The organism is Pseudomonas syringae KCTC 12500 (assembly GCF_000507185.2).
GTDB classification, from domain to species: domain Bacteria; phylum Pseudomonadota; class Gammaproteobacteria; order Pseudomonadales; family Pseudomonadaceae; genus Aquipseudomonas; species Aquipseudomonas syringae.
In genome coordinates this window covers 722,060-779,730 of record NZ_AYTM02000002.1, presented here as the reverse complement: position 1 = coordinate 779,730, position 57,671 = coordinate 722,060, and the positions used below count along the sequence as shown (strand labels likewise).

Below are 57,671 nucleotides of genomic sequence, written 5' to 3'. Positions count from 1 at the left end.
TAGCCATGCGCGGCCACGTAGTCCAGTGCTTCTTCGTGCAGTTCATCTGCATCGAGGAAGACTTGCAGGCGGGTTAATTGCTCAGCGAAGGACATGGAAGCGCTACCTTGAAAATATAAACGATGCTGGATTCTAGGCCCTGAGCGTCCGTGGCGCCAGCGCGCAGGCCAATTGCAGTTAATTTCGACCGCTCATGTCCCAGTCATCCATTGCCCCCGAGCGCTCGGGTATACTCCCCCGTTTTGCAGTGCAGCAGGATATTCCGGGGTTTTTTATGCTTGAGCAGGCACAACGCGTACTTAAAGACATCTTCGGTTACGACAGCTTTCGTGGTCGCCAGGGTGCCATTATTGAGCGCGTAGCCAGCGGTGGTGACGCGCTGGTGCTGATGCCCACCGGTGGCGGCAAGTCCCTGTGTTTTCAGGTACCAGGGCTGTTGCGCGACGGGCTGTGCGTGGTTGTGTCGCCACTCATCGCGCTGATGGACGACCAGGTTGCCACGCTGGATGAACTGGGCGTATCGGCCGCTGCACTCAACTCGACGCTCAGCGCCGAGCAGCAGCGCGAACTGGCCAATCGCATTCGTCTGGGCGAAGTCAAAATGCTTTACCTCGCCCCGGAGCGCCTGGTTCAGCCACGCATGCTGTCATTCCTGCAAAACCTCAAGATCGCCCTGTTTGCCATAGACGAAGCGCACTGCGTGTCGCAATGGGGTCATGACTTCCGCCCGGAATACCTGCAACTGGGTCAACTGGCCGAGCTGTTTCCGGATGTACCGCGCATCGCGCTGACCGCCACCGCCGACAAGCGCACCCGCGAAGAAATCGTCACGCGTCTGCACCTGCAGAACGCCGAGCGCTTTCTGTCCAGTTTCGACCGGCCCAACATCTTCTATCGCATCGTGCCCAAGGAACAGCCGCGCAAACAGCTGCTGGCCTTTCTTTCCGAACGCCGCAGCGACGCCGGTATCGTCTATTGCCTCTCGCGCAAGAAGGTCGATGAGGTCGCCGTCTTTCTCAGTGACAACGGCTACCCCGCGCTGCCTTATCACGCTGGTCTGCCGTCCGAAACCCGGGCGGCCAACCAGAAGCGCTTTCTCAACGAGGAAGGGCTGATCATGGTCGCGACCATTGCGTTCGGCATGGGCATCGACAAGCCCAACGTGCGTTTTGTCGCGCACATGGACCTGCCCAAATCGCTTGAGGCTTATTACCAGGAAACCGGCCGGGCAGGGCGTGATGGCCTGCCCGCCGATGCCTGGATGGCCTACGGTCTGCAAGACGTGCTGATGCTCAAGCAGATGCTGCAGAACTCCGAAGGCGACGAGCGTCACAAGCGGCTGGAGCAGCACAAGCTCGATGCGATGCTGGCCCTGTGCGAAGAAACCCGTTGCCGTCGGCAGACCCTGCTGGCCTATTTCGACGAAGACATGCCCAACCCGTGCGGCCATTGCGACAACTGCGTCGATGGCGTGCAGACCTGGGATGCCACCGAACCTGCGCGTCAGGCGCTGTCGGCCATCTACCGTACCGGCCAGCGTTATGGCGTCGGTCATCTGGTCGACGTGTTGCTCGGCAAGTCCAATGACAAGGTAGAGAGCTTCGGTCATCAGCACCTGTCGGTGTTCGGCGTCGGCAAAGCGCGAACCGAGTCCGAGTGGCGCTCGCTGTTCCGCCAACTGGTTGCACGTGGTCTGGCGGACATCGATCTTGAAGGCTATGGCGGCCTGCGCCTCAGCGAAACATGCCGCCCTTTGCTGCGTGGCGAAGTTTCTCTGGAACTGCGCCAGGACCTCAAGCCACAAACCACATCGAGAAGCAGTTCCGGCAGCCCGGCCAGTCAACTGGTGCGTGGCGAAGAGCGCGAGCAGTGGGAAGCCCTGCGTGCCCTGCGGCGCAAGCTGGCCGAAGAGCACGGTGTCCCGCCTTACGTTATTTTCCCGGACTCGACCCTGCTGGAAATGCTGCGCAGCAAACCCGGATCGATGGCCGAGATGGCCAAGGTCAGCGGTGTGGGTGCGCGCAAGCTGGAGCGTTATGGCGAAGCCTTTCTCGAAGTGCTCAGCGGCAAGGCCGAGGCACCACGGGTGGTCGCCGATGTGCGTCACGAACTGATCAGTCTGGCGCGCGCAGGCATGACCCCGACGCAGATCGCCGGTCAGTTGCAGTGCTCGGAAAAAAATGTCTACACCCTGCTGGCCGAAGCCATCGGCAAGCAGCAGTTATCCATTGAGCAGGCGCTGGACTTGCCGGAGGACCTGCTGGGTGAAGTGCAGGATGCCTTTCTCGATGGAGAAGGGGAACTGCCGCCGGTGTCGGCGATTGCCGAGCAGTTTGCCGGGCGGGTGCCGGAGGGTGTTTTGTATTGCGTACGTGCAGCGCTGCAATCGGAGTTTGAGGTATAACGGCGTGCGACGGAGCGTCACCGTCCCGTGCTTGCTTGAACATAAGGACCATGCTTAGCTCGCTAATAATTAGTTTTAATCACGAGTGTCCTTATGCCAATGACTGATGAACATCGTTTCGGGATGCAACTCGGACACCTCACGCGAGGCTGGCGTGCGGAGCTGGATCGCAGGCTGGCCGATCTTGGCCTGTCTCAGGCTCGCTGGCTGGTCCTGCTGCACCTCGCGCGCTTCACCGAGCCGCCCACCCAGCGCGAGCTGGCGCAGAGTGTGGGCGTAGAAGGCCCCACCCTGGCGCGCTTGCTCGACAGTCTTGAAAAACAGGGCCTGGTGCAACGTCAGGCGGTGCTTGAGGACCGACGTGCAAAAAAGATCCTGCTCAGCGACACGGCATTGCCGCTGATCGAAAAAATTGAAAACATCGCCAATGTATTGCGTATCGAGTTGTTCGAGGGCGTGAGCGAAGAGGATCTGCGCGTCAGCATGCGTGTGCATTCGCAGATTCTGGCCAATCTGGAAAGATCCTGAGACGAAGCTGCGCATTCTCAACCATAATCGTTAAACGGATACTGACGTCCATTTGATTACGTGAGAAGCCTGCCGTGGTTTCCATAAGGGTTCGCATGCTGAAGAGTTCACTGGCTGCTGTCGAAAGTGCAGGTCGCAGGGCGCGCGGGGCGTTTGGCAGGGGCGTGTTAGCGGTCTCGTTACTGACCTGCTCCACGTTGGCGTCTGCGTTGGGCCTGGGTGAAATCACCTTGCACTCGGCGCTCAACCAGCCATTGAATGCCGAGATCCAGCTGCTGGAAACCGGCGGTCTGAGCAATGAAGACGTGGTCGCCCGGCTCGCATCGCCCGAAGCGTTCGCCAAGGCGGGCATGGAACGCGTGTTCTTTCTCAATGACCTGCGCTTCACGCCGATATTGCGCGGTGATCGCGGCGTGATTCGGGTGGTGTCCAGCAAACCGGTCACCGAACCCTACCTGAGTTTTCTCGTCCAGTTGGCGCGGCCGAATGGCGATTTGCTGCACGAATACACGCTGCTCCTCGATCCTGCCACCTCAGCGCAAGGCCTGGCCGCCACGCGCAGCCGCAACCAGCAGAGCTCGGCCACCTCCGCTTCGGAAAGCCGCATGCCGGTCGCGCCACCGGCGGCCGTGCAGGGCAAACGCTACACGGTGGCCAGTGGCGACACGCTGAATGGTATCGCCAGCCGCTTGCAGGGACCGGGCAACAAGGTGTCGGCAAGCCAGCTGGCGGACGGTATTCGTTCGCTCAACCCGCAAATCTTCGCCGCAGGCGCCGGGTCTGCGCTCAAAGTTGGCCAGGACCTGTTGCTGCCGGACGCCGCAGTGCTGCCGACCGCGGCAGCGCCTGCCGCAAGCGCTGCCGCGCCGTCGCCAAAGCCTGTCGAATTGCAGCGTACCGCCGAGCAGTTGTCGGCCGCTGCCATCGAAAACCAGCAATTGACTCAGTCACTGGAGGCGCTCAAGGCGCAGACGCAGGAATTGCAGGAAGAGATGAGTGGCAAGGACAAACAGATCATCGCCTTGCGCAGTGATCTGGCCGCTGCGCAATCCGCTGCCACGCCAACTGCCACGCCAACTGCCACGCCAGCTGCACCGGCAACAGTCACGCCAGCACCTGCGACACCTGCAGTTGCGCCTGCCGCCCCTGCTCAACCTGTTGCTGCGTCGGGCAGCGATTCATTCCTCAGCCTGCCGATACTGCTCGCTGCCGTATTGATCGTGCTGCTGGTGGCGTTTGCTTATTCGAAACGACGTCAGCAGCGCAAGGAGTCCATAGCGTCCGCTGTCAGCCCGGATGACCAACTGATCAAGCCCGCTCAGGCATCCATGCTTCCGGTGTTCGAAGTGCCTGCTGTTGCGCCGCAGCCCGTGGTGCAGAGCCCATCGACGCCGGCACCGGCCAAGCCATCGCCAGCACAACGCTCGCCTGGCGCTGCTCCGGATGCGCTGGATGGCGTGAGCATTTACATCGCCTACGGACGCTTCACCGAGGCGATGGGTATTTTGCGCAGCGCCCTGGAAACCCAGCCCGAGCGCGATGACATTCGCATTCGCCTGCTGGAGTTGCTGGCGGAGCAGGGCGACGGCAGTGGTTTCGTTCGCGAAGAACAGGCTGCGCTGGAGCATGGCGTCGATCCGCAGACCATTCAGGACATCCGCGATCGCTTCCCGCAGCTCAAGGCTGCCGAGATCGCTCCCGTGGCGGCGGTCGTCCCGGCTGTCGCGGTGGCAGCCAGCACATTGTCTTTCGATAAATCTGAGCCAGAGTCTGAGCTCTACCTGCAGCCCGAGGCTGAGCCAGAACCCGCCGCGCAGCTGGATGAAAGCGCCGCTGCGGCGCTGAACCCGCAGCACGCCGACGAGTTTCAGTTGAACCTGGACGACCTGTCGATGGACGCCGACTGGGATCTGGTCGATCCATTCGACAGCCCGCCGCCGCGTGCCAAGCCTGCCGCTGCGCCAGCGCCCGCTGAAGTCGATCCCGGTTTTTCTTCGGACCTGACTCAACTGCCGGAGGTCTTCGAGCTCTCGGATGAACAGTTCCTCAGTGACTTCTCCGAGCCCGAGGTGGTCGAGCCAGTCGAAGTACTTGCGCCATCTGCCGCCGACGGCCTGAGTGACGATTTCCTCGACAGTTTCATGAACGATGACGCCGATTTCGACCTGCTGGATCTGGAAGAACCGCCGCTCAGCCAGATCAATCAGGCGCAAGTGCTGATTGAGGACGGCGATCTCGAATCGGCCCGTGAAATCCTCCAGCAGATCATTGACGAGTCCGATGAGGAGCATCGGCGCATGGCCCGCGAGCTGTTGGCCAACATCAGCTAAGCGCAGCGTGTAAGGGGCGACCGGTCCTGCGTTCAGCGAAAGATCGGTCGGATCCCCCGGCATTTCGGGTAGGCCACACAACCCCAGAACTCCCCGGCGTTCTTGCCGGTGCGGGCCACCTTGATCACCATGGTTTTCCGACAGTGCGGGCACGCAGGCGCCGCCGGCTTTGCCGTGGGTGTTGGCGGCGCAGGTTTGTGGGGCTTTTTGCCGGGGTTGGCGCGGCGGGTTCTGACTGGCGCTTGCGGTTCAGGCAATTGCGCTGCAGGCGTAGCGGGCTCCGGGTGCTGTTGCCGGTTGGGTGTGCCTCCCGCAACCCGGCTCAATAACCCGCGCAGTTTCTTGATAAGTGCTTGCAGCGCAGAGGTCGTGTTGTGTACCATGGGGTTGCCTTGGGTCGGGATGCGATCAGGTGCCGCATGGTGCAGGCATCCTCCTTGCGGCGCAAACACCTTACGCCGCTCTCATTCCTGCCGTTTCTTGAGTGACGTAATCCCCAACCGTTGTTAAAGCCCTGAGTCTTGGGGGCGATAACAGTGCATCATGACTATCGGTTGTCACTTTGAAAGGCTGTGCTACACCTTCAGCATCTGCCCGGAGTATCAGCATTATCACGGAGTGATTCCTAATGCGCGTCAACATGCCTATCACGCAGACTGAGCGGACTTTTCCGGCCTCTGAACGCCTGATCTCCACCACCGACCTTAACAGCCACATTACTTACTGCAACGACGCCTTCGTCACCCTGAGCGGTTTTACTCGCGAAGAGCTGGTCGGGCAGACGCACAATCTGGTGCGCCACCCGGACATGCCAGCCTCGGTGTTCGCGCATATGTGGGAAACTATCAAATAGGGCAAGCCGTGGATGGGGGTGGTCAAGAACCGCTCCAAGCAGGGTGATTACTATTGGGTCAGCGCTTATGTGACGGCGGTTTACGAAAACGGCCGGATCGTCGGGTACGAGTCGGTGCGCTCGCTGCCGACCCGCGATCAGGTGCGTCGCGCTGAAGCGCTGTATGCGCGGTTGCGGGCTGGCAAGTCGGCAGTGTCCTCCAGCAGCTCGGCGGCCTATCACCTGATTCGCCAGTTACCGATGATCCTCTGCGCGCTTGCGCTGGCTGTGGGTGTTTACCTGCTCGACGATTTGCCGTCGATCATCATGATCCCGATTGTGATGGTTGTGTTGGGCGTTTTTCTTGAAATGCGTCAGCGCCGCAGCATCCGCAAAACCCTTGAAGAACACCCCAAGGCCTTCACCAGTGCGTTGATTGCGCTGACCTACAGCGATAATCGCGGCCCGCAGGCCCAGCTCGACCTGGCCATGCTCAGCGAAGAAGCGCGCTTGCAGACGGCCTTGACGCGTCTGGCGGATACCGGCGAGAGCGTGCGCCAGCATGCCGGCCGGTCAGCGCAATTGTCCCTTCGCCAGGCCGAGTCGCTGGATCAGCAGCGCAGTGAGGCCGATCAGTCAGCCACGGCCATCAACCAGATGGCGGCGACCATTCAGGAAGTCACCCACAACGTGCAGAACACTGCCCATGCTGCCGAGGAGGCCGACAAGCTCGCGCAACAGGGGCGTGGGCTGGCAGATGAAAGCCTGCTGGCGATTCGGCACATGGCCACATCGGTTACCGACATTGGCAACGCCGTGGGGGAACTGGCTGATGCGACTCAATCGATCGGCAGTGTGGTCGATGTGATCACGTCCATCGCCCAGCAAACCAATCTGCTGGCGCTCAACGCGGCTATCGAAGCGGCGCGTGCCGGTGAACAGGGGCGTGGTTTTGCGGTGGTGGCCGACGAGGTACGTTCGCTGGCGTCTCGCACGCAGTCGTCGACCGAGCAGATCCAGCAAATCATCACCTCGCTGCGTGATGGCGCCGACCGTGCGGTACAGACCGCCAGCAAAGGCGAGCAGATTTCTCAGGAGAGTGTCGCCAGCGTTGAAGCCGTGCAGAAGGCGCTGGATGGCATCAGCCAGTCCGTGACCCGCATCACTGGCATGAGCCAGCAGATGGCATCGGCGTCTGAAGAGCAGAGCCACGTCGCGGAAACCATCAGCCAGCAAATCACCCGCATTGCGCAACTCTGCGACGAAAGCGCCAGTCAGGCGCAGCAAGGTTCGCAGATTAGCAGCGAGCTGGAAGAAATGGCGCACTACCTGCACAGTCTGGCAGAACGGTTCAGCCGCTAGGCAGGCCATTCCCTGGATAGGACGCTCTGCGTCATCTTTTTCCGTGAATCTCCGAATGAATATTTATTATTGCCGGACAAGTTTTGGCGCCCTCAGACAAATAACGCTGTTGGCAACTGTTACTGGAAACAGTGGGTAGGGCACAAGAAAAACACGTCGGATGCAATTAAATGGCCACTACGCAATAATTCAACGGCATAATAAAATCCAAAATAAACTCAATAGATTCAAGCGCCTATCAGCTATGTATATGTCCTGCGATGCGTTTTCCTTATGTCTTAACCTTTGTATCAGAATTGAAATAAAACTGTTGCCAAGTTTTACACTGCGGACTATGTTCTGGAATCGCTCAATCAAGAGCCAACCAGTATCAGGTGTGCAGGGATGCAAAAGTCGAAGTGCGTGAGTGTTGTCCGTTATTCGTTCAAGCCTGTAGCAACCGGCGCGCTGTGCGCGCTGTCTTTTACGTTTGGCTGCTCGGCTTATGCTGACTATGTCGAGCAGGGCAAGCCGGGTGACGCTGCCAGTTGGCGCTCGGCAGAATTCCAGAGCGACTGGGGTCTGGGCCGTATCCAGGCTGATCAGGCCTACGCCGCTGGCATCACCGGGGCTGGCGTCAAAATCGGTGCGCTGGACTCGGGCTTCGACCCGTCCCATCCGGAAGCCACGCCGTCCCGCTACCACGCCGTCACCGCTACCGGTACCTACGTCAACGGCTCGCCGTTCAGCATCACCGGTGCCATCAACCCGAACAACGACACCCACGGCACACACGTTACCGGCACTATGGGCGCGGCGCGCGATGGTGTGGAGATGCATGGTGTGGAGATGCATGGTGTGGCGTACAACGCGCAGATCTACGTCGGCAACACCAATCAGAACGACAGCTTCCTGTTCGGCCCTAACCCCGACCCGCAGTACTTCAAAGCGGTGTATGGCGCCTTGGCGGATGCCGGCGTGCGCGCCATCAACAACAGCTGGGGCAGCCAGCCGGCCGACGTGACCTACGCCACCGAAGCGGGCGTGCGCGCTGCCTACGCTCAGCACTACAACCGCGGCACCTGGCTGGACGAAGCGGCGAATGTCTCGCGCAAGGGCGTGATCAACGTCTTCAGTGCAGGCAACACCGGTTACGCCAACGCCAGCGTGCGGGCTTCGCTGCCTTTTTTCCAGCCGGATCTTGAAGGCCACTGGCTGGCCGTGTCTGGCCTCGACAGCAGCAACGGTCAACGCTACAACCAGTGCGGCCTGTCCAAGTACTGGTGCATCACCATGCCCGGTCGGCTGGTCAACAGCACCGTGCCGGGTGGCGGTTACGGCATCAAATCCGGCACTTCCATGTCCGCGCCGCATGCCACTGGTGCGCTGGCGCTGGTGATGGAGCGCTTCCCGTACATGACCAACGAGCAGGCGTTGCAAGTGCTGCTGACCACCGCCACTCAGCTCGACGGTTCGATTACTCAGGCACCGACCAATAGCGTCGGCTGGGGTGTGGCCAACCTGGAGCGGGCAATGCGCGGTCCGGGCCAATTGCTCGGCACCTTCGACGCTAACCTGGGCGCAGGTTTGACGGATGTGTGGAGCAATAATATCTCCGATCAGGCGCTGATCCAGCGTCAGGCCGAGGACAGCGCCGAGCAGGCCACCTGGCAGCAGACGCTGATCAGTAAAGGCTGGCAGAACGGCGTTGCCAGCACCGCCAGCCAGCAGGATCAGGCCGATTATGCCACCGGCACTGCTCGCGCCGCCGCAGCGGCACAGCGGCAGTACCAAGGCAGCTTGATTAAATCCGGCGCGGGTCGACTGATTCTGGAGGGCGCCAATACCTATCGCGGTGACACACTGGTCAATGGCGGTTTGCTGTCGGTCAATGGATCCCTCGTGTCAGCCGTGCAGGTCAATGCTGGCGGCACGCTGGGCGGCAATGGCCAGATCGGCGGGCTGACAGCGCGCAACGGCGGTATCGTCGCGCCGGGCAATTCCATCGGTACATTGCAGGTCAATGGCAATGTGACTCTCGAGCCGGGTTCGACCTACGCCGTGGAGCTTTCCCCAACCGCCAGTGACCGCATCGTCGCTACAGGCAGCGCTACCGTGTCAGGCGCCAACATGACGCTGGCGCTGGAGAATGCAACGCCAGTGGCCTTGAGTTCTGCACCGATCCAAAGCGTGGTGGGTCGCCAGTACAATGTGCTGCAAGCCGCCAATGGCATCAATGGCCAGTTTGGCAGCGTGTCCTCCAACTATGCCTTCCTCGGTGGCCGACTCAACTACGCAGCCAATGCGGTCGCACTGAACGTCGAGCAAACTGCCGCTTTCAATAGCGTCGCGCAAACCCCCAACCAGGCTGCTGTGGCGACTGCCGCCGAACAGCTCGGTGCCGGTAACGCGGTGTATGAAAACCTGCTGCTTACCCAGAGTGCTGCCTCGGCACGCGACAGCTTCCAGCAATTGTCCGGTGAAATTTACCCGGCCATCGGCAGCGTGTTGATCAACGACAGCCGTCAGGTTCGGGATGCGGTGGGTGAGCGTCTGGGTGCCAGCGTGTTCGGCACCGATGGCAACACTGCCGCACAAGACAACGTCTGGCTCAAAGCCCTGGGCGCATGGGGCAAGACCGACTCGCGCGACGACACCGCGGGTTACACCTCCTCGATTGGCGGGCTGCTGGCCGGTGTCGATGGCAACCTTGCCGATGACACCCGTCTGGGCGTCGTCGCAGGCTATAGCGACAGCTCATTGAACATGGGCTCCGGCACGCACTCCAGGGCGTCGGTGGACAGCTACCATCTGGGCGCGTACCTCGGCCATGAAATCGGTGCGCTGCGCCTGACCCTGGGCGCCGCACACAGCTGGCATCGCATCGACGCGCAACGCGACGTGCAGGTCGGCGGCGCAGCGGGCAAGGAGAAAACCAAACACGATGCGCAGAGCACGCAGGTGTTCACCGAGGCGGCGTATCGCATTCACCTGCAACCCGCGACGCTTGAGCCGTTCGCCAATCTGGCCTACGTCCACCTGAACACCGATGGTTTCACCGAGAAGGGCGACGCTGCAGCGCTGTCTGCCGGTAGCGACAACCGTGATGCGGTACTCAGCACCCTGGGCCTGCGTGCCCTGAAGAGCATCGCGATCAGCGACCGTCAGAAGGTCGACCTGTCCGGCAGCCTCGGCTGGCAGCACAACCTGAGCAACACCGACGCCGAACAGCACTTGGCATTCGCTTCCAGCGGCAACAGCTTCGGCATCGAAAGCTCGCCGCTGGTGCGCGACGCCGCGCTGGTCGGTGCTCACGCCAGTCTGGCGTTGAGCAAGGAGGCAAGGATCAGCCTCGATTACAGCGGCCAGCTGGCCAGTCGTGAGAAAAGTCACGGTGTCGGCCTGAGTCTTAACTGGCAGTTCTAAGCAGTACGCAACCCTAAACCCAAAAGAACGACGCGCATGCAGATGCATGCGCGCGGAGATTCGTGCGCGTTAACTAAGGACGGTAATTTTCATGAAAGATGCACTCAGCACCCGACACACCTCTGTCAAACCCCTGAGACAAGCCATTCGGGCGGTCAATCGCGCATCCTGTGGCGCGCTCGCCTGCTACCTGGCGACACTGGGCGTGGCTCATGCCGCACCGTATGTGGAAGCAGGGCAGGCGGGCAATGCCGCCAGCTGGCGCAGTGCCGAATTCAATGCCGACTGGGGCCTGGGCGCGATCAACGCCGATCAGGCCTACGCCGCAGGCTACTCGGGCAAGGACATCAAACTGGGCATCTTCGACCAGCCGGTCTACGCCCCGCATCCGGAATTCGCCAGCCCCAACAAGGTGGTCAATCTGGTCACCAGCGGCATCCGTGAATACACCGACCCGTACATCCCGGTGAAGGCGGGCGACGCTTTCCGCTACGACGGCGCACCGAGCCTGGACTCCGGCGGCAAACTCGGTAACCACGGCACCCACGTCGGCGGCATTGCCGGTGGTAATCGCGACGGCGGGCCGATGCACGGCGTGGCCTACAACGCGCAAATCATCAGCGCCGACAACGGCGACCCGGGCCCGGAAGACGGCATCGTACTGGGCAACGACGGCGCGGTGTATCAGGCTGGCTGGAACGCGCTGGTCAACAGCGGCGCGCGAGTCATCAACAACAGTTGGGGCATCGGCATCACTGATCGCTTCAGCAAGGGCGGTCGCGACCCTGCCTTCCCGCATTTCACCGTGCAGGACGCGCAAGTGCAGTTCGACCAGATCCGCCAGATCCTCGGCACGCGTCCGGGCGGTGCGTACCAGGGCGCTATCGATGCCGCACGCAGCGGCGTTGTCACCATTTTCGCTGCGGGTAACGACTACAACCTCAACAACCCCGACGCGATGGCCGGGCTCGGCTACTTCGTACCGGAGATCGCGCCCAACTGGCTGACCGTCGCCGCCCTGCAACAAAATCCGGATGCCGCAGCGGCCGCTACCACGCCCTACACGCTGAGCACTTTTTCGTCGCGCTGTGGCTACACCGCCAGCTTCTGCGTCTCGGCACCGGGCACGCGCATCTACAGCTCGGTGCTCAACGGCACCAGCCTGGCAGACCTGACCGTCGGCTGGGCCAACAAGAACGGCACTTCGATGGCTGCGCCTCACGTCGCAGGCAGCATGGCTGTGCTGATGGAGCGCTTTCCGTACATGACCGGCGCGCAGGTCGCCGACGTCCTGAAAACTACCGCCACCGACCTCGGCGCGCCGGGCGTCGATGCGCTGTACGGCTGGGGCATGATCAACCTCGGCAAGGCGGTCAACGGCCCAAGCATGTTCGTCACCGAAGCGGATATTCCTGCCGAGTTCCGTATCGACGGCGCCTACGGCGACAGCCAGTTCGTGGCTGACCTGCCTGGTGTCGGTGCGATCGTCGATGCCGGTAAACCGACCCAACGCACCTGCAGCGGGCCGCAATGCGGACTGGACGTATGGAGCAACAACATCTCCGGCCACGGCGGCCTGACCAAACAAGGTATCGGCACCCTGGTGTTGAGCGGGGCCAACAGCTACAGCGGCCCGACGCTGGTCAATCAAGGACGCCTGGCGATCAACGGCTCGCTGGCCTCTGCGGTCACCGTCAATAACGGCGGCATACTGGGTGGCAATGGCAGCGTCACCTCGCTGAACGCCAACCGGGGCGGCACCGTCGCGCCGGGCAACTCCATTGGCACCCTGCAAGTGGCGGGCGATCTCAACCTGGCACCGGGCTCGACCTACGCGGTTGAATTCTCGCCCACCGCCAGCGACCGCATCGTGGTCGGCGGCACCGCGATCGTGAGCGGCGCCAACATGGCCGTGTCTCTGGAAAACGACAATCCTGCACTGCTCAGCAGCAACCAGACCAACAGCGTTCTGGGTCAGCAGTTCAACGTGCTGCAGGCGGCTGGCGGCGTTCAGGGTCAGTTCGGTTCGGTGACCGATAACTATGCATTCCTGGACGGTAACCTGGCCTATAGCGGTACAGGCGTGACACTGGCCCTTGCACGTAACGACGACAGCTTCGCCAGCGCCGCACAAACCGACAACCAGCGCAGCGTGGCCCAGGCCATCGAGCAACTGAGTACAGGCAACTCGGTCTACGAGGGCATCATCCTCAGCCAGGACACTGCCAGCGCACGCCGCGCATTCACCCAACTGTCGGGCGAGGTGCATCCGGCCATCGCTACACAGCTGATCAACGACAGCCGCCAACTGCGCGACGCAGTGGGTGATCGTCTGCGCGTAGAAGGCTTGTACGACCAGCCAGCACCGGGCACTGAAGACAACTCGGTGTGGGTCAAGGCGCTGGGTGCCTGGGGCAAAAACAGCGGCAGCAGTGACAGCGCCAGCTCGACCTCATCGCTGGGCGGTCTGCTTGCCGGTGTGGACGGCCTGATCAGCGAGCACACCCGTTTGGGCGCGATGGCAGGTTACAGCGACACCTCGCTGAGCCTGGGCGACGACACCCACTCGCGGGCCTCGGCAGACAGCTACCACCTGGGCGCCTACATCGGCCACGAACAGGGCGCACTGCGTCTTACCGCAGGCGCGTCGCACAGCTGGCACCGCATCGACGTGAAACGCGACCTGCAATTCGGCGCGTTTTCCGACCGTCAGAAGGTCAAGCGCGACGCCCAGTCGAGCCAGGTGTTCACCGAAGCCGCCTACCGCCTGAACCTGCAACCGCTGGCACTGGAGCCATTCGCCAACCTGGCTTACGTCCACTTCGACAGCGACAGCTTCACCGAAAAAGGCGGCGCCACGGCCCTCAAAGGCAGCGACGACACCCGCGACACCGTGCTCTCTACCCTGGGCATGCGCGCCGGTAACCGCTTCAACCTCAACGACACACAAAAACTCGACGTCTCGGCCACCCTTGGCTGGCAGCACAACCTGAACGACACCTCGTCTGAACAACACCTGGCCTTCGCCAGCGCCGGCAACAGCTTCAACGTACAAAGCGTCTCCATGGACCGCGACGCCGCCGTAGTCGGCGCCCGCGCCAGCCTGGCCTTGGGCAGGGACGCACGCATCAACCTGGACTACAACGGTTTGCTGGGTGCGCGGGATAAGACTCACGGTGTGGGGCTGTCGCTGGATTGGCAGTTCTGATGGGGGATGCCTGCGGGGTGTAGTGGCTCCGCAGGCTCTCGCCACCTGTCGTGCCCATTGCTCCATATGAATATCGTGCCAATGCTCCGCGTTGGCACGCATTTCGTGACGCTCTGCGTCATATCCAAGCCATCAGGCAAATGCCTGATCACTCACAACTCCGGCTTCTGGCCTTAGGCCGTGGGGCGCACCGGTCGACGTTTCGCTGACCCGCTTCTGCCCGTAGGGCGTAGGAGCGAACTTGTTCGCGATCTGCCGGGCACCGGCAGCAAAACCTGTGTATACGTTACGTCCTTGGCAACCAAATCTCAGATTGGCCTAGCCATGCCTCATTGCCAAATAGGCTCACCGAACAACCCGAATCCTCAACAACCACCTCAACAAACAAAATTTGATGGCCCAATACCATCATGGTAAAACCTTGCAACAGACACTCGTCTGCACTCGCTAGGGAATAGCCATGAAAAAGACAGGGACAGGCGTCGTCGCCATGCTCGCATTGCTCTGCGCCTTAACCGTGCAGGCCAGAGAAACCCAGGTAACAGACGCCTCAATCGTCAAAGCCATCATCCAGGAATCCATGGACAGTTACCCCGGCAACTGCCCATGCCCCTACAACGCTGCCAGCAATGGCAGTCAATGCGGCAAACGCAGCGCGTACAGCCGCAAAGGTGGCTACGCGCCCATCTGCTACAAGGATGACGTCACCCAAGAAATGATCAACGACTACCGACGCCGCCTGAAAGACTGATCCGACGAGACACAACGGCCGTCACCGACACTGCACGGCCATCACCACGCATTCAACCCAGCCGAGAAGCAGGCAAAACCGCCCGCCACCAGGGCCTGCCTAAACTGCGCGGCCGCGCCTCAACCTGCATCTGCGGGTGCGCCAACAGCATCGGCATATCCCGCAACCGTATCCACGGCTCGCTGTGCCAGTGCAACATACTCACCGACAACCCCGGCCACTGCAGCATGCTCAGGTTCGGCGTGCAGTCATCGAACGGCACCTGCCCATCCCGCAACGCAGGCACCACCTCATGGGTAAGCCACTGTCGTAACCCACGATTCTCCGCGTGATAGTGATGCACCATCATCGCGTACGCCCCCGACTCACTGACCATCAGCTCTGATTGTGCTTCGCCGTGTAGGTCGAGCGTGATCATGCGGTGCTGGTCAGCGTCCAGCTTGCGCAGCGTCCGCTCGTTCAATGGCCAGCCGATCATGCGACCCAGATCGCGGGCGCTGAACCAGGGTTGGTTTTCGAGGAGGAGGGCGAGGAGTTGGCGTTTGTGGCGGTGGAAGGGGGTTGGGGTGAAGCCGGCACACACCTCGCGCCGCTGACGGGCACTTGCCCGAAATAGTTTGCTTAACATGCTGACCTCTACGTATGAGCTGAAATGACGTTAAAGACCAACGTAGAGCGGGCGTAAGAAATCCCAACTGAGCGGGTCAGCAAAGCCGAGACTCCCGTTCAATTAGAACGATTGGAATCTGAAGCTATGCGTGAACTCACTGCATCTACGTTGGGTGTTTCTTAGGCACCGGCGCATACGATACCGGCGCTGGCAACGTGTCGATATCGGACAGGGGAGGGAGGGGCTGTCGGGGGTTTCCGATCTTCAGGCGAGGTATCGGGCTCAGCAACCCATATCGTTCCAACGCTCCGCGTAGGAATGCAGTTCGCGACGCTCTGCGTCGCATTCTCAGGGCTGCTACATAAATAGGACACCACCGACGCTTCGCTTTACCCATGCTGGCAATCTAGATACTGTTGTCGGACTTTTCCTACAGGGACGTTCGGCAATGCCTTCGCTCAATCAGATTTTCTTCGGTCCGCCCGGTACGGGGAAAACCTACGCCACAGTCGAAGCGACATTGCAGATACTTGACCAGCCTTTTCTTGCTAGAAACCTTGATAACCGATCAGCGCTGAAAGCTCGATTTGACGAGCTGCTTGCAGCAGGTGATGTGCGCTTTGTGACCTTTCATCAGAGCTTCAGCTACGAAGACTTTGTTGAAGGGCTTCGCGCTACGACTGATGAGCAAGGCCAGATCCGTTACGAAGTGGTCTCAGGCGTTTTCAAAAGCCTCTGCGAGTCAATTGCGAGTGAACTGAGCGGAAAATACCGAGCATTCAAAGTCGGTGATCGCTACGGCACAGGCTACAAAGTGACCCGCGCCACACCTGACGTCGTTGAGATAGAGAAGCCTCAAGGTAAGCACCTTCCCATAGGTATGAGTTTGCTAAATACGCTCGCTTCTTATGTGGACGCAGGCACCTTCACTATCGAAGAACTGGGCAATGGTCGCTGGGACAAGAAAGTGCCGGGTTCCATCCTTGATCCGTTCTTGGTGAATGGCTACAAGAATTTCCTGCCGTCGATGGTCGAACACATGCTGGGTAAAAGCGAGGAGGGCTTATTTGAGCCTGCCCCTATTCAGCATAGCGATGCCAAAGTGCTGATCATTGATGAGATCAACCGAGGCAACGTCTCGCGCATCTTCGGCGAGCTGATTACCCTTATTGAACCTTCCAAGCGTGCGGGCGCCTCAGAGGCTCTTGAGGTTACGCTGCCTTACTCGAAAGAGCGCTTCAGCATCCCGAGCAACATTCACTTGATCGGCACCATGAACACATCTGACCGATCATTGGCCGCACTTGATATTGCCCTGCGTCGTCGCTTCACGTTCGTTGAGGTGCCTCCTACCCCGGAGTTGCTTGAAGACATAGAGGTTGATGGCATCGCTATCGACGAATTGCTCAGTGTGATGAACCAGCGCATAGCCGTCCTGCTTGATCAAGATCATTGCCTGGGGCACGCGTACTTCATGCCTCTTGAGAGCGATCCGACATTGGAGCGGCTGGCAGGCATTTTTCAAGAGCAAATCCTGCCGCTACTTCAGGAGTATTTCTTCGAAGATTGGCAGCGTATCCAGTGGGTCCTCAACGACCAACGCAAAGCTCCAGAAAATAGGTTCTTGATCCAGCCGAGCCAAGACCTCAGCGTGCTGTTTGGAGATGCTGTCACTTTGGGGCAGAACAACGAACGTTGGGAATTGAATCTGCCTGCATTCAAGAATATCGAGTCATATCTGGGTGTGATCGATCACAACCTGAGCGTCAGCGCGCCGCTGGAAGCGAAGAACGTCAGAACGGAAGGCGTAGACATACGACAAGCCGCTAATGGCAGTATTGAGGTCTATCGTGGAGGTCAGCAGGTCAAACCTGCCAAGCCACATTTGCGAGAGATTGCCAGCAAACATGGCCTATCTATTACATCAGCGTCGGGCATCAAGCTGAACACGCGGAGCCTCGGGCGTAAGATCATCAAGTTCCTTAGCGAACAGCAAAGGTGAAAACCACCGTAACGGTCCGGGAATATGCTCGGCTGACAACCAGCAATGTTCTTAGCCCGACGCTCGACGTAGCCCAGGTATCGCCTTCAGCTTTCGACAGGCTCTGTGAAATCAGTTCTCGCTTTAGCAAAGCGGGTGCGGCACTGGTTCAAGTTGAAGGCCGCCGCTGGCTTAAGCTCGATAATTACGTTGGCGCGCTGGAGACACCCTGCGGTACGCGTATCGAAATCCTGCCTAAGCATTTTGAACAAGGCGACTGCATCCAGCAAAGCCGTGCGCTGCTCAGGCGCATGATTCAGAAGTCATTAGACCTGCCTACCCGCAAGGTCGGCGCAACCGCCTTACAGCGTTTCGATGCGCCGTTGACCGAATGGGTGATGAGCAGCTTTTTGGAAGCGCTCGACCACCTCATCAAGCGCGGCCTTCGCTTCGACTACCAACGTGTCGAAGAGGAGCAGCGTTATCTGCGTGGCCAGCTCAATACTGCCCGCCAAATGCGCCAACCTCCTGGCCGACAGCACCACTTCCAAATTCGTCACGACGTATTCCTGCCCGATCGGGCCGAGAACCGCCTTCTCAAAACAGCGTTAGATACCGTTTGTAAAACCACTCAAGACCCCAGTAACTGGCGTCTCTCCCACGAACTGCGTTCACTGTTGCTAGAGATCCCAAACAGCCGAGACGCCACTCAAGATTTCAAGCAGTGGCGCCACGACCGGCTCATGGCCCATTACCAGCCTGTAAAGCCTTGGTGCGAACTCATCATCCAGCAGCAAACACCACTGGCGATTGCGGGCGAATGGCAGGGCATGAGCTTACTGTTCCCGATGGAGAAGCTGTTTGAACGCTACGTGGCTGCGTGCCTGAAAGATTCACTGCCGCCAGGCGCTACGCTGCATACCCAGCGCAGCAGTGAGTATCTGTGCACTCATCAGGACAAAAAGGTCTTTCAACTACGGCCCGATCTAATGATTACTCAGGGGGAGAAGAGCTGGGTTCTGGACACCAAATGGAAGCGGCTGGACAGCGAGCTGGGTAGCAAAAATTATGGCCTTAGCCAGGCTGATTTTTATCAGTTGTTTGCGTATGGGCAGAAGTATTTGAACGGGCAGGGGGATCTGGTGCTGATTTACCCGAAACGTGCTTCGTTTCAGGAGGCGTTGCCGGTTTTTGAGTTTTCGGAGGGGCTGCGGTTGTGGGTGGTACCGTTTGATATCGAGACGGGATGTTTGATATCAGGTGTGCTGCATTTACAGGTCTTTTCGTAACTTTCCCCTTTGGCGGGTACCAAAGGCATGCCTAGCGCCACCTCGAAATACTGACTGGTGGTTGTGAATTTTAATGTGCACCCGCATCTCTCGACTATAGCTTGCACGATGGCGAGGCCAAGACCGCAGCCAGTACTTGAGCTACCGCGCCAAAATCGCTCGGTCAGGAGATGAATATTATCTTGTGACATCTCAGCGCTCACGTTCTTAACCGTCACCAACGCGAACCCGCTATCGTCGGTCACGCTAACGACCACCTGCGTATTTGCTGGGCTGTGGCGCAGCGCATTATCAAGTAGGTTGCGAAGCGCAGCCACGGCAAGTACGGCCGGTATATCCAGGCACGCCAAGGGTCTTACAAACTGAAAGGTCTGAACTATCCGCTCTGTGCTGGACGTTGCATCCTGAACAGCTAACGAAACGACCTGTTCGACACCGCATTGACTTCCATCATCAAATGACAGACTGCCTTCAACCCTGGCCAACAGAAGCAATTGCTCAAGCGTGCTATGCAGACGATCAGTACCTTGCTCGGCTCGGCTCAACGCCAAGCACTGCGCTTTCCCTGAAGTCATTTGCGCAACCTGCAAATGGGTCTTAATGGCCGTCAATGGACTACGTAATTCATGTGCTGCATCACCCGTCAGGCGGCGTTCACGCTCGATTGCCCGGCTGATACGCATCAACAAGTGATTTTGAGTTTCCAGCAAAGGCTTTAACTCACAAGGAAGCATCTGAAGGTGCAGTGGTTCAAGGGAGTCGATGTTGCGCTTTCTCAATTCGTCGCGCATACGATTGAGTGGCGCCAGGCCCTTACCTATTCCCAACCAAAGCGTCGCGACGCAGGACAAAAGCGCTACCAATACTGGCATTGATGCTGATAGCAGGACGGAGTGATTCAGTTGCTCACGCTCTTGCTCGCGGTCAGCCGTCGTGATGCGAACGTCGTCCTGCACAAGCGTGAAACTTCTCCAATGCTCTCCATCGATCACTTGGTCATAAAAACCACCGTTGGGACTGGCGATGACAGTGCCAGTATTGTTGCGGTTACTTGCCAAAATTTCCCCGCGTAACGAACTGACCTCACACGCCATGCCATCGGGGATGCCCAACTGATCGGCGCTGAAATGAGCCCCGTGATCTTTGCTGGACAAAGGTTGAGGCAACTGGGCGACCAAACCCGCAACCATTCGTGCTGATGCCACAAGTCGCTGATCCAGTGAGTACATCATTTGGCTACGTACATCTTGGAACATCCAGGTCGCAGCGAGTGTCCAGACCGCGACGAAAGCAACACCCAGTATCAGACTTAAGCGTAAACGCAGGCTCATGAACAGCAACTCTGGAGTGAAGAGGCAACGCCTAATCGATACCCTGAGCCTCTAACCGTCTCGATGATTTGCCCTCCCAATTTTCGCCTTAGATGAAAAATATGGACATTAAGTGCATTGCTCTCGACCTCATCAGTGAACCCGTACACGCTATCTTTTAGTTGCTCAAGCGAGAGAACACGCCCTGGATTGTTCAGGAGGGCCAAAAGCACTGCTTGTTCACGACGCGAAAGGTCTATGGCAGTGCCAGATAGCCAGGTTTCCCGCGTACTGGGGTCGTAAGTGAGAATGCCATGTTCGATGTGGTTTACCGTTCGTCCTGCAGCGCGACGAACCAACGTATGTAATCGAGCAAAGAGTTCCCTAAGGTCGAATGGCTTTACCATGTAGTCATCAGCTCCAGCGTGGAGCCCCTTGACCCGATCATCCACGTCATCACGTGCGGTCAAAATCAACACCGGGATGTTATGCCCTCGACTTCGTAAGGATCTCAAAAGGCTGATACCGTCTTCATCGGGCAACCCCAGATCAAGAATCATCACGTCAAACTGCGCCGCATCTAAGATCGCATGAGCCGCAGAGGCTGAGCCAACGCGGTCAAGGTTAAGGCCTTGAGCATGCAAACCAGCGACGATGCCACTGGCAATAAGCTCGTCATCTTCACAAAGCAGCACGTGCATTGTTGGACCCTAATGGAGGAAAGAATTACACATAGAACGCATTGGAGCCGCTACGGTCTGCGTTCACGCAAAATAACTATGCCTGATGTTGCAGATTGCCTGTCTGACTGAGCGTTTATTTCTCAACAGACGGATGATTGATACAGCTATGTTCATATCATCCGCCCCAAAAAAAACAGGCTGAGCGTTATCTTCAATCACTTTAAATATTCGAGCCCTCATCAACGTCAGTGCGTCGGCTTAGACATTGGAAAGCATTTTTCAATGGATTGGCTTTTCCTCGGCTTTTGATAAATCTTTATGTTTGACTGATGAGGTGACAGCCGATTTCTCGTTGTGCTTTTTATCTTCAGACCCCGCAAGCTTCTCGCGTGCTTGCTGACGCTCAAGCGCTCTAGCTTCTTGGCGTTTTTGCAACATATCAGCGCCGTCTTGAGCAAAAGCGGCACAGCAGCACAGACTAAGAAACGAAGCCAAAACCAGTATCGGCGTTTTCATTAATACATTCCTCTCGGGGCAGGTTTGCAGAGCTAATCCGTCTGCTTGGATGAGCTATAATTTAATGCACCTCGATTAACTCAGTATTAAGAGCGACTAAAAATCACAAAAAATACAGACGTATACGATTATTCCTGTCGTTCAGCGCCCTCGCGCCGACTGTAAACTACAGCAGCCTTTATAAAGGGCAAGTTTGCTATACAAAAGAACGGCTAAACATTCGCTCTTGTAAATGCCGGCAACAGGTCACCCTGCAAATGAGCGCACATCGTCACTGTACGGGTATGACTTTTTTGCTCACGCTACGGACACTAATGAAAACAAGAGCAAGGCTCACCAACGCAGCCGCAAGCAGCAAAGCCAACCATGCATGCGCGCCGATCTGTGCGAGAGAGCCGGCCAACGGTGTAGCAAGCGAACCTAGAATGTGCGTGCTGGCACCTAACAAAGCGGCAGTGGCACCTAACGCTCGTTCTTGTGAGGCCATCGCAATGGACATGAGTGATGGTTCGGCGATCCCAAAACCGAAAACAGCGATGAATAGCGCTGGGACGATGCCATAAAGATCTGCACCTACGTACACGGCGAGCAGTGCCAGCGCTGAACCGCCGCTCATCATGGCAACTCCAAGCAGTGCCATCAGGCTCGCCGAGCATCTGCTGGCCAAACGGCTACCGGTCATTGCACCCAACATCATAGCCACGCCCGTGCCGCCGAATACAAAGCCGAAGATGTCTGAACGCAAGGCGTAGCCACTTTGGTACACAAAAGATGCACCACCGACGTAGCCAAACAAAAAGAAAAACACGGATGAAAGGGCCAGAGCAGGAAGGATAAATCGCTTATCCGCAACAAGACGCCGATAGGTGCCGAACACACTGGCAGGCCTGAACGGCGTGCGCTTTTCTCTGGCTAAGGTTTCCGGTAGGCAAACACTGGAGTTTAACAAAGCCAACACACCGACAATGGCCAGCGCCAGCATCACGGCTCGCCATCCGAAGTGCACATTGATGATGCCGCCGAATGCCGGTGCGAGTATCGGGGCGGCACCCTGTATGGTCACGAGCAGAGCGAAGAGCTGCGTGGCACGAATGCCGCTGGAGAGGTCGCGCACCGAGCTCATGGCGATAACGAGCACCAGCGCAACAGACAGCCCCTGAAAGAATCGAGCGAGCAGCATGGCGCCCATCGACTCGCTTAAGGATGCCCATAACGAAGCCAGGATGAACGCCGCCAGGCCCGCCAGCAAAGGGCGTCGGCGGCCTAGCGCGTCGATAACCGGCCCGAACACGAGCTGTCCCGCGCCCATTGCCAATAAAAACACCGTCAACGTCAGCTGCATGGTGGCGTAGTCAGTATTCAGGTCCTTGGTCATCTGGGGCATGGCCGCCAAGTACATATCGATGGCCGAGGGCCCAAGTATTGTGATCAAGGCCAGAGAGGCTGCTGCCTTGAAGCCGACGGTGTGCTGTGGGGTATCCATAATTTGACCGACTCTTACCTTCAGGATGCACTTGCAACGCATCAAAGAGAATTCACATACGCTACGCATGCCAAATCAAATCGTATTGACATTCGAGAGGTATGTCAATTAGCGTGCGCGGCGTATGTGAACTAAAAAGGATGCTTTTATGCAGCAACAACGCCGTACGCGCGCCGGAATGATTGAGCAAACTCGCGCCAAACTGGTAGCAGCCGCCCGGCAGGCATTTGCCAGCCAGGGCTTCGCCCATACTTCAATGGATGATTTCACCGCCGAAGTCAGTCTGACGAGGGGGGCGATCTATCACCATTTTGGCAATAAGGAAGGATTGCTACTCGCAGTCATCGAGCAGATCGAGACCGAGGTGGGCGAACGCCTTCAGGCAATTTCGGACGCGGCACCTTCTCCGTGGGAGGCCTTCCGTCGACGTTGTCGCGCCTATCTTGAACTGGCACTGGAGCCGGAAATCCGCCGGATTATCTTGCAGGATGCACGTGCCATCTTCGGTGATGTTCCGCAAGCCGCTCAGTCATTGGGCATTGCCGCACTGCAAGCCGCGCTCGACGGACTGATTGCCGAAGGTGTCGTGGCACCGCTGCACACAACCGTGACAGCCCGAATGATCTATGGCGCTGTCACCGAAGCATCGTTCTGGATCGCAGAACCTGATGGCGACATTGAGGCACGTTTGGCCCAAGCACTTGAAGGCTTGGAACGGCTACTAAGCGGTCTGCTTAATAGCTAACCGCTGCCACCTCACTTTTCAGGAATACCTACTATGCAATGGCGCAATAGCGCGACCTGTTTTGGTGGCCTTGCCAAATTTTTTCACTGGACGAGCGCGGCTTCATTTATCGCGGCTTACATCGTCGTCTATTACGTTATCTGGTTCATGGATGACACCTCGCCGGAGTCTTTGCCAGTGCTCAATATTCATTGGGTGCTTGGCCTGCTAGTCGGTTTTCTAGTGTTGCCCAGGTTGCTATGGCGATTGCTGGACATGCAGCCGGATAACCCGCCCGGTTCGGCGTTGGAACACGTACTCGCGCACGTTGCGCACGGGGGACTCTATGGTCTGATGATTGCGATGCCGCTAACGGGCTACTTGGGCACGGGGGCACCTACTGACTTCGGACTGTTCAGCATGACAGGCTTCAATGAAACCAAGCTATTCGCCTGGTTCAGTGTCACATTCAGTTTAAGCTATGAAGCGTTTGAGGCTCCGATAGATACTGTTCATCATTTCCTTGGGAAGTGGGTTGCCTGGGTCGTGGTGAGCCTGCATGTGTTAGCTGCGCTCTTCCATCACCTGGTACGCCGCGACAGTGTTTTGAGACGTATGCTGCCTTGGTCAAGCCTGCCTAAAGCGTCATGAGCTGTGGGAGCCCGGCAAGCGTGGAGAACGCTTCCAAATTAAGGGATTGATGTTTAAATCCTGCCTCTGACAGAGGGGCAGGAGTCATTAGTCTACTGTCTCCTTTGTTCCATGCTAATTGTTGACTGGCCAGCCAATTGAGCAGCGCTTTGAGCAAAGTTCAAACCCCGCGTCTATCGATCAGTCCAACGCTTACAGATAAGGTGATATGCCCGCGTTTTGCCTTGGCAAATGAAGCGAAAACGGTTTATTGAATGCGGGAGGGGTGCACTGGTAATACGGGACAAGCCCTCATTTCTGTTTTTCTCTTTGTAAGTGTCAACGCTATTATTGCAGGTCTAGCAGCTTATCCGGGGTCAGGGTCTTTTTTTCGTCGGTTCGTGCCGCTCATGACTAACGGAAAAATAGAGAAATCCGCAGGCCGGAAGTATCAAGGTGCTACTAGCCGGTACTGTCGGCACATCAATGACATTCTCCCAGGTCCCGATGGCAGTCATGCAGACAGGGCAAGCCAGGTTCTGACATCCGGTTTATCTGCGACAAACTTGTGCTGTAACTGCCGAGTTCTGTATGGAACTTGGCCAGCACGCCAGGAATTCGGCAGGGCCGCGGACATCGTCACTCGGCTCCCGAAAGGATATTAAAATCAGGGATGTTTACGCATGACGTCGTCGCATCAACACGTATCGAACAACTCCAATGTCTCGTATGAACTATCTTCTGTACAGCAGGGTATCTGGCTCGGTCAGATAGCGAATCCGGACATACCGCTGTACAACATTGGCATGAAGCTGGAGATCAAGGGTGATCTCGATATTCCAATGTTCGAGAAGGCTATCAATCTCGTTGTCAGGCATAATGATGCGCTACGACTTGCCTTGTTCCAAGAGGGTGATATAGCCCGGCAGAGAGTGTTGCCATCTGTCGATATCACACTCGAACTCGTCGACTTTTCAGACTACGTTGACAGCGTCGAGCGAGCGCAGGAATACCTTCAACACGCATTTTCCCGACCCTTCAATCCATTGGAAGGCATTCTTTGGGAGGCGCAGCTCGTACGGTGCAGTGCATCCCGTCACTACTGGCTGGGTCGCTACCATCATTTGGTCATGGACGGCTCAGGGGCGACGCTGTTTTGCCATGCAGTCGCGAAGGCCTACAACAATTTACTGGTGGGCATCGACGAGCTCGAGGAAGGCTCTTCCTACAGAGACTTCCTGGTCAAAGACCAGGCCTATCTGAATTCGCCGCGCCTGGAGCGTGACCGGTCGTTTTGGCGCGAACGCTACGCACAAATACCGCCATCCCTGCTGCAGTGGTCCGGCGACCATGCCGTGGGTTCGATGTGCAAGAGCGGTCATATTCGCTCGACGATCAAGCGTGACCTGTTCAATGCTGTGGCCGCGGTTGCCACCGAGCATGGCCTTTCTCCTGTCACGGTATTCTTTGCAGTCGTCAGTGCCTATTTTTCACGCGTCGGTGGTGCAGAAGAAGTCATCATCGGCATGCCCCTGCATAACCGCACGACGGCCCGCCAGAAACAGACGATCGGGATGTTTTCTTCCGTCATCCCGATCGGCGTACGGGTTGACCCTAATCGCTCCCTGCTCGAATTGATGGGCGATGTGGCCGCCGAATTGCGACGCTGCTACCGCCACGAGCACTTCCCGATTGCGGAACTGAATCGCGCCCTGAATATTGGCCATTCCAGGCGCAAGCAGATCTTCGATATCACGCTTTCATTCGAAAAATTTGACGCAGACTTTTTCTTTGGCGGCGCCCCTTCGAAGGCGATCAGGATGTACAGCGGCTTCGATCAGACGCCGCTCTCAATCGCTATCTGTGATTACTATTCGGATGAAGACGTAGTCGTCGACTTCAACTTCAATCTGGCCTGCTTTCGCCCGGACGAAGTTGAGCGGATTCGGGACCGCATTACGCTGCTCCTGGAGTCGGTTGCCGCTCATGAATCGGCGCCGATTGGCCAGCTTGCGCTTATGGGGGAAGCGGAACGCCGGCAAGTGCTTGTCGAGTTCAACGCAACACATCAGGCCTTGCAACAGGATCTATTGGTCCATCAGCTTTTCGAACAGCAAGCGCAGCAGCAGCCCCAAGCGCTTGCACTGGTCTGCGGCGACGAGCGCGTGACCTACGCTGAACTCAACGAACGCAGTAATCAGGTGGCTCATGCCTTGCTGTCACTGGGCATTGCTCTGGACGACCGCGTGGCGATCTGTGTGGAACGCAGTGTTGAGATGGTGGTGGGCTTGCTGGGGATTCTGAAGGCGGGCGGTGCCTACGTGCCGCTGGACCCTGGGTATCCGCCGGAGCGGTTGCGCTACATGCTGGAGGACAGCGCGCCGGTGGCAGTGCTGCTGCAGCGTACGACCCGGGAGTTGCTGGGTGCGTTGGCGATGCCGGTGCTGGATCTGCAAAGCGTGAACCGGGCGGCTGAAACCGAGCATGATCGCGTATTGCCGACGGTCGCGCCACAGCACCTGGCTTATGTGATCTATACCTCGGGTTCGACCGGCCAGCCCAAGGGCGTGATGATCGAACATCGCAATCTCGTGAACCTGGTGGCCTGGCATTGCGAGGCGTTCGGTCTGACCCATCGCAAGCGGGTTTCGAGCGTGGCGGGTGTCGGTTTCGATGCTTGCGTCTGGGAACTATGGCCAGCGCTGTGCGTGGGAGCCAGCCTGTCGCTGTTGCCTGGACAAGCGCTTGGCAATGATGTGGATGCGCTGCTGGGATGGTGGCGTCGGCAAGATCTGGATGTGAGCTTCTTGCCTACGCCGATTGCCGAGATTGCGTTCGCCCAAGGGATCGAGCCGGCGTCGCTGCAAACGTTGCTGATCGGTGGAGACCGGTTGCGTCAGTTTCCCAATCCGGATAGTCGGGTTGCGCTGATCAACAACTATGGTCCGACCGAGACCACGGTTGTGGCCACATCCGGTCTGATCGATGCAACGCAGTCGGTATTGCACATAGGCCGTCCGATAGCCAATACGCAGGTTTACCTGTTGGATGCGCACGGCCAGCCTGTGCCTATGGGGGTCAGCGGCGAGATTTATATCGGCGGCGCGGGGGTTGCCCGGGGTTATCTGAACAGGCCGGAACTGACGGCGGAGCGTTTTCTGGATGACCCGTTCAGTGCCGAACCGGCGGCGCGGATGTACAGGACCGGCGATCTGGGGCGCTGGTTGGCGGACGGCAATATCGAGTACCTGGGGCGCAATGACGATCAGGTCAAGCTCCGCGGAGTTCGTATCGAGCTGGGCGAGATTGAGGCGCAACTGAGGCAGATCGCGGACATCAGAGACGCGGTGGTGATTGCCCAGGAGGATACGCCGGGTGAAAAGCGTCTGACGGCGTACTACACGATGCAGGAAACTGCACAGGCCATGACAGCGCAGACGTTGCGTGCTGCCTTGCAGGCGAGGCTGCCGGAATACATGGTGCCGGCGGCGTATGTGAAAGTGTCCGAATGGCCGCTGACGCCGAACGGCAAGCTGGATCGGCGGGCATTGCCGGCGCCGGGGGACGACGCTTATGCCAGTCGTGACTACGAGGCGCCGGCAGGCGAAGTCGAGCGTGCGCTGGCGGAGATCTGGCAGGAGCTGCTCGGTGTCGATCGGGCGGGGCGCAACGATCACTTCTTCGAGCTGGGTGGGCATTCGCTGCTGGCGATGAGGCTCATCTCCCTGGTCCGGCAGCGTTTGAGCGTGGAATTGGAACTGGCCGCGTTATTCGCGAATCCGCAGCTCGAGGCGCTTGCCTGCGTGGTGGCGCAGGCACAAAACAATACGCTGCCGCAGCTTGTGCCAACGTCACGAGAGGCGCAACTGCCGCTGTCGTTTGCTCAGCAACGGTTGTGGTTTCTGGCGCAGATGGAAGGTGCCAGCGCTGCTTACCACATACCGGCGGGGCTGCGCATCGTCGGCGCGCTGGATGAAGCCGCCTTGCAGCATGCGTTGAACCGGATTGTGGCGCGTCACGAAGTACTGCGCACAACGTTTGTCCAGACCGGGGATCAGGCCGCAGTGCTCTGCATCCATCCCGAGGAAACAGGCTGCCCGTTGCGCAAGTACGATCTCACGACGCATGCCGATAGCTCGAGTGAGTTGGCACGACTGATGGACGAAGAAGCCATTGGGCGCTTCGATCTTCAGCAGGGACCGCTGATTCGAGGGAGTCTGGTTCGGCTGAGCGATGACGAACATGTGTTGCTGTTGACGATGCACCACATCGTATCGGATGGCTGGTCGATGGGCGTGTTGACGCGCGAGTTGGGAGCACTCTACGCGAGCGGTTGCCAAGCTGATGCAGACCCGTTGCCGCAGTTGTCGATCCAGTACGCTGACTATGCGGTGTGGCAACGAGGCTGGTTGAGCGGCGAGGTATTGCACAAGCAAAGCACCTACTGGCAGACCGCTCTGCTCGATGCGCCGGCATTGCTGATGTTGCCCTCTGATCGTGTACGTCCGGCGCAACAGGACTATACGGGCGATGCGGTGCCCGTGGTGCTGGATGCGACGCTGAGCCATGAGCTCAAGGCGCTGAGTCGGCGGCACGGCACGACCCTGTTCATGACATTGCTGGCGGGCTGGGCGACGGTATTGAGTCGTTTGTCCGGGCAGGATGAGGTGGTGATCGGTTCGCCGGTGGCGAACCGGATGAGCGCTGAGGTCGAGGGCCTGATCGGGTTTTTTGTCAACACCCTGGCGTTGCGCGTGAATGTGTCGGACGATCCGGCGGTCGAGGCATTGCTGAGTCGCGTCAAGGCCTGCACGCTGGCGGCCTATGAACACCAGGATCTGCCTTTCGAGCAGGTGGTGGAGTTGCTCAAGCCGGTGCGCAGCTTGTCCCATAGCCCGCTGTTCCAGGCGATGCTGTCGTGGCAGAACACGCCGCCCGCAGAACTGGCGTTGGAGGGGCTGGAGCTAACGCTGCTGGATTCGGTAGCACGCACCACCAAGTACGATGTGTCCCTCGACTTGGCGGAGGTGGAGGGACGGATCGTCGGTTCGCTGGAATATGCGACGGCGCTGTTCGACCGCGAGACGGCCCAACGCTACGTGGCGTATCTGGAACGGGTGCTGCGTGCGATGGTCGAGAACGAGCGCCAGGTTGTGGGCGCGATCGAGCTTTTGGGCGAAACCGAACGTCGGCAAGTGCTTGTCGAGTTCAACGCGACACATCAGGCCTGGCCACAGGATCTATTGGTCCATCAACTTTTCGAACAGCAAGCGCAGCAGCAGCCTCAAGCGCTTGCACTGGTGTGCGGCGACGAGCGAGTGACGTACGCTGAACTCAACGAACGCAGCAATCAGGTGGCTGATATTTTGCTGTCACTGGGCATTGCTCCGGACGACCGCGTGGCGATCTGTGTGGAACGCAGTGTCGAGATGGTGGTGGGCTTGCTGGGGATCCTGAAGGCGGGTGGTGCCTACGTGCCGCTGGACCCTGGGTATCCGCCGGAGCGGTTGCGCTACATGCTGGAGGACAGCGCGCCGGTGGCGGTGCTGGTGCAGCGTACGACCCGGGACTTGCTGGGTGCGCTGGCGATGCCGGTGCTGGATCTGCAAGGCGTGAACTGGGCGGCTGAAACCGAGCATGACCGCGTGTTGCCGACGGTCACGCCACAGCACCTGGCTTATGTGATCTATACCTCGGGTTCGACCGGTCAGCCCAAGGGCGTGATGATCGAGCATCGTGCCATTGTGAACCGCCTGTTGTGGGCACAGGACCAATATCGGCTGAGTCGCGAAGACCGCGTCTTGCAAAAGACACCGTTCGGTTTTGACGTGTCGGTCTGGGAATTTTTTCTACCCTTGCTCGCGGGGGCGCAATTGGTGATCGCGCGTCCGGGAGGCCATCAGGACCCCGAGTATCTGGCCGGGTTGATCGCAGACTCGGGTGTCACGATATTGCATTTCGTACCGTCCATGTTGCAGAGCTTCCTCAATCAGGCTGGCCCGCTGGCCTGTAGCACATTGCGGCAGGTGTTCTGTAGCGGCGAGGCGTTGCCCTATAGTTTGCAAAAGCACTTCGAGCAACGCTTTGCACATGTGCAATTGCACAACCTGTATGGCCCCACTGAAGCCGCTGTCGACGTCACCTACTGGCACTGTGTGCCCGACCTGCATGCGGGGATCGTGCCGATCGGCCGGCCGGTTGCCAATACCCGGATGTATCTGCTGGACCCGCACATGCAACCGGTCCCGGTTGGCGTCTGCGGCGAGATTTATATCGCGGGTGTACAGCTCGCGCGCGGCTATTTGAATCGTGATGCGCTGACCGCAGAGCGGTTCGTGAAAGACCGTTTCAGCAACGACCCGACGGCGCGGATGTACAGGAGCGGCGATTTGGGTCGTTGGCTGGCGGACGGCAATATCGAGTACCTGGGACGCAACGACGATCAGGTCAAGCTCCGCGGCTTCCGTATCGAGCTGGGCGAGATTGAGGCGCAGCTGGCTGGGTGCCCTGGTGTCGGAGAGGCGGTGGTGATTGCCCGGGAAGACACGCCGGGTGACAAACGTCTGATCGCGTATTACACGACGCGGGAAGCGAAAGAGATCATTGCGGTGCAGACGCTACGGGCGGCCTTGCAGGCGAGTCTTCCGGAGTACATGGTGCCGGCCGCGTATGTGAAACTGCCGGGGTGGCCGCTGACACCTAACGGCAAGCTGAATCGCCGGGCGTTGCCTGTGCCGGAGGCCGACGCTTATGTGAGCCGCGGCTACGAAGCGCCGTACGGGACGGTGGAGACGGCGCTTGCCGAAATCTGGCAGGAGCTGCTTGGTGTCGAACGGGTGGGTCGCCACGATCACTTCTTCGAACTGGGTGGGCATTCGCTACTGGCCGTCAGTCTGATGGGCCGGATGCGTCAAGCGGGACTGTCGGCGGATGTGCGGCTGCTGTTTGCCCAGCCAACCCTTTCGGCGTTTGCCGAGGTATTGGGTAACGGTCATGAGGTAGAGGTGCCCGCCAACGGAATCGTGGTCGGGTGCACACGAATTACACCGTCGATGTTGCCGCTCGCGGACCTGAGCGAGGATGCCATCGAGCGGATTGTGCGTGCTGTGCCAGGCGGGACGGCGAACGTCCAGGATATCTATGCACTGGCGCCACTGCAGGAAGGGGTGTTGTTCCACCACCTTGCGTCGGTCGAGGGTGACCCCTATTTGCTAAATACGCGTTTTGCGCTGCCAAGCGAAGACCACCTGAAGGCGTTTGTCCGGGCACTTCAGGGTGTGATTGCCAGGCATGACATCTTGAGAACGGCGGTGCTGTGGGAGGGGCTGGACGAGCCGGCTCAGACAGTCTGGCGCGAAGCGCCATTGGCCGTTGAAGCGTTGGAGCTGAAGGCGGCCGACGGAGACATCGAACAGCAACTCCAGGAGCGCTTCGACCCCAGGCATTACCGGCTGGATTTGACGAAAGCGCCCTTGATGAAGATGGCTTACGCCTACGACGAAGCCAATAGTCGCTGGGTGGCGATTCTGCTGTTTCACCACATGGTGCTGGACCATACGGCGCTGGAAGTGGTGCAACATGAGGTACAGGCGGATCTGCTGGGGCAGGCAGCCGGACTGCCGGATTCGGTACCCTATCGCAACCATGTGGCGCAGGCGCGACTGGGCGTAAGCCAAGCGGCGCATGAAGCGTTCTTCCAGGAAATGCTCGGTCAGGTGACGGAGCCGACGCTGCCATTCGGTTTGCACGATGTGCAGGGTGACGGTCGGGACATCAAGCAAGCCAGGCAGGCAGTGGCCGCAGAGCTGGCGGGCAGGATCCGCCGGCAAGCCAGGAGTCTGGGCGTAAGTGCTGCCAGCCTGCATCATCTGGCCTGGGCGCAGGTGCTGGGGCGCACGTCGGGCCAGGAAGACGTGGTGTTCGGTACGGTGTTGCTGGGACGAATGCAGGGTGGCGACGGTGCCGACCGCTCGTTGGGGATGTTCATCAACACCTTGCCGTTGTGCTTGAACGTCGGTGAGCAAGGCGTGCGTGAGGGGGTGAAGGCCACGCATGCCCGCCTGACCGCGCTGCTCGGTCACGAACATGCGTCGTTGGCGCTGGCGCAACGCTGCAGCGCCATTGCTCCACCGTTGCCGCTGTTCAGCGCGCTGCTGAATTACCGCCACAGCGCCGAGCCGCAAGTCTCGGACCAGGGAGACCGCGCTTGGGGCGGAATCGAGGTCCTGGGCTGGAATGAGCGAACCAACTATCCGCTGACACTGGCTGTGGACGATCTGGGCGAGGGCTTTGCACTGACCGTTCAAGCCACGGCGGGGATCGATCCGCAGCGGGTATGTGCTTACATGGAGACGGCGCTGGAGAGTCTGGTCGACGCGCTGGAACACTCACCTGAGTCGTTGCTGCGCAGTCTGGAGATGCTGCCGCGATCCGAGCGTCAGTTGCTGCAGGAGTGGAATGCGACGGCCGTGGATTATCCGCAAGGCACCTGCGTCCATCAGTTATTCGAAGCGCAAGTAGAAAAAACGCCAGAAGCGATTGCGCTGGTATTTGAGGCGCGCACATTCACTTATGCGCAACTGAATGCGCGCGCCAACCAGTTGGCGCATCATCTGATCGGCCTGGGCATCGGGCCGGATGACCGGGTGGCGATCTGCGTGGAGCGTAGCCCGGACATGGTGGTGGGCTTGCTGGGCATCCTGAAGGCGGGTGCTGCCTACGTGCCGCTGGACCCGGCGTATCCGGAGCAGCGGTTGCGCTACATGCTGGAAGACAGCGCGCCGGCGGCGGTGCTGGTGCAGGGTGCGACCCGGGCGTTGCCGGGAGAGTTGGCCGTGCCGCTGCTGGACCTGGAAGGCGGGTGCTGGGAAGCTGAGGCTGACCATGATCCAGTGGCGCGAGCCGTCAAGCCGGATCATCTGGCCTATGTGATCTACACCTCAGGCTCGAGCGGCCAACCCAAGGGCGTGTTGATCGAGCAAAGGGGCTTTCTAAACCTGATGCACTGGTATCTGGCCGAGCTGAAACTGGCGTCCGATGATGCCGTACTGCTTGTTTCCTCCTATAGCTTCGATTTGACGCAAAAAAATATTCTCGGTCCGTTATTGGTCGGTGGAACACTGCACCTGGCCAGAGAGGCTTTCATTCCCGAGGTGCTGCTGGAGCAGATTCAACGCGAGCGTATTACCCATATCAATCTCTCACCCAGTGCGTTCAACACGCTCATCGATGCAAACGATTCAAGGCAACTTGACAGCATCCGCCGGGTGGTACTGGGCGGAGAGCCTATTCAAGTCGCCAGGCTGGAAATGCTTCCCGAGCCGAGGCCCGAATTCATTAACAGTTACGGGCCCACGGAGTGTAGCGACGTGGTGGCCTGGCATAGACTGGTTGACGATATCGACTGTTATCGGTCTTCGGTATTTCCAATCGGCCGTCCGATCGCGAACACACGGATTTACCTGCTGGATACACACGGCCAGCCGGTGCCCATCGGGGTCAGCGGCGAGATCCATATAGGCGGCGCGGGGGTTGCCCGTGGCTATCTGAATCTGCCGGAACTGACGGCGGAGCGTTTCCTGGACGACCCGTTCAGTGCCGAGCCGGCGGCGCGGATGTACAAGAGCGGCGATCTGGGACGCTGGCTGGCGGACGGCAATATCGAGTACCTGGGGCGCAATGACGATCAGGTCAAGCTTCGGGGCTTCCGTATCGAGCTGGGCGAGATCGAGTCGCGACTGTCTGAGTGTCCCGGGGTCAGGGAAGCGGTGGTGCTGGTGCGCGAGCCCTGTCCCGGCGACAAACGTCTTGTGGCGTACCTGACGGCGCAGGAAGGTGTCGAGTTGTCGGCGGCGCAGTTGCGCGAGCAACTGTCGCAAGGGTTGGCGGAGTACATGATTCCGAGTGCCTTCGTAACGCTGGCGCGTTTCCCGCTAACGCCAAACGGCAAGCTGGACCGACGGGTATTGCCGGCGCCGGAGGACGACGCTTATGCCAGTCGTGATTACGAGGCGCCGGCAGGTGACGTCGAGCATGCGCTGGCAGAGATCTGGCAGGTATTGCTGGGGCTGGAGCGTGTCGGTCGCCACGATCACTTCTTCGAACTGGGCGGGCATTCGTTACTGGCGGTACAACTGGTGTCGCGTCTGCGTCAGCGCTTCGAAGTCGAAGTGGCGCTGCGGGATGTGTTTGCCGAGCCGACGCTGCAAGGTCTGGCACGTCAGGTGGCGAACGCCTGGCTATCGGCGCAGACGCCGTTGACGCTGGTGGATCGCAATCTGCCATTGCCGCTGTCGTGGGCGCAACAACGCTTGTGGTTCCTCGATCAACTGGATCGGGCGGCGGGGGCTGCTTATCACATTCCGGCGGGACTGCGCTTGCGCGGCCGATTGGACAGAGACGCCTTGCAGGCCACGCTGGACCGGATCGTGGCGCGCCACGAAACCCTGCGCACCCACTTTGCCTTGCACGAGGGGCAGGCGATCCAGGTGATCGCGCCGGCGACCCAAGGGTTCGCCCTGATCACTCATGACCTGCGCCCGCTGGACAGCGCGGCGCAACATGAGACGCAACACGAGGCCGTAGAGCGGCTCGCTCGCGAGGAGGCGCTTGCGCCATTCGACTTGTCGAGGGGGCCGCTGATTCGCGGACGACTTGTGCAACTGTCGGAGACAGAGCACATCCTGCTGGTGACGCAGCACCATATCGTTTCGGACGGTTGGTCGACGGGCGTTCTGCTGCACGAAATCGGTACGTTGTACCGCGCCTTCAGCCAGGGGCTGGCCGATCCTCTGCCGGCACTGGCCTTCCAGTATGTCGACTACGCGGCGTGGCAGCGGCAATGGTTGCAGGGCGAAACGCTGCAAACGCAGGTCGACTTTTGGCGGCAACACCTGAGCGGCGCACCGGCCTTGCTGGAGCTGCCAACCGACCACCGCCGCCCACCGTTGCGCAGTTACGCCGGCGGACGGGTGAGCCTGGCCCTGAGCCCGGCATTGACGGCAGGGTTGCGACAATTGGGCCAGCGTCACGGTGCGACGCTGTTCATGACCTTGCTGGCGGGCTGGTCGAGTCTGTTGAGCCGCTTCAGCGGGCAGGACGATGTGGTGATCGGCACGCCGGTGGCGAATCGTCCGCGCAGCGAACTGGAGTCGCTGATCGGCTTCTTCGTCAACACACTGGCGCTGCGCATCCGGCCGGAAGGGGGCCTGAGCGTGGCGGCGTTGCTGGAGCAGGTCAAGGCGGTCATGCTGGCGGCGCATGCGCATCAGGACCTGCCGTTCGAGCAGGTGGTGGAGGCGCTGCAACCCCCGCGCAGCCTGGGTCATAGCCCGATCTTCCAGGTCATGCTGGCGCTGAACAACACCCCGGGCGGCGGCGAATTCAGCCTGCCGGAGCTGAGCCTGGAGCCGCTGCAAGCGCCGCACACGACGGCCCAGTTCGACCTGTCGCTTGCGCTGGTCGAGGCGGATGGCGGGTTGATCGGCTCTCTGGAATACGCGAGCGATCTGTTCGAGCGTGCGACGATCGAACGGATGGCGGGGCACCTGCAGGTACTTCTGGAAGGCATGGTGGCGGATGACCAGCAAGCGGTCGCAGAACTGCCGCTGCTGTCCTGCGAGCAACGTCGGCAGGTGTTGGAGTCGTTCAACGATACGGCAGCGGCCTACCCGGCGGACAAGTTGCTCCATCAACTGTTCGAGGAACAGGCGGCACAACAGCCCGATGCCCTGGCGGTGGTCGATGAAACCGCAAGCCTGACCTATAGCGAACTCAACGCGCGGGCGAATCGACTGGCACATTACCTGATCGGCCTGGGTATCCAGCCGGATGATCGGGTCGCGATCTGTGCGCAGCGCAGCCTGGAAATGGTGGTGGGCTTGCTCGGTATTCTGAAGGCGGGTGGTGCCTATGTGCCGCTGGATCCTGGGTATCCGTCCGAGCGATTGCACTACATGCTGGAAGACAGCGCGCCGGTAGCAGTGCTGGTGCAAGCGGCGCTGCAGGAATGCCTGCCGGCGGTGAATGTGCCGCAGGTCGTGTTGGACAGCGTGGACCTGTCTTCAGGGACCGGTGGGCTGCCGTGTGGCAATCCGGATCTTGATGCCTTGGGGCTGACGTCGAGAATGCCGGCTTATGTGATGTATACATCCGGCTCCTCGGGAGTGCCGAAGGGCGTGCTGATTGAGCACCGCAGTGTGCTGCGTCTGGTTATCAATAATCCTTATGCCAGGATCACCACAGAGGATTGTGTTGCGCATGGCGCCAATACGGCCTTCGACGCTTCGACCTGGGAAATCTGGAGTGCGCTGCTCAATGGGGCGAAACTGTTGGTTGTGTCTCAGGCGACGCTGCTCAATGCCGCGCGCTTGAACCATGTGTTGATTGAAGGTGGCGTAACCGCTTTATGGTTGACTGCTGGATTGTTCAATGAATATGTCGATGTACTCGCCGCTGCCTTCTCAAGGCTGCGATATCTCCTGGTCGGTGGGGATGTGCTCGATCCAGTGAGCGTTGCGAAGGTTTTGTCCCGCGCCCATCGCCCGAGGCATCTGATCAATGGCTATGGACCAACGGAAACAACGACCTTTGCCAGCACCTATGAGATCCATGCGCTGTCCGACAATTCGCGCTCGATTCCTATTGGCCGCCCTATCGGCAACACACGCATTTACCTATTGGATGCACACGGCCAGCCGGTGCCCATCGGGGTCAGCGGCGAGATCCATATCGGCGGCGCGGGGGTTGCCCGTGGCTATCTGAATCTGCCGGAACTGACGGCGGAGCGTTTCCTGGACGACCCGTTCAGTGCCGAGCCTGCGGCGCGGATGTACAAGAGCGGCGATCTGGGACGCTGGCTGGCGGACGGCAATATCGAGTACCTGGGGCGCAATGACGATCAGGTCAAGCTTCGGGGCTTCCGTATCGAGCTGGGTGAGATCGAGTCGCGACTGTCTGAGTGTCCCGGGGTCAGGGAAGCGGTGGTGCTGGTGCGCGAGCACCGTCCCGGCGACAAACGCCTGGTGGCGTACCTGACGGCGCAGGAAGGTGTCGAGTTGTTGGCGGCGCAGTTGCGCGAGCAACTGTCGCAAGGGCTGGCGGAGTACATGATTCCGAGTGCCTTCGTAACGCTGGCGCGTTTCCCGCTAACGCCAAACGGCAAGCTGGATCGACGGGCATTGCCGGCGCCGGAGGACGACGCTTATGCCAGTCGTGATTACGAGGCGCCGGCAGGTGACGTCGAGCATGCGCTGGCAGAGATCTGGCAGGTATTGCTGGGGCTGGAGCGTGTCGGTCGCCACGATCACTTCTTCGAACTGGGCGGGCATTCGTTACTGGCGGTACAACTGGTGTCGCGTCTGCGTCAGCGCTTCGAAGTCGAAGTGGCGCTGCGGGATGTGTTTGCCGAGCCGACGCTGCAAGGTCTGGCACGCCAGGTGGCGAACGCCCGGCTCTCGGCGCAGACGCCGTTGACGTTGTTGACGCCGGTGGATCGCAATCTGCCATTGCCGCTGTCGTGGGCGCAACAACGCTTGTGGTTCCTCGATCAACTGGACCGGGCGGCGGGGGCTGCTTATCACATTCCGGCGGGACTACGCTTGCGCGGCCGATTGGACAGCGACGCCTTGCAGGCCACGCTGGACCGGATCGTGGCGCGCCACGAAACCCTGCGCACCCATTTTGCCTTGCACGAGGGTCAGGCGATCCAGGTGATCGCGCCGGCGACCCAAGGGTTCGCCCTGGTCACTCATGACCTGCGCGCTCTGGACAGCGCGGCGCAACACGAGGCCGTAGAGCGGCTCGCTGGCGAGGAGGCGCTGGCGCCGTTCGACTTGTCGAGCGGTCCGCTGATTCGAGGACGGCTTGTGCAACTGTCGGAGACGGAGCACATCCTGCTGGTGACGCAGCACCATATCGTTTCTGACGGTTGGTCGACGGGCGTTCTGCTGCACGAAATCGGTACGTTGTACCGCGCCTTCAGCCAGGGGCTGGCTGATCCTCTGCCGGCACTGGCCTTCCAGTATGTCGACTACGCCGCGTGGCAGCGGCAGTGGTTGCAGGGCGAAACCCTGCAAACGCAGGTCGACTTCTGGCGGCAGCACCTGAGTGGTGCACCGGCCTTGCTGGAGCTGCCAACCGACCACCGCCGCCCACCGTTGCGCAGTTATGCCGGCGGACGGGTGAGCCTGGCCCTGAGCCCGGCATTGACGACAGGGTTGCGGCAGTTGGGTCAGCGTCACGGTGCGACGCTGTTCATGACCTTGCTGGCGGGCTGGTCGAGTCTGTTGAGCCGCTTCAGCGGGCAGGACGATGTGGTGATCGGCACGCCGGTGGCAAATCGTCCGCGCAGCGAACTGGAGTCGCTGATCGGCTTCTTCGTCAACACACTGGCGCTGCGCATCCGGCCGGAAGGACGCCTGAGCGTGGCGGCGTTGCTGGAGCAGGTCAAGACGGTCATGCTGGCGGCGCACGCGCATCAGGACCTGCCGTTCGAGCAGGTGGTGGAGGCGCTGCAGCCCCCGCGCAGCCTGGGTCATAGCCCGATCTTCCAGGTCATGCTGGCGCTGAACAATACCCCGGGCGGCGGCGAATTCAGCCTGCCGGAGCTGAGCCTGGAGCCGCTGCAAGCGCCGCACACGACGGCCCAGTTCGACCTGTCGCTTGCGCTGGTCGAGGCGGATGGCGGATTGATCGGCTCTCTGGAATACGCGAGTGATTTGTTCGAGCGTGCGACGATCGAGCGGATGGCGGGGCACTTGCAAGTGCTTCTGGAAGGCATGGTGGCGGATGACCAGCAAGCGGTCGGAGAACTGCCGCTGCTGTCCTGCGAGCAACGTCGGCAGGTACTGGAGTCGTTCAACGATACGGCAGCGGCCTACCCGGCGGACAAGTTGATCCATCAACTGTTCGAGGAGCAGGCGGCGCAACAACCCGATGCCCTGGCGGTGGTCGATGACGCCGGAAGCCTGACCTATGGCGAACTCAACACGCGGGCGAATCGACTGGCACATTATCTGATCGGCCTGGGTATCCAGCCGGATGATCGGGTTGCGATCTGTGCGCAACGCAGCCTGGAAATGGTGGTGGGCTTGCTGGGGATTTTTAAGGCGGGTGGTGCGTATGTGCCGCTTGATCCTGCGTATCCGGAGCAGCGGTTGCGCTACATGCTGGAGGACAGCACGCCGGTGGCGGTGCTGGTGCAGGCCGAGACCCGGGCGTTGCTGGGCGAGTTGGCGGTGCCGACGCTCGATCTGCAAGATGCCGACTGGGAGGTTGAAGCTGAACACAATCCTGTAGTGCCGGCCATCACGCCGCAGCACCTGGCCTATGTGATTTATACCTCGGGCTCCTCCGGTAAACCCAAAGGGGTGGGCGGTCCACATCAGGCCATGGTTAACCGTCTTTACTGGATGCATAGCACTTTCGGTGGTCAGCGACTCGAAAAGCATGCACAAAAAACGTCGATCAGTTTTCTCGATTCGGTGACTGAAACGCTGATGCCCTTACTGTTTGGCGCGCAGCTGCATATCGTGTCGCCGCTGGCCTCCAGGGATCCGATACAGCTGTGGCAGGCGGTTACAGAGCATCAGTTGACCCGTCTGGTTCTTGTCCCTTCACTGCTGGAAGAACTGTCGAGGATAGAGAACCGACAAATTTCGCCAGAAAAGCGGCTGATCGTTTGCAGTGGCGAGGTGTTTTCGTCCTCCCTGCTTGCTCGCACTCGTGCTTGGTTACCTTCGGCCACGATACTGAATTTCTACGGTTCGTCGGAAGCGGCGGGTGACTCTACTTTTTACCTGTGCGACAGCGCTGTTCAAGCGGGTCATTCACTTCCAATCGGCCGTCCGATCGCGAATACACGGATTTACCTGCTGGATGCAAACGGCCAGCCGGTACCGATTGGGGTCATTGGCGAGATCCATATCGGCGGCGCGGGGGTTGCCCGTGGCTATCTGAATATGCCGGAACTGACGGCGGAGCGTTTCCTTGACGACCCGTTCAGTGCCGAGCCGGCGGCGCGCATGTACAGGAGCGGCGATCTGGGGCGCTGGTTGGCGGACGGCAATATCGAGTACCTGGGGCGTAACGACGATCAGGTCAAGCTACGCGGTTTTCGTATCGAACTGGGCGAGATCGAGTCGAAACTGTCTGAGTGCCCTGGAGTCAGGGAGGCGGTGGTGCTGGTGCGCGAGCACCGTCCCGGAGACAAACGCCTGGTGGCGTACCTGAAGGCGCAGGAAGGTGCCGTATTGTCGGCGGCGCAGTTGCGCGAGCAACTGTCGCAAGGGCTGGCGGAGTACATGATTCCGAGTGCCTTCGTAACGCTGGCGCGTTTCCCGCAAACGCCGAGCGGCAAGCTGGACCGACGGGCATTGCCAGCGCCGGAGGACGACGCTTATGCCAGTCGCGTCTATGAGGCGCCGGCAGGTGACGTCGAGCATGCGCTGGCAGATATCTGGCAGGTATTGCTGGGGCTGGAGCGTGTCGGTCGCCATGACCACTTCTTCGAACTGGGCGGGCATTCGTTACTGGCGGTACAACTGGTGTCGCGTCTGCGTCAGCGCTTCGAAGTCGAGGTGGCACTGCGGGATGTGTTTGCCGAGCCGACGCTGCAAGGTCTGGCACGTCAGGTGGCGAACGCCCGGCTCTCGGCGCAGACGCCGTTGACGCTGGTGGATCGCGATCTACCTTTGCCGCTGTCGTGGGCGCAGCAACGCTTGTGGTTCCTCGATCAACTGGACCGGGCGGCGGGGGCTGCTTATCACATTCCGGCGGGACTACGGTTGCGCGGCCGATTGAACTGCGAGGCCTTGCAGGCCACGCTTGACCGGATCGTGGCGCGCCACGAAACCCTGCGCACCCATTTTGCCTTGCACGAGGGCCAGGCGATCCAGGTGATCGCGCCGGCGACTCAAGGGTTCGCCCTGGTCACTCATGACCTGCGCGCTCTGGACAGCGCGGCGCAACACGAGGCCGTAGAGCGGCTCGCTGGCGAGGAGGCGCTGGCGCCGTTTGACCTGTCGAGCGGTCCGCTGATTCGCGGACGACTTGTGCAACTGTCGGAGACGGAGCACATCCTGCTTGTGACGCAGCACCATATCGTTTCGGACGGTTGGTCGACGGGCGTTCTGCTGCACGAAATCGGTACGTTGTACCGCGCCTTCAGCCAGGGGCTGGCCGACCCTCTGCCGGCACTGGCCTTCCAGTATGTCGACTACGCCGCGTGGCAGCGGCAGTGGTTGCAGGGCGAAACCCTGCAAATGCAGGTCGACTTCTGGCGGCAACACCTGAGCGGCGCACCGGCCTTGCTGGAGCTGCCAACCGACCACCGCCGCCCACCGTTGCGCAGTTACGCCGGCGGACGGGTGAGCCTGGCCCTGAGCCCGGCATTGACGGCAGGGTTGCGACAATTGGGCCAGCGTCACGGTGCGACGCTGTTCATGACCTTGCTGGCGGGCTGGTCGAGTCTGTTGAGCCGCTTCAGCGGACAGGACGATGTGGTGATCGGCACGCCGGTGGCAAATCGTCCGCGCAGCGAACTGGAGTCGCTGATCGGCTTCTTCGTCAACACACTGGCGCTGCGCATCCGGCCGGAAGTGGGCCTGAGCGTGGCGGCGTTGCTGGAGCAGGTCAAGGCGGTCATGCTGGCGGCGCACGCGCATCAGGACCTGCCGTTCGAGCAGGTAGTGGAGGCGCTGCAGCCACCGCGCAGCCTGGGCCATAGCCCGATCTTCCAGGTCATGCTGGCGCTGAACAATACCCCAGGCGGCGGCGAATTCAGCCTGCCGGAGCTGAGCCTGGAGCCGCTGCAAGCACCGCACACGACGGCCCAGTTCGACCTGTCGCTTGCGCTGGTCGAGGCGGATGGCGGGTTGGTCGGCTCTCTGGAATACGCGAGTGATCTGTTCGAGCGTGCGACGATCGAACGGATGGCGGGGCACCTGCAGGTGCTTCTGGAAGCCATGGTGGCGGATGACCAGCAATCGGTCGCAGAACTGCCGCTGCTGTCCTGCGAGCAACGTCGGCAGGTATTGGAATCGTTTAACGATACGGCAGCGGCTTACCCGGCGGACAAGTTGCTCCATCAACTGTTCGAGGAACAGGCGGCACAACAACCCGATGCCCTGGCGGTGGTCGATGACGCCGGAAGCCTGACCTATGGCGAACTCAACGCCCGGGCGAATCGACTGGCACATTACCTGATCGGCCTGGGTATCCAGCCGGACGATCGGGTTGCGATCTGTGCGCAGCGCAGCCTGGAAATGGTGGTGGGCTTGCTGGGTATTTTGAAGGCGGGCGGTGCGTATGTGCCGCTGGATCCTGGGTATCCGTCCGAGCGATTGCGCTACATGCTGGAAGACAGCGCGCCGGTGGCGGTGCTGGTGCAGGGCGAGACCCGGACGTTACTGGGCGAGTTGGCGGTACCGACGCTCGATCTGCAAGCTGGCGACTGGGAGGTTGAGGCTGAACATAATCCAGCAGTGCCGGCCATCACGCCGCAGCACCTGGCCTATGTGATTTATACCTCGGGTTCCACTGGTAAACCCAAAGGCGTGGCCAACCAGCATGACGGCGTCGTCAACCGGTTGTGGTGGGCAAAGAGCGAATACCGGATTGGAGCCGACGATCGTGTCTTGCAGAAGACGCCCTTCGGTTTCGATGTATCGGTCTGGGAGATCTTCCTGCCTCTGCTGGCCGGGGCACAACTGGTCATGGCCCGCCCCGGCGGGCATCAAGACCCTCACTACCTGATGGAGGTGATCGAGCGCCGAAGCATCAGCATGCTGCACTTTGTTCCTTCCATGCTGCAGGCCTTCGTCAATCAGACGCCAGCAGGCCGGTGTTCGACGCTCAAGCGAGTACTTTGCAGTGGTGAAGCGCTGCCGCATGCTTTGCTATTGCAAGGCCAGGCACATTTCCCGAAAAGCGAGTTGCACAATCTGTACGGACCCACCGAAGCAGCCATCGACGTCACGGCATGGCATTACGTGGCAGAGCAGGATATCGGTATCGTTCCGATCGGCCGCCCGATAGCGAATACACAGATTTACCTGTTGGATGCGCACGGCCAGCCGGTACCGATCGGGGTCAGCGGCGAGATCCATATCGGCGGTATCGGGGTTGCCCGTGGTTATCTGAATCGTCCGGAATTGACGGCGGAGCGTTTCCTGGAAGATCCGTTCAGTACCGAGCCGGCGGCGCGGATGTACAGGAGCGGCGATCTGGGGCGCTGGCTGGCAGACGGCAATATCGAGTACCTGGGGCGTAATGACGATCAGGTCAAGCTCCGGGGCTACCGTATCGAACTGGGCGAGATCGAGTCGCAGCTTGCGGGTTGCCCCGGGGTCAGGGAGGCGGTAGTGCTGGCGCGCGAGCACCGTCCCGGAGACAAACGCCTGGTGGCGTATTTGACGGCGCAGGAAGGCGCCGTATTGTCGGCGACGCAGTTGCGCGAGCAACTGTCGCAAGGGCTGGCGGAGTACATGATTCCGAGCGCCTTTGTAACGCTGACGCGTTTCCCGCTGACGCCGAACGGCAAGCTGGATCGACGGGCATTGCCGGCGCCGGAAGACGACGCTTATGCCAGTCGTGGTTACGAGGCGCCGGTAGGTGAAATCGAGCATGCGCTGGCGGAGATCTGGCAGGCATTGCTGGGGCTGGAGCGGGTGGGTCGCCATGACCACTTCTTTGAATTGGGCGGGCATTCGCTGCTGGCGGTGCAACTGGTTTCGTGCCTGCGTCAGCGCTTCAAGGTCGAAGTGGCACTAGGCGATCTGTTCATGCACCCGACAATCTGTGAACTTGCCGCGTCTTGCCATAGCGGTCTGAGCATGGCTCTGCATCCGAATCTGACCACCATTCGCAAAGAGGGGGCTCAACATCCTTTGTTCCTCATTCATGAAGGCTCAGGGGATATCGGCTATGCCCAACAGTTGGCAAAGCAAATTCCCTCTGACATTCCGGTGTATGGATTTTCGGCGAGCGGACTGCAAAGTGGGGAGGAACACCTCACCACTATCGAGGCAATGGCCTCACGCTACATTGAGGGGATCCGCCATATACAGCCACAGGGGCCGTATCGCGTCGCTGGCTGGTCTGCCGGGGGAACGATCGCCTATGAAATTGCCCATCAACTGATAGGGGCCGGTGCTACGGTAGAATTCCTCGGGCTTATCGACACCACCAGCGACTATCGGCATTTGTTTGATGCGCAGGAGGGCGGGTACGCTCATCTCGATGAAAGGCCGGATTTCGACGAGATCGAAGCCTTATTGAGACTTCTGCCGCCTGATGTACGTCAGGGGCCTGTCAGACACTTGGCTGCTGCTCGGGATTTCGAGGCCTTGTTGGCTTATACGCAAGTTCAAGGTCTGCTTCCTGAAGGTATAGAGAGTGATCTTGCAAAAAGATACCTGGCACTGATCCGCAGTATCGGTCTGGCGCTCTACCGTTACATGCCGCCCGCGCTACCGGTGCGTGTCACTTTATTCTCAGCAATGGGAGAAAACCGTAGTGATATCAGCATTGGTTGGGAGGCGCTGATGCCCAAGGAGCAACTGCAAGTCATCTCCATCATGGGAACTCATCACTCCATTGTGAAAGAGCCCGACATTCGTGAGCTGGGGCGGGCGATCCTTGAGGCAGTCACCAATAAGGGGAGGGCCAGCCAAACCAGATTGCCTTTGGAAACCGTGTAGTTTCGTTTGACCTTCCCTTTGCCATCATCCGTCGTCCTGGTCTTTGCCGTCTGGGATGATGGCCGAGAGGAAGGTCAAGCAAGGCAAAAACAGGCGAGGCGCGGCCGGAGTCGCATTCGACCGGATTTAACCGAGTCAAACCTCACATTTTTGCCGAAACAAAAATAAAAAAGGCTGCCAGTTGGCAGCCCTTTTCTCAGAACCCGTTTCATTTTTGATGAGGTGGGTTCAGCTTTTATTGCAACTCCGCGGGATGCAAATCAATCCCAGCTCAAAGCTCCACCTGTCTGATACTCAATAACCCGCGTCTCAAAGAAGTTCTTCTCTTTCTTCAAGTCCATGATCTCGCTCATCCAAGGGAACGGGTTGGTCGTCCCTGGATACTCTTCCTTCAAGCCAATCTGGCTCAGGCGGCGGTTAGCGATGAATTTCAGATAGTCTTCCATCATCGCAGCGTTCATGCCGAGTACGCCGCGGGGCATGGTGTCGCGGGCGTATTCGATTTCCAGCTGGGTGCCTTGCAGGATCATCTGCGTGGCTTCTTCTTTCATCTCGGCATCCCACAGGTGCGGGTTTTCGATTTTGATCTGGTTGATCACGTCGATGCCGAAGTTCAGGTGCATGGACTCGTCGCGCAAGATGTACTGGAACTGCTCGGCGACGCCGGTCATTTTGTTGCGGCGGCCCATGGAGAGGATCTGGGTGAAGCCGCAGTAGAAGAAGATGCCTTCCAGTACGCAGTAGTAGGCGATCAGGTTGCGCAGCAGCTCTTTGTCGGTTTCGACGGTGCCGGTTTCGAACTTCGGATCGGAGATCGAACGGGTGTACTTCAGGCCCCAGGCTGCTTTTTTGGCGACCGACGGAATCTCGTGGTACATGTTGAAGATCTCGCCTTCATCCATGGCCAGCGATTCGATGCAGTACTGGTAGGCGTGGGTGTGGATCGCCTCTTCGAAGGCCTGGCGCAGGATGTACTGGCGGCACTCCGGGTTGGTGATCAGGCGGTACACGGCCAGCACCAGGTTGTTGGCAACCAACGAGTCGGCAGTGGAGAAGAAGCCCAGGTTGCGCATGACGATGCGGCGCTCGTCGTCGGTCAGGCCTTCCGGGTTTTTCCAGAGGGCGATGTCGGCGGTCATGTTGACTTCTTGCGGCATCCAGTGGTTTGCGCAACCGTCCAGATACTTCTGCCAGGCCCAGTCGTACTTGAAAGGTACGAGCTGGTTGAGGTCGGCGCGGCAGTTGATCATCATTTTTTCGTCAACGGCGACACGGGCGCTGGCGCCTTCGAGCTCGGCCAGGCCTTCTGCGACGTCCAGTGCGTCCAGCGCTTTCTTGGCGCGGATCAGGGCAGCGGAGTCGGCGGCGGTTACGGCGCGGGCTTCCTGTGCAGCCAGGCCACCGGCGCTATCGAGGCGATCCATGTTGGCTTCGTTGGCATGACCGGCGTTGGTCGCTTTGGCGACTACTTCGCCGTCTTCCTTATCGAATTCGTCCCAGCTCAGCATGGTGTACTTCTCCTGCTTGAGGGTCAGTCGGGTGGACTGGCCTGTTGGATCTAGAGGGTGTGTTGCTTGCTTTTCAGGTGTGGCGCGCAAGGAACATGAATTTTTGGCTTTCGGGGCCTTTGGGTGAGGAGGAGGGTGGCAAGGGGATGTGTATCCTTGCCGGCCTCTTCGCGGACAAGTCCGCTCCTACAGGTACAGCGTCAGGCTTGTTGGCCTCTCGCTCCCACAGGGTTGTGTTTCTCCTGTGGGGGCGAGGCGGGTTGCCTTACTGGCAAGCCTCACAATCCGGCTCGTCGATCGCGCAAGCTTTTGGCACTGGGGCCGGGCCGGCAGGTGCTGCTTCGGTTGGACGCGGGGCGGTGATCGCCGAGTCGTCCGGGCCGTGGCCGCCGCTCGATACTGCGTTGAGCTTGCCGGTGTTGACGGTGGACTTCTCGGTGCTGGTCGCGGCCAGGGCACGGAGGTAGTAAGTGGTTTTCAGACCACGGTACCAGGCCATGCGGTAGGTCACGTCCAGCTTCTTGCCCGAAGCGCCAGCGATGTACAGGTTCAGCGACTGAGCCTGGTCGATCCACTTCTGACGACGGCTTGCTGCATCGACGATCCACTTGGTGTCCACTTCGAAGGCAGTCGCGTAAAGCTCCTTGAGCTCCTGCGGGATGCGCTCGATCTGCTGTACCGAACCGTCGTAGTACTTCAGGTCGTTGATCATGACCGAGTCCCACAGGTCGCGGGCCTTGAGGTCGCGAACCAGATACGGGTTGATCACGGTGAATTCGCCGGACAGGTTCGATTTCACGTAGAGGTTCTGATAGGTCGGTTCGATCGACTGCGACACGCCAGTGATGTTGGCGATGGTGGCGGTCGGTGCGATGGCCATGATGTTCGAGTTACGGATACCTTTCTGCACACGGGCACGAACCGGCGCCCAGTCCAGGGTTTCCTTCAGGTCGACGCTGATGTACTTCTCGCCACGCTGCTCGATCAGGATCTGTTGCGAATCCAGCGGCAGGATGCCCTTGGACCACAGCGAACCCTGGAACGTCTCGTAGGCACCGCGCTCGTCGGCCAGGTCACAGGACGCCTGGATCGCGTAGTAGCTGACCGCTTCCATGGAGGTGTCGGCGAACTGCACGGCAGCATCGGAACCGTACGGGATGTGTTGCAGGTACAGCGCGTCCTGGAAGCCCATGATGCCCAGGCCGACCGGACGGTGACGCAGGTTGGAGTTCTTGGCCTGCGGTACCGAGTAGTAGTTGATGTCGATCACGTTATCGAGCATGCGCACGGCTACATCGACGGTGCGCTTGAGCTTGTCGGTGTCCAGCTTGCCGTCGACGATGTGGTTCGGCAGGTTGATCGAGCCCAGGTTGCAGACCGCGATCTCGTCCTTGTTGGTGTTCAGGGTGATCTCGGTGCACAGGTTCGAGCTGTGAACCACGCCCACGTGCTGCTGCGGGCTGCGCAGGTTGCACGGGTCCTTGAAGGTCAGCCAAGGATGGCCGGTTTCGAACAGCATCGAGAGCATCTTGCGCCACAGATCCTTGGCCTGGATGGTCTTGAACAGTTTGATCTTGCCTGGGTATTCGGTCAGCGCTTCGTAGTACTCGTAACGCTCCTGGAAGGCCTTGCCGGTCAGGTCGTGCAGGTCTGGTACTTCGGAGGGCGAGAACAGGGTCCACGGGCCGTCGTCGAAGACGCGCTTCATGAACAGGTCAGGGATCCAGTTGGCGGTGTTCATGTCGTGGGTACGACGACGGTCATCACCGGTGTTCTTGCGCAGCTCGATGAACTCTTCGATGTCCATGTGCCAGGTTTCCAGGTAGGCACAGACAGCGCCCTTGCGCTTGCCGCCCTGGTTGACCGCAACGGCGGTGTCGTTGACCACTTTCAGGAACGGTACGACGCCTTGCGACTTGCCGTTGGTGCCCTTGATGTACGAGCCCAGCGCACGAACCGGCGTCCAGTCGTTACCCAGGCCGCCTGCGAATTTGGACAGCATGGCGTTGTCGTGGATCGCGTGGTAAATGCCCGACAGGTCATCCGGCACGGTGGTCAGGTAGCAGCTGGACAGCTGTGGACGCAGGGTGCCGGCGTTGAACAGGGTCGGGGTCGACGACATGTAGTCGAACGACGACAGCAGGTTGTAGAACTCGATGGCGCGGTCTTCACGGGCTTTCTCTTCGATTGCCAGGCCCATGGCCACACGCATGAAGAAGATCTGCGGCAGTTCGAAACGCACGCCATCCTTGTGGATGAAGTAACGGTCGTACAGGGTTTGCAGGCCCAGGTAGGTGAACTGCTGATCACGCTCGTGGTTGATCGCCTTGCCGAGTTTTTCGAGGTCGAATTCGGCCAGCACAGGGTTGAGCAGTTCGAACTTGATACCGGCGGTGACGTAGGCAGGCAGCGCCTTGGCGTACAGGTCGGCCATTTCGTGGTGGGTGGCGCTGTCGGCGACACCGAGGAAACCCAGGCCTTCGGCGCGCAGGGTGTCCATCAGCAGGCGGGCGGTGACGAACGAGTAGTTCGGCTCGCGCTCGACCAGGGTACGGGCGGTCATCACCAGCGCGGTGTTGACGTCTTTCAGGGCCACGCCGTCGTACAGGTTTTTCAGGGTTTCGGTCTGGATCAGGTCGGCGTCGACTTCAGCCAGGCCTTCGCACGCTTCGGTGACGATGGTGTTCAGGCGACCCATGTCCAGCGGCGCAAAGCTGCCGTCGGCGCGGGTGATGCGGATCGACGGGTGAGCCTGGACCTGCTCTTCGGGGGCGCGAACGGCACGCTCCTTGGCGCGCGAGTCACGGTAGATGACGTAGTCGCGAGCCACTTTCTGCTCGCCGGCACGCATCAGTGCCAGTTCGACCTGATCCTGGATTTCTTCGATGTGGATGGTGCCGCCCGAAGGCATGCGACGCTTGAACGTGGCGCTGACCTGTTCGGTCAGGCGGGCAACGGTGTCATGGATGCGCGACGAGGCAGCAGCATTGCCGCCTTCAACTGCAAGAAACGCCTTGGTGATGGCAACGGTGATCTTGTCGTCCGTGTAGGGAACGACAGTACCGTTACGCTTGATCACGCGCAGTTGACCGGGGGCAGTGGCAGACAGATCCTGCTGGGTCTGGCTTGCCTGCGGCGCGCCGGTCGGCGAGTTCTCGCGAGTTGTGTCTGTTTGCATGTGTGACTCCACGTTCTTTAAGTTTGTTCGGGCATTGCTGCCCACCATTTCGTTTAGAGCAGTCAGTCGCAAAAGGCGACCAAAGGGCTCCAAAACGAAGGTGAAAGCGGGGTGCTGTCGCCGCTTCCAGGTTTTGAAGCCAAAAAGGACCGGGCTATGCCCGATCCTTCGAAAATCTGATCAAGAGTGCGTGTTCGATGTTGCAAAACGTGTACGGGATGGCTCTGGCTCATGCGCGAGCGTCTTGGTGCCTAAACTGGCTTGAAGTTCAACCCCTCAGACGCAACAAAAATGCTTGAATTTCCCATTTGAGTTGTGCTGGCGTTTTTATTCAAAACCCCACATGTAGGGTGTGTCTCGTCGCCGGGCTACAAGATAATGCGTTTTGGACATGAATTGCAACGCACCGCTTGTGGATAAAGTGTGTGTAGTTTGTGTATGAATCGCACACCTTGCGTGTAGGCCGCATAACTACTGGATCGTGACCGTTTGTCACCGTTTTCTGTAGGCACTGGTGAGGCACTGCTGATTTTTAAGGGCGCGAACCCTATCACAAAAAAACACAGCTGAAAGGCCGTTCTGGCATGTCATGTGCTATGCCGCGTGCGGTGTCGTGTGATCCCCGCGAGGGTTGCTACACTGGCCTGCGACGTGGTGCCGCAACCCCTGCGTTGCAAAAACAAAAAACGGTCGATAACGACAAGGAAAGATGGCTGTGGAACCACACACCTGGCACGTGCTGATCGTCGAGGATGACCAGCGACTGGCCGAATTGACCCGTGATTACCTGCAGAGCCACGGCCTGCGCGTGAACATCGAAGGTGACGGCGCGCTGGCGTCGGCACGGATCATCGCTGAGCAGCCGGATCTGGTGATTCTTGACCTGATGCTGCCCGGCGAGGACGGTTTCAGCATCTGCCGCAGCGTGCGTGACCGTTACGACGGGCCGATTCTGATGCTCACCGCACGCACCGATGACACCGACCATATAGAAGGTCTCGATACCGGCGCCGACGATTTCGTCTGTAAACCGGTGCACCCGCGCGTGTTGTTGGCGCGTATCAAAGCCTTGCTACGCCGTAGTGAAGCGCCGCAGGTGCCGGCTGCCGAGCTGCGCCGTCTGGTGTTCGGCCCGCTGGTGGTGGACAACGCACTGCGTGAGGCCTGGTTGCGCGAGCAGAGCATCGAGCTGACCGGTGCCGAGTTCGACCTGCTGTGGCTGCTGGTGGCCAACGCCGGGCGCACGCTGTCGCGCGAAGAGATCTTCACCGCGTTGCGCGGCGTGGGGTACGACGGGCAGGATCGCTCCATCGATGTGCGTATCTCGCGTATCCGCCCGAAAATCGGCGACGACCCCATTCATCCGCGTCTGATCAAGACCGTGCGCAGCAAGGGCTATCTGTTTGTGCCCGAGGCCGCGCAGGACATGAGCGGCCACGTGTTCAGCGGCTGACCTGATGAATTCGATCTTTCTGCGCATCTACGGTGGCGTACTGGGCGTGTTGGTGCTGGTCGCGCTGCTCGGCGTGCTGGCCCTGCATGTGCTCAACCAGTCGCGCGGCGAGCAGTACCGCGAGCGCCTGGCTCATGGCACCTTTACGATCATGGCCGACAATCTGGTGCCGCTCGATGGCATCGAACGGCGCCGCGCCCTGGCGGTCTGGGAGCGTTTGCTGGGCATTCCCCTGAGTCTGCAAACCCTTGAGCAGGCTCACCTCGACAGCAGCGCACTGGGCCAACTGGCGCGCGGCAAGGTGGTGGTCGAACAGATCGGGCCGCACGCTGCCAGGGTTTATCGTCAGTTGAGCGACAAGGAGCCGCTGTTGCTGACCGGCGAAGTGCAGCAGATCACCGAACAGTTGGCGAGAGCCACTATTTACCTGCTGATCGATGAACTGGTGCGCTTTCCGGTCGACGAGCAACCGGCGCGCCTGCAGGCCCTGCGCAGCGACAAGGGGTTCGGTTTCGACCTGCACCTGCTGGCGCTGGATCAGGCGGATCTGGACGATGACCAGCGCCGCCGCGTCTATGAGGGCGATACGGTCATGGCACTGGGCAAGGGCGGCGATTCGATCCGCGTGCTGGCCGGGATCGTCGACACCAACTGGGTGCTGGAAATCGGTCCGCTGTACCAGATGAACCCTTACCCGTTGCATTGGCTGCTGCTGATCGCCTTGATGGGGCTGTGTCTGATCGGTCTGGTGGTGTACTTGCTGGTGCGGCGTCTGGAGCGACGGGTGCTGGAGCTGGAAGCGGCGGCCACGCAGATTGCTCAGGGCAGTTTGCAAACCCGCGTGCCGACCGAGGGCTCCGACTCGGTGGGGCGTGTGGCCGCGGCGTTCAACAGCATGGCCGAACACCTGCAGCGCTCATTGATGATCCAGCGCGAACTGGTGCGCGCGGTGTCCCACGAGTTGCGTACGCCGGTGGCGCGTCTGCGTTTCGGTCTGGAGATGGTCAGCGACGCCGCGACTCCCGAGGCGCGGCGCAAATACATGATCGGCATGGACAGCGATATCCAGGACCTCGACAAGCTGGTCGATGAGATGCTCACCTATGCGCGTCTTGAGCAGGGCGCGCCGACCTTGAACTTCCAGCGTGTCGATCTGGATGCGCTGATCGATCAGGTGATCGCCGAACTGGCGCCATTGCGCGCCAACGTAAGGGTTTCGCGGGGCGAATGCCTGAGGGCCGAAGAGGGCGAGGCTGCCTGGGTCGAGGGTGAGCCGCGCTACCTGCATCGCGCCGTGCAGAACCTGGTGAGCAACGCGCTGCGCCATGCCGACAACGAGGTGCGCATCAGCTATCGGCTGGAGGCGCAGCAGTGCCGTATCGACGTGGACGACGATGGTCCTGGCGTTCCGGAGCAGGCGTGGGAACAGATTTTCACGCCGTTCATGCGCATCGATGACAGCCGCACCCGAGCCTCGGGCGGGCATGGGCTGGGCCTGTCGATCGTGCGGCGGATCATCCATTGGCATGAAGGCCGCGCGCTGATCGGGCATAGCGTCAGCCTGGGCGGAGCATGCTTCAGCCTGTCTTGGCCGCGCACGCAGGTGCCGCGATGAGCTTGCCGTTGTTTGCCGGGCCATTTGCGCGATTCGGGCGGACCTTGCTGACGGCGGATGACGCGCGCCCGTTGATGACGTTGCCTGATCTGCTGCGCCCCGAGCGTCTTGATCAACTGCTGCTGACTGTTTACGGGCCGCAACTGATGCCTGATCAATTGCCTGTGCTGGTGTCGCAGTGGGCCAAGTTTTACTTCATGCAACTGATTCCGCCGGTGCTGGTCGCCAGCCTGGTGCATGACTGGCATTGGCCGTTGCAGCTTGGGCAGGTGGCGCTGGCGCTGGATGAGCGAGGCGTGCCGCGCGGTGTCAGGCTGGCGGGGGAGGGACGCGTCTGGCGGGGTATGCCGGTTGATCCGTTTCAGCGCTTTGCCGGGTTGCTCGATGACAATCTGCAGCCCTTCATTACTTCTCTGAGCGCTTATGGCGGACTGTCTGCCGCGGTGTTATGGAGCAGCGCCGGGGATTATCTGGAAGGCTGCCTTGCGCAACTGGCCACCTGCAGTGATGCGTCGCTGGCTGCCGGGCGGGCGCTGTTAAGCGAGAAGAAAAGGCCGGACGGGCGCGCCAATCCTCTGTTCCAGGCCGTGCGTTATGTGCCGCAGGCGCAGGGCGGTGAACCTCGCAGGCAAAGGCGTGTGTGCTGCCTGAGTCATCGGGTCGAGTGGGTTGGACGTTGCGAGCATTGTCCGCTGCCCGGCTGATCAACCTTCGACGGCGACCAGGCTCAACAGGTGGTCGTCCTGCACACTGAACTGACCGTCCAGCTCCTTGCCCGCATGCCACTCGCTGGACAGGTCGATCAGCAGTTGTAATCGGGCGTGGCCATCGGCGGACCATTCCAGCAGTTGCGCGTCTTCGAAGTAGAAGCGCTTGTGCACGATGGGGTAGAGCGCCTTGAACAGCGCTTCCTTGATCGAAAAGGTCAGGGTCACGCGCAGCGCGATCTGATCTTCCGGACCTGCCGCCATCTCTGCCAGCTCGGCCGCCGTCAGAATTTCCCCGGCCAGCCGCGAGGCGCGGTCGTGGCTCAGCAGGTTTTCCGTATCCAGCCCCAACCCTCGCCACTGCTGCTTATGCGCAACCACGGCAGCGGCCCAGCCGGTGCTGTGAGTGATCGAACCGCAGACATCAGCGGGCCAGATCGGCGCACGGTCTTCGCCCACTGCAGGGACATGCAGGCGGCCATCCAGCTGACGCATGGCTTCGCGGGCGCAGAGACGACCGGCGAGGAATTCAGTCTGGCGCTTGGCCACCGAACGCTGAATGCTCGCGGGCATTTGCAGCTCACAACGCTGAAAGTCGCCGTCGACCAGCTTGAGCGGATCAAAATGCCCACTCACGAGCAGCGCCCCCGGCAAGGCTTGCGGCAACGGCCAATGCCGGATCAGTTCCGGGCAGCAGATGGGGAGGTGGGATAGTCGAGTCATGGGCGGCATTTTGCCGGGGTAATGGGTTGGAGGGAAGGGCACAGTAAGTATCGTACCGACGCTCTGCGTCCTCTTGACGACGCAGAGCGTCGAGAACTGCATGCCCACGCTGGAGCGTGCGGAACGATGATCTCAACTATCGTGCGACGCTCTGCGTCGCATGCCTTTCCGGACGCTCCGCGTCCTCCCAGACTCGGGTGGACGCGCAGTGTCAGCTATGGCTCAACCAAATATCTTCTTGAAAAACACTTTCATGTCCGCCCAGGAGCTCTCATCGGCGGCCTTGTCGTAGCCGATGTCCGGGCCGCCGTGTTCGCCGTGGCTCAAGCGGTCGGCATCGGGGTTGGTGAAGCCGTGCTTGGCGCCGTCGATGCTGACGAATTTGTAGTCGGCCTTGGCGTCGTCCATTTCCTTCTTGAACGCGGTGACGTTTTCAGGGGTGACCATGCTGTCCTTGGCGCCGTGCTCGACCAGCATTGGCACCTTGATGCCCGGTTTTGCAGGAGTGTTGGTGACCAGTGCGCCGTGGAAACTCACCACGCCCAGCAGCGGTTCACCGCGGCGTGCTGCGTCGAGCACGATCTTGCCGCCGAAGCAGTAACCGATCGCTGCGATCTTTTTCGGATCGGTCTGTGGCTGCTTCTTCAATTGCTCCAGCCCGGCGTCAAAACGCTTGTCGGCGGCATCGCTGTCCTTCAGCGCGGCCTGCATGAAGGCCATCGCGTCTTTCGGGTGCTCGGTGTTCTTGCCTTCGCGGTACATGTCGATGGCCATTGCGCTGTAACCCAGAGCAGCCAGATCGCGAGCGCGGCGCTTGGCGTAGTCGTTCAGGCCCCACCATTCGTGAACCACCAGGACGCCAGGGCGCGGGCCTTTTACAGCGTCGTCGTAAGCGTAATAGCCCACCAGCTTGGTGCCGTCGGCACTTTTATAATCGATCTGCTCGGTCTTGATCGCCGCCTGGGCGAGGCCGGTCAGGCCCATCATGATCATTGCAATCCACACACGCATGGTCAGCTCCTTGTTGATGTTTTTAAGTCGCAAACAACCATAGCCGATTCTGCTGCACAGGGTGTGGATGACTGTTCAGCGCCGGTTCATGCAGTGTTCAGTCGGGGTTCAGCCCGGCGCGATTACTGTTGGCCCATACCTTGACAGCGTCCCCGAGCGCAAAAGGAGTCGATATGTTGAATCTCAACAAGTTTTTCCTGGCCTTGGCTTTTCTGGGTGGCAGTGCTGCGGTGCAGGCGGGTGATGGTCGGCTTGACGTGGCCCGTATCGAATTCAGCAAGACCAGCGAAAAGCTTGACGATACCAACAGTTGGGGACACGCGCTCGGGGAGCAGGCGCATTCCAACGTCTCGGTGGGGACGCTTTATTCACCACCGGTTTACGGCAGCCTGACGGGCACTCACAATGGTGCGCCTGTCAGCCGCGAAATCCTGCTGGGCAGCTATGATGTGACACAACACGTGCCCGTCAGCGCCCGCCTGTTGAGTACTGATGCGACGATGTCGTTTCATTCTTTGTCTTGAGGCTGCGATTGTGCCTGGGAGAGCTGCATGAAGTTGTTGGTAGTTGAGGATGAAGCGCTGCTGCGCCACCACCTGCGAACCCGTCTGACCGAAGCCGGGCATGTGGTGGAAGCGGTGGCCAACGCCGAAGAGGCGTTGTATCAGGTCGCGCAATTCAATCACGATCTGGCGGTGATCGACCTGGGCTTGCCGGGCATCGGCGGCCTTGACCTGATTCGCCAGCTGCGTGCACTAGGCAAGGCCTTTCCGATCCTGATCCTGACCGCGCGCGGCAATTGGCAGGACAAGGTCGAAGGCCTGGCGGCCGGGGCTGACGACTACGTGGTCAAGCCCTTCCAGTTCGAAGAGCTGGAGGCACGGCTGAACGCCTTGTTACGGCGTTCCAGCGGCTTCATCCAGTCAACAATAACGGCTGGTCCGCTGTTGCTGGACCTCAATCGCAAGCACGCCGCACTGGCCGAGCAGCCGTTGGCGCTGACGGCCTACGAATACCGCATTCTTGAGTACCTGATGCTCCATCATCAGCAAGTGGTGCCCAAGGAGCGCCTGATGGAGCAGCTGTATCCTGATGACGACGAGCGCGACCCGAACGTGATCGAAGTGCTGGTCGGTCGTCTGCGTCGCAAACTGGACGGCAGCGTGGCTTTCAAACCTATCGAAACCGTGCGCGGCATGGGCTATCTGTTCAATGAGCGCTGTACGTGATTCGTTCGCTTCGCCTGCGCCTGATGCTGGGCGCCGCCACGCTGGCGGTGATCTTTATGCTACTGATGCTGCCTGCGCTGCAGGGGGCGTTCAGCCTGGCGCTACGCGGAGCGATCGAGCAACGCCTGGCTTCTGATGTCACCACCATGATTTCGGCGGCTCGCGTCGAAAACGACCATCTGTTGATGCCCTCGGTGTTGCCGGGCGAACAATTCAATCTGCCCGGCAGCCGTCTGCTGGGTTACATCTACAACCGCCAGGGGCAGATGGTCTGGCGCTCGTTGTCGACCGAAGGCGAGAACATCGACTACCGCCCGCAATACGACGGGCAGGGCAGCGAGTTCACCAAGATCAAGGAAATCAATGGCGATGAGTATTTCGTCTATGACGTCGAGATCCGGCTGCTCGGCGGGCGCAATGCCGCGTTCAGTATCGTTGCCGTGCAACCGTTGCGCGGCTACCAGGAAACCATTGACGGTCTGCGCCGCAAGCTTTATCTGGGCTTTGGCGCAGCACTGGCGGTGCTGCTCGGGTTGCTGTGGATGGGCCTGACCTGGGGGCTGCGGGCCCTGCGCGGCTTGAGCCAGGAACTGGATCAGGTGGAATCCGGTGTGCGCGACAGCCTCAGCGAAGAACACCCCAGCGAACTGCTGCGCCTGACCGACTCGCTCAACCGCCTGTTGCGCAGCGAGCGTGAGCAGCGGATCCGTTACCGCGACTCTCTGGACGACCTGGCGCATAGCCTGAAAACCCCGCTGGCGGTCTTGCAAGGCGTAAGCGAGAACATCGCCAAGCGCCCCGAGGATGTCGAGCAGGCGTGGGTGCTGCAATCGCAGATCGAACGCATGAGCCAGCAGATCGGCTATCAACTGCAGCGGGCCAGCCTGCGCAAGAGCGGTCTGGTGAGGCATCACGTGATGCTGCGGCCCGTGGTCGAAAGCCTGTGCAACACGCTGGACAAGGTGTATCGCGACAAACAGGTCAAGGCCACGCTGGACCTGCCCGAGCACTGCCAGGTGCATATGGAAGAGGGCGCGTTGCTGGAAATGCTCGGCAACCTGCTGGAAAACGCCTATCGGCTGTGCCTGAGTGAAGTGCGCGTCAGCTTCACGCGCTCGACGACCGGCGATGAACTGTGCGTCGAAGACGACGGCCCCGGCGTCCCGCAGAGCCAGCGTGCGCGCATTCTCGAACGCGGCGAACGGCTGGACCGCCAGAACCCTGGCCAAGGCATCGGCCTGGCGGTGGTCAAGGACATTATCGAAAGCTACGGCGCGCAATTGACGCTGGGCGATTCCCCAATGGGGGGCGCGGCGTTCAGGATTCATTTTCTGGCGCAGTGACGATAGTGTTTTCCCGAACACCTATCGTTCCTCACGATCCAGCATGGGAATGCCGTTCGTGACGCTCTGCGTCACACCTCTGCGCGTCACCGAGCGCTCCCGTCACCGGCGAAAGAAGGCGGATACCCGCCACTGTGTGCCTGTTTTTCCCACCATACG

The 57,671-nt window shown here is 60.0% G+C and carries 29 protein-coding genes and 1 pseudogene (1 of these 30 cut by a window edge); 19 read left to right on the top strand and 11 right to left on the bottom strand.

The features are described 5' to 3' along the window. A protein-coding gene (locus V476_RS03925; RefSeq protein ID WP_003314545.1) for a UPF0149 family protein crosses the window boundary here: on the bottom strand, positions 1-95 show its beginning. 493 nt of this gene lie to the left of the window's left edge; 95 of the gene's 588 nt are visible here — the first part of the coding sequence; it begins with the start codon at positions 93-95; the stop codon falls past the left edge of the window. 179 nt (positions 96-274) lie between these two features. Between V476_RS03925 and recQ the strand changes: the two genes are divergently transcribed. The 3 genes from recQ (at position 275) to V476_RS03910 (ending at position 5,262) form a co-directional block, all read left to right on the top strand. Then, entirely contained in the window at positions 275-2,404 is a 2,130-nt protein-coding gene (gene recQ / locus V476_RS03920) for a DNA helicase RecQ (protein WP_024961117.1), read from the top strand. Positions 2,405-2,497: 93 nt separating this feature from the next. Then, entirely contained in the window at positions 2,498-2,932 is a 435-nt protein-coding gene (locus V476_RS03915; RefSeq protein WP_003363288.1) for a MarR family transcriptional regulator, read from the top strand. 95 nt (positions 2,933-3,027) lie between these two features. Beyond that, a complete protein-coding gene (locus tag V476_RS03910; protein WP_024961116.1) occupies positions 3,028-5,262 on the top strand; it encodes a motility hub landmark protein FimV in 2,235 nt (744 codons plus the stop codon). Between the two features lie 32 nt (positions 5,263-5,294). Here the strand turns inward: V476_RS03910 and V476_RS03905 are convergent, their stop codons facing one another. Then, positions 5,295-5,645, bottom strand: a complete 351-nt coding sequence (locus V476_RS03905) for a topoisomerase DNA-binding C4 zinc finger domain-containing protein (RefSeq protein WP_024961115.1) — start codon at positions 5,643-5,645, stop codon at positions 5,295-5,297. 245 nt (positions 5,646-5,890) lie between these two features. Between V476_RS03905 and V476_RS29255 the strand changes: the two are divergent. The 5 genes and pseudogenes from V476_RS29255 to V476_RS03885 form a co-directional block, all read left to right on the top strand. Continuing rightward, positions 5,891-6,311 (top strand): annotated as a pseudogene (locus V476_RS29255) (PAS domain-containing protein); the annotation flags it as partial. 110 nt (positions 6,312-6,421) lie between these two features. Then, positions 6,422-7,456, top strand: coding sequence for a methyl-accepting chemotaxis protein (locus V476_RS03900; protein WP_412779219.1), 1,035 nt, complete (start codon positions 6,422-6,424; stop codon positions 7,454-7,456). Between the two features lie 384 nt (positions 7,457-7,840). After that, positions 7,841-10,861, top strand: a complete 3,021-nt coding sequence (eprS, locus tag V476_RS03895; RefSeq protein ID WP_024961114.1) for an autotransporter serine peptidase EprS — start codon at positions 7,841-7,843, stop codon at positions 10,859-10,861. A 91-nt stretch (positions 10,862-10,952) separates the two neighbouring features. Further along, positions 10,953-14,069 (top strand): autotransporter serine protease, encoded by a 3,117-nt coding sequence (locus V476_RS03890; RefSeq protein WP_024961113.1) that lies wholly within the window; start codon positions 10,953-10,955, stop codon positions 14,067-14,069. A 460-nt stretch (positions 14,070-14,529) separates the two neighbouring features. Beyond that, positions 14,530-14,820, top strand: coding sequence for a hypothetical protein (locus tag V476_RS03885; RefSeq protein WP_024961112.1), 291 nt, complete (start codon positions 14,530-14,532; stop codon positions 14,818-14,820). A gap of 52 nt (positions 14,821-14,872) precedes the next feature. Here V476_RS03885 and V476_RS03880 read toward each other — a convergent pair whose 3' ends face one another. Then, entirely contained in the window at positions 14,873-15,448 is a 576-nt protein-coding gene (locus tag V476_RS03880; protein WP_024961111.1) for a BRO-N domain-containing protein, read from the bottom strand. A gap of 430 nt (positions 15,449-15,878) precedes the next feature. On the opposite strand from V476_RS03880, the gene V476_RS03875 reads away from it, so the two are divergent. Both V476_RS03875 and V476_RS03870 read left to right on the top strand, forming a co-directional pair. Next, positions 15,879-17,432, top strand: a complete 1,554-nt coding sequence (locus V476_RS03875) for an McrB family protein (protein WP_024960035.1) — start codon at positions 15,879-15,881, stop codon at positions 17,430-17,432. Further along, the gene (locus V476_RS03870; protein WP_024960036.1) at positions 17,429-18,700 is read left to right on the top strand and encodes an McrC family protein; all 1,272 of its coding nucleotides are present in this window, start codon (positions 17,429-17,431) and stop codon (positions 18,698-18,700) included. Before V476_RS03875 ends, V476_RS03870 begins: the two co-directional genes overlap by 4 nt. Here the strand turns inward: V476_RS03870 and V476_RS26595 are convergent. The 4 genes from V476_RS26595 to V476_RS03855 form a co-directional block, all read right to left on the bottom strand. Further along, positions 18,583-20,031: an ATP-binding protein gene (locus V476_RS26595; RefSeq protein ID WP_146050738.1), complete on the bottom strand. Its 1,449-nt coding sequence runs from the start codon at positions 20,029-20,031 to the stop codon at positions 18,583-18,585. The two genes, V476_RS03870 and V476_RS26595, sit on opposite strands and share 118 nt — an antisense overlap. Further along, the gene (locus V476_RS03865; protein ID WP_024960037.1) at positions 20,028-20,711 is read right to left on the bottom strand and encodes a response regulator; all 684 of its coding nucleotides are present in this window, start codon (positions 20,709-20,711) and stop codon (positions 20,028-20,030) included. The genes V476_RS26595 and V476_RS03865 overlap by 4 nt, the downstream gene beginning before the upstream one ends. Before the next feature lie 261 nt (positions 20,712-20,972). Next, the gene (locus tag V476_RS03860) at positions 20,973-21,209 is read right to left on the bottom strand and encodes a hypothetical protein (protein ID WP_024960038.1); all 237 of its coding nucleotides are present in this window, start codon (positions 21,207-21,209) and stop codon (positions 20,973-20,975) included. Between the two features lie 271 nt (positions 21,210-21,480). Further along, on the bottom strand, positions 21,481-22,692 hold the full coding sequence (locus tag V476_RS03855) for a multidrug effflux MFS transporter (RefSeq protein ID WP_024960039.1): 1,212 nt from the start codon (positions 22,690-22,692) through the stop codon (positions 21,481-21,483). Between the two features lie 148 nt (positions 22,693-22,840). Between V476_RS03855 and V476_RS03850 the strand changes: the two genes are divergently transcribed. The 3 genes from V476_RS03850 (at position 22,841) to V476_RS03840 (ending at position 44,745) form a co-directional block, all read left to right on the top strand. Beyond that, complete coding sequence (locus V476_RS03850; protein WP_003434343.1) at positions 22,841-23,437, top strand: TetR/AcrR family transcriptional regulator; 597 nt, start codon at positions 22,841-22,843, stop codon at positions 23,435-23,437. A gap of 33 nt (positions 23,438-23,470) precedes the next feature. Then, positions 23,471-24,067 carry a cytochrome b gene (locus tag V476_RS03845; RefSeq protein ID WP_024960040.1) on the top strand — a complete coding sequence of 199 codons (597 nt, stop codon included), beginning with the start codon at positions 23,471-23,473 and terminating at the stop codon, positions 24,065-24,067. A gap of 662 nt (positions 24,068-24,729) precedes the next feature. Beyond that, positions 24,730-44,745: a non-ribosomal peptide synthetase gene (locus tag V476_RS03840; protein WP_024960041.1), complete on the top strand. Its 20,016-nt coding sequence runs from the start codon at positions 24,730-24,732 to the stop codon at positions 44,743-44,745. 260 nt (positions 44,746-45,005) lie between these two features. Here V476_RS03840 and V476_RS03835 read toward each other — a convergent pair whose 3' ends face one another. Both V476_RS03835 and V476_RS03830 read right to left on the bottom strand, forming a co-directional pair. Further along, positions 45,006-46,253 carry a ribonucleotide-diphosphate reductase subunit beta gene (locus tag V476_RS03835; RefSeq protein ID WP_002554639.1) on the bottom strand — a complete coding sequence of 416 codons (1,248 nt, stop codon included), beginning with the start codon at positions 46,251-46,253 and terminating at the stop codon, positions 45,006-45,008. Positions 46,254-46,518: 265 nt separating this feature from the next. Then, positions 46,519-49,431, bottom strand: coding sequence for a ribonucleoside-diphosphate reductase subunit alpha (locus V476_RS03830; RefSeq protein ID WP_017279013.1), 2,913 nt, complete (start codon positions 49,429-49,431; stop codon positions 46,519-46,521). Positions 49,432-50,140: 709 nt separating this feature from the next. Here V476_RS03830 and V476_RS03825 point away from each other — a divergent pair. Genes V476_RS03825 through fhuF form a run of 3 tightly spaced genes read left to right on the top strand, consistent with a single transcriptional unit; the run spans position 50,141 to position 53,203 of the window. Further along, positions 50,141-50,884 carry a response regulator gene (locus tag V476_RS03825; RefSeq protein WP_003393712.1) on the top strand — a complete coding sequence of 248 codons (744 nt, stop codon included), beginning with the start codon at positions 50,141-50,143 and terminating at the stop codon, positions 50,882-50,884. Positions 50,885-50,888: 4 nt separating this feature from the next. Continuing rightward, a complete protein-coding gene (locus V476_RS03820) occupies positions 50,889-52,499 on the top strand; it encodes an ATP-binding protein (RefSeq protein WP_017279015.1) in 1,611 nt (536 codons plus the stop codon). Further along, positions 52,457-53,203: a siderophore-iron reductase FhuF gene (gene fhuF / locus V476_RS03815; RefSeq protein ID WP_024960042.1), complete on the top strand. Its 747-nt coding sequence runs from the start codon at positions 52,457-52,459 to the stop codon at positions 53,201-53,203. The genes V476_RS03820 and fhuF overlap by 43 nt, the downstream gene beginning before the upstream one ends. Here the strand turns inward: fhuF and V476_RS03810 are convergent, their stop codons facing one another. Next, positions 53,204-53,929: a 4'-phosphopantetheinyl transferase family protein gene (locus V476_RS03810; protein WP_198699077.1), complete on the bottom strand. Its 726-nt coding sequence runs from the start codon at positions 53,927-53,929 to the stop codon at positions 53,204-53,206. It abuts the gene before it with no gap. Between the two features lie 222 nt (positions 53,930-54,151). Then, positions 54,152-54,940: a dienelactone hydrolase family protein gene (locus V476_RS03805; RefSeq protein ID WP_024960043.1), complete on the bottom strand. Its 789-nt coding sequence runs from the start codon at positions 54,938-54,940 to the stop codon at positions 54,152-54,154. 173 nt (positions 54,941-55,113) lie between these two features. Between V476_RS03805 and V476_RS03800 the strand changes: the two genes are divergently transcribed. Genes V476_RS03800 through V476_RS03790 form a run of 3 tightly spaced genes read left to right on the top strand, consistent with a single transcriptional unit; the run spans position 55,114 to position 57,512 of the window. Then, positions 55,114-55,464, top strand: coding sequence for a hypothetical protein (locus V476_RS03800; RefSeq protein ID WP_003344838.1), 351 nt, complete (start codon positions 55,114-55,116; stop codon positions 55,462-55,464). Positions 55,465-55,491: 27 nt separating this feature from the next. Then, a complete protein-coding gene (locus V476_RS03795) occupies positions 55,492-56,169 on the top strand; it encodes a response regulator (protein ID WP_003393715.1) in 678 nt (225 codons plus the stop codon). Then, positions 56,166-57,512, top strand: a complete 1,347-nt coding sequence (locus tag V476_RS03790; RefSeq protein ID WP_004416732.1) for an ATP-binding protein — start codon at positions 56,166-56,168, stop codon at positions 57,510-57,512. The genes V476_RS03795 and V476_RS03790 overlap by 4 nt, the downstream gene beginning before the upstream one ends. Positions 57,513-57,671: the final 159 nt, after the last annotated feature.

What these genes read in the sequence shown, in the direction of transcription:
- V476_RS03900 (WP_412779219.1), top strand. Translation starts at nt 6,422, where the DNA reads ATGATCCCGATTGTGATGGTTGTGTTGGGCGTTTTTCTTGAAATGCGT.
- V476_RS03810 (WP_198699077.1), bottom strand. Translation starts at nt 53,929, where the DNA reads ATGACTCGACTATCCCACCTCCCCATCTGCTGCCCGGAACTGATCCGG.
- V476_RS03820 (WP_017279015.1), top strand. Translation starts at nt 50,889, where the DNA reads ATGAATTCGATCTTTCTGCGCATCTACGGTGGCGTACTGGGCGTGTTG.
- V476_RS03845 (WP_024960040.1), top strand. Translation starts at nt 23,471, where the DNA reads ATGCAATGGCGCAATAGCGCGACCTGTTTTGGTGGCCTTGCCAAATTT.
- V476_RS03865 (WP_024960037.1), bottom strand. Translation starts at nt 20,711, where the DNA reads ATGCACGTGCTGCTTTGTGAAGATGACGAGCTTATTGCCAGTGGCATC.
- V476_RS03825 (WP_003393712.1), top strand. Translation starts at nt 50,141, where the DNA reads ATGGCTGTGGAACCACACACCTGGCACGTGCTGATCGTCGAGGATGAC.
- V476_RS03875 (WP_024960035.1), top strand. Translation starts at nt 15,879, where the DNA reads ATGCCTTCGCTCAATCAGATTTTCTTCGGTCCGCCCGGTACGGGGAAA.
- V476_RS26595 (WP_146050738.1), bottom strand. Translation starts at nt 20,031, where the DNA reads ATGAGCCTGCGTTTACGCTTAAGTCTGATACTGGGTGTTGCTTTCGTC.
- V476_RS03880 (WP_024961111.1), bottom strand. Translation starts at nt 15,448, where the DNA reads ATGTTAAGCAAACTATTTCGGGCAAGTGCCCGTCAGCGGCGCGAGGTG.
- V476_RS03860 (WP_024960038.1), bottom strand. Translation starts at nt 21,209, where the DNA reads ATGAAAACGCCGATACTGGTTTTGGCTTCGTTTCTTAGTCTGTGCTGC.
- V476_RS03905 (WP_024961115.1), bottom strand. Translation starts at nt 5,645, where the DNA reads ATGGTACACAACACGACCTCTGCGCTGCAAGCACTTATCAAGAAACTG.
- V476_RS03915 (WP_003363288.1), top strand. Translation starts at nt 2,498, where the DNA reads ATGCCAATGACTGATGAACATCGTTTCGGGATGCAACTCGGACACCTC.
- fhuF (WP_024960042.1), top strand. Translation starts at nt 52,457, where the DNA reads ATGCTTCAGCCTGTCTTGGCCGCGCACGCAGGTGCCGCGATGAGCTTG.
- eprS (WP_024961114.1), top strand. Translation starts at nt 7,841, where the DNA reads ATGCAAAAGTCGAAGTGCGTGAGTGTTGTCCGTTATTCGTTCAAGCCT.
- V476_RS03850 (WP_003434343.1), top strand. Translation starts at nt 22,841, where the DNA reads ATGCAGCAACAACGCCGTACGCGCGCCGGAATGATTGAGCAAACTCGC.
- V476_RS03830 (WP_017279013.1), bottom strand. Translation starts at nt 49,431, where the DNA reads ATGCAAACAGACACAACTCGCGAGAACTCGCCGACCGGCGCGCCGCAG.
- V476_RS03885 (WP_024961112.1), top strand. Translation starts at nt 14,530, where the DNA reads ATGAAAAAGACAGGGACAGGCGTCGTCGCCATGCTCGCATTGCTCTGC.
- V476_RS03840 (WP_024960041.1), top strand. Translation starts at nt 24,730, where the DNA reads ATGACGTCGTCGCATCAACACGTATCGAACAACTCCAATGTCTCGTAT.
- recQ (WP_024961117.1), top strand. Translation starts at nt 275, where the DNA reads ATGCTTGAGCAGGCACAACGCGTACTTAAAGACATCTTCGGTTACGAC.
- V476_RS03855 (WP_024960039.1), bottom strand. Translation starts at nt 22,692, where the DNA reads ATGGATACCCCACAGCACACCGTCGGCTTCAAGGCAGCAGCCTCTCTG.
- V476_RS03910 (WP_024961116.1), top strand. Translation starts at nt 3,028, where the DNA reads ATGCTGAAGAGTTCACTGGCTGCTGTCGAAAGTGCAGGTCGCAGGGCG.
- V476_RS03805 (WP_024960043.1), bottom strand. Translation starts at nt 54,940, where the DNA reads ATGCGTGTGTGGATTGCAATGATCATGATGGGCCTGACCGGCCTCGCC.
- V476_RS03890 (WP_024961113.1), top strand. Translation starts at nt 10,953, where the DNA reads ATGAAAGATGCACTCAGCACCCGACACACCTCTGTCAAACCCCTGAGA.
- V476_RS03800 (WP_003344838.1), top strand. Translation starts at nt 55,114, where the DNA reads ATGTTGAATCTCAACAAGTTTTTCCTGGCCTTGGCTTTTCTGGGTGGC.
- V476_RS03795 (WP_003393715.1), top strand. Translation starts at nt 55,492, where the DNA reads ATGAAGTTGTTGGTAGTTGAGGATGAAGCGCTGCTGCGCCACCACCTG.
- V476_RS03835 (WP_002554639.1), bottom strand. Translation starts at nt 46,253, where the DNA reads ATGCTGAGCTGGGACGAATTCGATAAGGAAGACGGCGAAGTAGTCGCC.